A 47,923-nucleotide genomic window follows, 5' to 3' on the forward strand; every position below is an offset into this window, starting at 1 on the left:
CAGGGGGGACCCTGTGGGAGAGTAGGACGCCGCCGAACAATCATTGTGGGAAAGCCCCGCACCTTCTGGTGCGGGGCTTTTCTGCGTTCTGGGCCCCTGCGGGGTCCTGTAGGGTCATGAGGCATCGTTCGTACGTTCAACAGTGGAGGCCCCCGGGTGGAGGTCCAGGAGACTCGGGTTCAGACGGACCGAATTTTCACCATTCCGAACATCCTGAGCATGGCTCGCCTCGCCGGCGTGCCCCTGTTCCTGTGGCTGATTCTGGAGAAGCACGACGGCTGGGCACTGGCCGTGCTCATGCTGAGCGGGATCAGTGACTACCTCGACGGCAAGCTGGCGCGCCGCTGGAATCAGATCAGCAACCTCGGCCGGCTGCTGGACCCGGCCGCGGACCGGCTGTACATCCTCTCCACGCTCTTCGGCCTCACCTATCGCGAGATTCTGCCGCTGTGGCTCACCGGGGCACTGGTGGCGCGTGAGCTGATGCTGCTGGTCATGGTCTGGATCCTGCGCCGGCACGGCTATCCGCCGCCCCAGGTCAACTTCCTCGGCAAGGCCGCGACCTTCAACCTGATGTACGCCTTCCCCCTGCTGTTGCTCAGTGACGGTACGGGTTGGTTGGCCTGGATGGGGTCAGTTTTCGGATGGGCGTTCGCCGGATGGGGTACAACCCTCTATTGGTGGGCAGGAATCCTTTACGTGGTGCAAGTCCGCCGACTCGTGAAGGCGGACACCACGGCCGATTGAGCTCACTCGGCGTGGGACTGACGCGGAGGAGTTGCGGAGTCACCGCCCGGGACGGGTGAGGTCGGCGAGAACGTCGTCTCCCGAGGAGGACTCTTCCGACATGAAGGCCGTCGTGATGGCCGGTGGCGAAGGCACCCGCCTTCGCCCCATGACCTCGAGCATGCCCAAGCCGCTCCTGCCGGTGGCCAACCGGCCGATCATGGAGCACGTGCTCAGGCTGCTCAAGCGGCATGGGCTCAGCGAGACCGTTGTTACCGTCCAGTTCTTGGCGTCACTCGTCAAGAACTACTTCGGTGACGGCGAGGAGCTCGGTATGGAGCTCACCTATGCCAACGAGGAGAAGCCACTCGGCACTGCCGGCAGCGTGAAGAACGCCGAGGAGGCCTTGAAGGACGATGCTTTCCTCGTCATTTCCGGCGATGCGCTCACCGACTTCGACCTCACCGATCTCATCCGCTTCCACAAGCAGAAGGGCGCACTCGTCACGGTGTGCCTGACGCGGGTACCGAATCCGCTGGAATTCGGCATCACCATCGTGGACGAGGAAGGCAAGGTAGAGCGCTTCCTCGAAAAGCCGACCTGGGGCCAGGTGTTCTCGGACACCGTCAACACCGGCATCTACGTGATGGAGCCCGAGGTCTTCAATTACGTGGACCCGGACGTCCCGGTGGACTGGTCCGGCGATGTCTTCCCGCAGCTGATGAAGGAAGGCCGGCCGATCTACGGCTACGTGGCCGAGGGCTACTGGGAGGACGTCGGCACGCACGAGAGCTACGTCAAGGCGCAGGCCGACGTACTCGAAGGCAAGGTCCAGGTGGAGATGGACGGCTTCGAGATCTCGCCTGGCGTGTGGGTCGCCGAGGGCGCCGAGGTCAGCCCGGACGCCGTGCTCCGCGGGCCGCTGTACATCGGGGACTACGCCAAGGTCGAGGCCGGCGTGGAGATCCGCGAGCACACCGTGGTCGGGTCGAACGTCGTCGTGAAGAGCGGGGCCTTCCTGCACAAGGCCGTCATCCACGACAACGTCTACATCGGGCCCCACAGCAATCTGCGCGGCTGCGTCATCGGCAAGAACACCGACATCATGCGGGCCGCCCGGATCGAGGACGGCGCCGTCATCGGTGACGAGTGCCTGGTCGGTGAGGAATCGATCATCCAGGGGAACGTGCGCGTCTACCCCTTCAAGACGATCGAGGCCGGTGCCTTCGTCAACACGTCGGTCATCTGGGAGTCCCGCGGTCAGGCGCATCTTTTCGGCGCTCGCGGCGTCACCGGCATCCTGAACGTGGAGATCACCCCCGAGCTGGTGGTCCGGCTGGCCGGCGCGTACGCGACGACCCTGAAGAAGGGCGCGACGGTCACCACGGCCCGTGACCACTCCCGTGGCGCGAGAGCGCTCAAACGGGCGGTGATCTCGGCGCTGCAGGCCAGCGCGATCAACGTGCGCGACCTGGAGAACGTACCGCTGCCCGTGGCGCGGCAGCAGACGGCCCGCGGTACGGCGGGCGGGATCGTGGTCCGCACCTCGCCCGGCGTGCCGGATTCGGTCGACATCGTGTTCCTGGACGAGCGGGGAGCGGACCTCTCGCTGCAGCAGCAGCGCAAGCTCGACCGCGTGTACGCGCGCCAGGAATACCGGCGTGCCTTCCCCGGCGAGATCGGCGACCTCCAGTTCCCGGGCAGTGTCTTCGACGCCTATACGGGTTCGCTGCTACGGCGGGTGGACACGAGCGGCGTCGCCGATTCCGGGCTCAAGGTGGTCGTGGACGCCTCGAACGGCAGCGCCGGACTCGTCCTGCCCAGCCTGCTGGGCCGGCTCGAAGTGGACGCGCTGACGATCAATCCGGGGCTCGACGAGTCCCGGCCGACCGAGACCGCGGAGTCCCGGCGGGCCGGGCTGGTGCGGCTCGGGGAGATCGTGGCCTCGGCGCGGGCCGCCTTCGGAGTGCGCTTCGACCCGGTGGGCGAGCGGATCTCCCTGGTGGACGAGCGCGGGCGGATCATCGAGGACGACCGGGCCCTGCTGGTCCTGCTCGACCTGGTGGCCGCGGAGAAGCGCAGCGGCAAGGTGGCGCTGCCGGTGACCACGACCCGGATCGCCGAGCAGGTGGCGGCGTACCACGGCACGCAGGTGGAGTGGACGACGACCTCGCCCGACGACCTGACGCGCGTGGGCCGGGCGGAGAACACGATCTTCGGCGGAGACGGGCGGGGCGGCTACATCGTTCCGGAGTTCAGCAGCGTCTTCGATGGATCCGCGGCGTTCGTCCAGCTGATCGGCCTGGTGGCACGGACACAGCTCACGCTGAGCCAGATCGATGCGCGGATACCGCGAGCCCATGTACTCAAGCGGGACGTGCCGACCCCGTGGGCGGTGAAGGGGCTCGTCATGCGGCGGGTCGTGGAGGCGGCCGGGGACCGGCAGGTGGACACCACCGACGGTGTGCGGGTCGTCGAGGCCGACGGGCGGTGGGCGCTGGTCCTGCCGGACCCGGCGGAGGCGGTCACCCACCTGTGGGCCGAGGGTCCCGACGACGCGTCCGCGCAGGCACTGCTGGACGAGTGGGCGGCCGTGGTGGACGGCGCCGGCCAGTGAGCCACGGCGGCTGACGGAAGAGAGCGGTCCGGTGGGCAGGGCGCGGAGGACGTCGCGTCGTGTCCACCGGACGGGCGCATTCGATATGGGCGGCGCCGACATGCGACGATGAGCGGCATGTCGCAGCCGCCCCACAACCGGAGTTCGGCGCCGGCGCCTCCCGCGCGCCCGGACGCGTCCATGTCGCTGCTGACGCACGTGATGGACCACAGTCTCGACGAGGGCTACGCGGAGGCGTCGGCCCGGCGCGAGGCGGACGGCACCGCGGGTCTGCCGCGCAACCTGAAGGCCAAGCTGGCGCTCGCCGGCGGACTGGTGCTCGCCGCGATGGTCGTCACGCTGGGTGCCGCCCAGGCGCGGGTGGCGGCGCCGGTGCTGGCCAAGGAGCGCCAGGAACTGATCGACCGGGTGCAGCGGGCCGACGAGCACGCCGACGGCCTGGAGCGGGACATCGAGCGGCTGCGGGAGAACGTCGCGAGCCGCCAGCGCGAGGCGCTCAAGCAGCACGGCGGGGACCAGGGGCAGCTCGTGGCGTTGCTGTCCGGTGCGACGGAGGTCCAGGGGCCGGGCCTGAAGCTGGTCGTCGACGACGCGAAGGGCTCCTCCTCCGGCGGTGGTGGCAAGCCGCGCGAGAACGCGGGGTTCTCGGACACCGGCCGGCTGCGGGACCGGGACATGCAGAAGATCGTCAACGGGCTGTGGCAGTCCGGGGCCGAGGCCATCTCGATCAACGGGCAGCGGCTGACGGCGTTGTCGGCGATCCGGGCCGCGGGTGACGCGATACTGGTCGACAACAGGCCGCTGGTGCCGCCGTACGAGGTGCTGGCGCTGGGGGACAAGAAGCGGCTCGGGACGGCGTTCCAGGACTCCGCGGACGGCCAGTACCTGCACGCCCTCCAGGAGAACTACGGGATCCGCGCCACCTCCTCCCCGGCGGACGGGCTGCGGCTGCCTGCCGCGTCAAGCCTCACCGTACGCACAGCCACAGCAGAAGAGCCGAAGAAGGGTGCATCGTGATCGCGGTACTGGGCCTGGTGGCCGGAGTGGTGGTCGGACTTCTGGTCAGGCCCGAAGTGCCGGCCGTCGTCGAGCCTTATCTGCCGATCGCCGTGGTGGCGGCGCTGGACGCGGTGTTCGGAGGTCTGCGCGCGATGCTGGACGGCATCTTCGTCGACAAGGTCTTCGTGGTGTCGTTCCTGTCGAACGTGGTCGTCGCCGCGCTGATCGTCTTCCTCGGCGACAAGCTGGGCGTCGGCTCGCAGCTGTCCACCGGTGTGGTCGTGGTCCTGGGCATCCGCATCTTCTCCAACGCCGCGGCCATCCGCCGGCACGTGTTCCGGGCGTGAGGCCGATGAGTACGAACGACAACCCGCCCGAGGAGCCGATGGGCTCGGAGCTGCCGCCCCACGAAGAGCCGGCGCGGCCCGCCGGGCCCGCGGCGGCCGGTGGCGGGGCGCAGCCCGAGAAGCCCGGCGCGCCCGCGCGCAGCGGTCGGCAGCGGCTGGTGGAGGCGGTGTGGCCGCCGCGCGTGAGCCGGGCCCAACTGATCGTCGCGCTGCTCCTGTTCGTCCTGGGACTGGGCCTGGCGATCCAGGTGCGCTCGAACAGCGACTCCAGCGCGTTGCGCGGGGCCCGCCAGGAGGACCTCGTACGGATCCTCGACGAGCTCGACGGGCGGACCAAGCGCCTGGAGGACGAGAAGCAGCGTCTGGAGGACCAGCGCAAGGAGCTGGAAAGCAGCTCGAACCAGGCCGAGGAGGCGCGTCGGCAGACGGTCGAGAAGGAACGCCAACTCGGGATCCTGGCCGGTACGGTGGCGGCGCAGGGGCCGGGCATCGTCTTGAAGATCACCGATCCCACGGGCCAGGTGCAGTCGGACCAGCTGCTGGACACCCTCCAGGAGCTGCGGGCGGCCGGGGCCGAGGCGATCCAGGTCAACGGTGTGCGCGTCGTGGCGAGCTCTTTCTTCTCGGACGAGGGCGGCGGGATCGGGATCGACGGTAAGAAGATCACACAGCCTTATGAGTTCAAGGTGATCGGCAAGCCGCAGGACCTGGAGCCGGCTCTGAACATTCCCGGCGGTGTCGTGCAGACGCTGGAGAAGGAACAGGCCACCGTCGCCGTCACACGACCGGCGAAGATCGTTGTGGATGCCTTGCGGGCTGCGAAGCAGCCTGACTACGCTCGGTCGTCATCGTCGTGACGCGGGACGGAGCGCGGACGGGCTCACGCGGGCTGATGCCTGCGGGGGGTCGACGCACGGAAGTCGTGCCGCGTGGTGGAAACTGTCTGGTGGTTACGGACGTTGTGAGAATGTCCGGGTCGGCAGGTTGTGCATTCGGAGTTCGTCCTGCCCCACGGGCGGGTCTGTTTCGTTCAAGGGGAATCGCCCGTGAAGTTGTTTGAGAAGTTGTTCGGCAAGAAGAACCGCGAGGAAAGCGGTGCTGCCAAGCACCGTGCGGGGCAGTCGGAGGTGGAAGGTCAGGGCGACCGGCCCCTCTTCCGTGACGAGGTCGCCGGCGCGGGGGATGTTTCGGGCGCGCCGGGCGCGTCGTCTGTTGACCCTGCCGGTTCCGGGCGCATAGGTTTCGGTGAACCATCAACCTCAAGTTCGGGTGGAGGGTTTGCCCCCGACCCGTATGCCACCAATGCCTCCGCGGGGCAGCCGCGGCGCGAGGAGCCGTCCATGTCGGCCGAGCAGGTTTGCAGCAGGTGCGGACACCGCAGCGATGCGGCCAGCCGGTTCTGCTCCAACTGCGGCGCGCCGCTGCGGGCGGGTCTGACGCCGGAGCGTGCCTCGGAGACCACGTCCACGATCTCGATCTCGGGCCTGGAGGCCTACGAGGCCGAGGTGTCGGGGCAGCAGCACGTGTCGTCCTCGCTGTCCCCCGAGGCCCAGGCCGCGGTGGAAGCTCTGCCTCCGGGTTCCGCCCTGCTCATCGTGCGGCGCGGCCCCAACTCCGGCAGCCGCTTCCTGCTGGACGGTGAGCTGACCACGGCGGGCCGGCACCCCCAGAGCGACATCTTCCTGGACGACGTGACGGTCTCCCGGCGGCATGTCGAGTTCCGCAGGAGCCAGGACGGCGGCTTCACCGTCTCCGACGTCGGCAGCCTCAACGGCACGTACGTGAACCGCGAGCCGATCGACTCGGTCGCCCTGCACAACGGCGACGAAGTGCAGATCGGCAAGTACCGGCTGGTCTTCTACGCGAGCCTGCGGGGCATCTGATCCTCCCCCTGGGATGCGCCCGGGGGGTTCCCCGCCCGGGTTCCGCCTGGGGGGCCCGCACCTCCGGACTCCGTCCGGGGGACACCCCCAGAGGGAAGGTCCCATGCTGCGCATCCCCACCGGCGGTGCCCCGAAGAGCGGCACCGCCGGCAGCGCCGGCTCGGCCGGGCGGCTGGTGAGCATCGGCACGGTGCTCACGCTGCTGCGCGACGAGTTCCCCGAAGTCACCATCTCGAAGATCCGCTTCCTGGAGGCCGAGGGGCTCGTCGAGCCCCGGCGCACACCTTCGGGATACCGCAAGTTCAGCACCGACGACGTCGAGCGGCTGGCCCGGATCCTGCGGTTGCAGCGGGACCACTACCTGCCGTTGAAGGTGATCCGCGAGCAGCTCGACGCGCTCGCCCGCGGTGAGCAGATCCGTATCCCTTCGCCCACGGCGCACGGGGATTCCGTCGACCCCGCGAGTCCTTGCGCCGTGTACGGCGAGGTGGGCCGGGAGCGGCCCGCCGCGGCCCGGGTGGGGCGCGCCGAGCTGATCGCCGCGGCCGAGGTGGACGAGGCCCAGCTCGCCGAGTGGGAGTCGTACGGGCTGATCGGCGAGGCCCCGGGCGGCGGATTCGACGCCGAGACGGTCACCGTGGCCCGCCTGGTGGCGGATCTGGGCCGCTTCGGGCTGGAACCGCGCCACCTGCGGGCGATGAAGGCCGCCGCGGACCGCGAGGCGGGTCTGGTGGAGCAGGTCGTTGCACCGTTGCGCCGCCACCGCAACCCGCAGACCAGGGCGCACGCGGAGGCCACCTTGAAAGAGCTCGCCGGACTTTCCGTACGGCTCCACGAGGCCTTGGTACAGACGGCTCTCGGGGTCCGTCTGCACTGACCTCGGGGATCCCGGAGGGGGCCCGACTACCCAAACCTGCCGAGCAGGTCCTAGGGTTGCTGTGTGAACGAGCTCGACGTTGTGGGTGTCCGGGTGGAAATGCCCTCCAACCAACCGATCGTGCTCCTGCGTGAAGTGGGAGGCGACCGGTACCTCCCCATCTGGATCGGACCGGGGGAGGCGACCGCCATTGCCTTCGCGCAGCAGGGCATGGCCCCTGCCCGCCCGCTGACGCACGACCTGTTCAAGGACGTGCTGGAGGCGGTCGGTGAGGAGCTCACCGAGGTCCGGATCACGGATCTGCGGGAGGGCGTCTTCTACGCGGAGCTTGTCTTCGCCAGCGGGGTCGAGGTGAGCGCGCGGCCTTCCGACGCCATAGCGCTGGCCCTGCGTACCGGGACGCCGATCTACGGGAGCGACGGCGTGCTGGACGACGCCGGAATCGCCATTCCGGACGAGCAGGAGGACGAGGTGGAGAAGTTCCGCGAGTTCCTCGACCAGATCTCTCCGGAGGACTTCGGCACCGGCCCGCAATGAGCGGCCGGCCGCGTCGGCCGTGCCTTTCACGCCGCGTCTCCGCGGGGAGCATCAGCCCATTCGGATAGCCCTTCCCCGGCACAGGACACGGGAAACCACTCTCAGGGTGATTATCACTCGGCGTGCCGAGTGTGGCGATCGTTGACGCACCCCTGGTGACTGCCTACCTTCGAGGGGGCAGGTCAAGGACGGAGGGTCGGCGTGAGAGTCACGGGCGACGGTACGACCGGGGGCATCCCCGTGCGGAGTGACGGTGGGCCGTACCCGCTCCACGGCAGTACGGCGGGATCTCCGCGCCGTCAGCCGGACAGCACGCCGGTCGCGCCGGTGGGAGCGGACCCGGCACCCGAGCAGGTCGGCTACCGGGGACCGACCGCGTGCGCCGCGGCGGGCATCACGTACCGCCAGCTGGACTACTGGGCGCGGACCGGGCTCGTGGAGCCCACGGTGCGCCCCGCGAGCGGATCGGGGACGCAGCGCCTCTACAGCTTCCGGGACGTGGTGGTCCTCAAGATCGTCAAGCGCTTCCTTGACACCGGGGTGGCGCTCCAGAACATCCGCACCGCGGTCCAGCACCTGCGCGACCGCGGTTTCTCGGACCTGGAGCGCATGACGCTGATGAGCGACGGCGCCACCGTGTACGAGTGCACCTCGCCGGACCAGGTCGTGAGCCTGCTCCAAGGCGGGCAGGGCATCTTCGGCATCGCCGTGGGCGTGGTCTGGCGCGACGTGGAGAACGCGCTCTCGCAGCTGCACGGCGAGCGGGTCGACACCGGTGAGACGGTGGTCGGCCACAACCCGACGGACGAGCTGGCGGCGCGGCGCAACCGGGCCGGCTGAACGCGCTTTCCGGCGCGGCCCGAGGACCTGGGCCCGGCCCCGGCCGAATGTCAGTGGCATGAGGCAGCATCGGGGCTGTGAGAGCCGCGCCGACCATCCTGCATCTGGACATGGACGCCTTCTACGCTTCCGTGGAGCAGGCGTCGAAGCCGAGCCTGCGCGGCAAGGCCGTGATCGTCGGCGGCCTCGGGCCGCGCGGAGTCGTCGCCACCGCTTCGTACGAGGCGCGGCGCTTCGGGGTGCATTCGGCGATGCCCACGGCCCAGGCGCGCCGGCTCTGCCCGAACGGCGCGTACCTGATTCCCCGCTTCCGGCTGTACCAGGCGGTCAGCGAGGTGGTCATGGGGCTGCTGCGGGAGCTGTCCCCGCTCGTGGAGCCCCTCAGCCTGGACGAGGCCTTCGTGGACCTGGAGGCGGGCGGGACCGCCTTCGACGCGAAGAGCGCCCGGGAGACGGGCGAGCGGCTGCGGGCGGACATCCGGGCCGTGACGGGCCTGAGCGGGTCCGTGGGACTGGCGGGATCCAAGATGCTGGCCAAGGTGGCGTCCGAGGAGGCCAAGCCGGCCGGACTGCTGCTGATCGAACCGGGCACCGAGCGGGAGCTGCTCGCCCCGATGTCGGTGCGGACCCTGCCCGGGGTCGGGCCCGTCACCGGGGAGCACCTGCGGCGGGCCGGGATCACCACGGTCGGGGAGCTGGCCGAGGCCGGTGAGGACGAGCTGGTCCGGATGGTCGGGCGCTCGCACGGGGTCGGGTTGTACCGGATGGCGCTGGGACTGGACGACCGGCCGGTGGTCGCCGAGCGCGACGCGAAGTCGGTGTCGGTGGAGGACACCTTCGACGTGGACCTGCACGACCGGGTGCGCATCCGCACCGAGGTGCAGCGGCTCGCCGACCGGTGCGTGCAGAGGCTGCGCGGTTCGGGCCATTCGGGTCGCACGATCGTGCTGAAGGTGCGGCGGTACGACTTTTCCACGCTGACCCGTTCCGAGACGCTGCGGGGGCCCACGGACGACCCCGCGGTGGTGCGCGAGGCTGCGGCGCGGCTGCTGGAGGCCGTGGACACCACGGGCGGGGTACGGCTCCTCGGGGTGGGTGTGACAGGCCTGGCGGACTACACGCAGGAGGACCTGTTCGCGCAGTCGATGGCCGCGGAGGAGGCGGCGGCGGAGGCGGCGGCCGCGGGGACCGCCGCCGGGGCCGACGCGGAGGGCGTCGCGGTACCCGGGGAGGTTGAGCCGGACGGGGCGGCGCGGGCCGGTGAGCCTTCGGGGTCAGCAGGGGCTGGAGGGGCTGGAGGGCCCGCCGGGAACGTGGAGGCCCAAGGGCCGGGTGGGGAGCCCGAGGCGGCTCCGGAGCGGCGCTGGGCGGCCGGGAGCGACGTCCTGCACGCCACCTACGGGCCCGGCTGGGTGCAGGGCAGCGGGGTCGGGAGGGTGACCGTGCGTTTCGAGCAGCCCGGAACGCCCCCGGGCCGGGTGCGCACCTTCCGGGTGGACGACCCCGAGCTGGAGCCCTCCGATCCGCTGCCCCTCGTAGGCCTGGGGCAGGCCGGTCCAAAGGACACGGCTTAGGAGGATTCCTCCCCGTTCGCCCCGTTCGCCCCGTTCGCCAGGCGGCCGAAGTCGCGGCGGATGTCCGACGGGAGGGAGACGTCCAGGCCGTAGTGGTGGTAGAGCTGGAGTTCCTGTTCGGGGGAGAGGTGGCGGCCGACGCCGAAGTCCGGGGCGTCCTTGATGAGGGAACGCTCGAAGGGGACCCGCAGGGTGTCGTCGACGACCTCGCTCGGCTCCAGCGGGACGAACGCGTCCCGGCTGAAGAGGCCCGTCCTGACGGCGGCCCACTCGGGCACGCCCGTGGCATCGTCGAGGTACACCTCGTCGACGGTGCCGATCTTGGTTCCGTTGCGGTCGAACGCCTTGCGGCCGATCAGGCTGCGCGGATCGATGTCGGTCTGCACGGTCCCTCCATATGGTCGCAACTCCTGCGTAATGACTACAGAAGGGCATTTCCGCAGCGCGGGCCACTCGAAGCGGGGGCCAGAACCTCGCTGGTAGGCTGGGTGATGGCTGTTGACCCTGTGCGGGAGAGTCCTCCGAGTGAGTACGACGGAGGCGCCGAAGGAGCAAATCCTCCCCGGAATCTCTCAGGCATACGTACCGCACGTGACGAGGCCACTCTGGAAAGCAGGGGCGGGTACCGGGCGCGCAGTGCCGGTTCCCCTCCTCACCGACGGTGAAAGCCGGAGTCAGCGGGCCACCCCCGCGACCTCCGGTGAAGCTCTCAGGTTGAGATGACAGAGGGGGAGGCCGTCCGGGTGCCCGCGCCGTGGTGCCCCTCGCAGGTCGTACGACCCAGGAGGCCTCCGTACATGACCGCCAACCGCATTCCGCTCTCCCAGCTGGAGCGAGGCATCCCCTTCGAGCAGCGCCACATCGGCCCGGACGCCGAGGCGCAGGCGAAGATGCTCGCCCACGTGGGCTACGGCTCGCTGGACGAACTGACCGCTGCCGCGGTACCGGATGTGATCAAGAGCGCCGAGGCGCTGAACCTGCCCGAGGCGCGGACCGAGGCCGAGGTGCTGGCCGAGCTGCGCACGCTCGCCGACCGCAACCAGGTCCTCACCCCGATGATCGGGCTCGGCTACTACGGGACCTTCACCCCGCCGGTGATCCTGCGCAACGTGATGGAGAACCCGGCCTGGTACACGGCGTACACGCCCTACCAGCCGGAGATCTCGCAGGGCCGCCTGGAGGCGCTCCTCAACTTCCAGACCGTCGTCGCCGACCTCACCGGCCTGCCGACCTCCGGCGCCTCCCTCCTCGACGAGGGCACCGCGGCCGCCGAGGCCATGACGCTGGCCCGCCGCGTCGGCAAGTCCAAGGGCAACGTCTTCCTCGTCGACGCCGACGCGCTGCCGCAGACGATCGCCGTGATCGAGACCCGCGCCGAGCCGATCGGCATCGAGGTCGTCGTCGCCGACCTGTCCGAGGGCATCCCGGCCGAGATCGCCGAGCGCGGCGTCTACGGCGTGCTCCTCCAGTACCCGGGTGCCTCCGGCGCCGTACGGGACATCAAGCCGGTCATCGACGAGGCGCACGAGCTCGGCGCGATCGTCGCCGTCGCCGCCGACCTGCTCGCGCTGACCCTGCTGACCTCCCCGGGCGCCCTCGGCGCCGACATCGCCGTCGGCACCACCCAGCGCTTCGGCGTCCCGATGGGCTTCGGCGGTCCGCACGCCGGCTACATGGCCGTCCAGGACAAGCACGCCCGCTCGCTGCCGGGCCGCCTCGTCGGCGTCTCCGTGGACGCGGACGGCAACAAGGCCTACCGCCTCGCCCTGCAGACCCGTGAGCAGCACATCCGCCGCGAGAAGGCCACCAGCAACATCTGCACCGCGCAGGTGCTGCTCGCCGTCATGGCCGGCATGTACGCCGTCTACCACGGCCCGGACGGCCTGCGGACGATCGCCCGCCGTACGCACCGCTACGCGGCCCTGCTCGCGGCCGGTCTCACGGCCGGCGGGGTCGAGCTCGTGCACGGCTCGTACTTCGACACCGTCACCGCCCGGGTGCCCGGCAAGGCCGCCGAGGTCGTCGCCGCCGCCCGCCGGGGCGGGGTCAACCTGTTCCAGGTCGACGCCGACCACGTCTCCGTCTCCTGCGACGAGACCACGCTGCGCGCCGGGATCGAGGCCGTGTGGGCCGCCTTCGGCGTGAGCGCCGACATCGAGGCGCTGGACGAGACCGCGGCCGACGCGCTGCCCGAGGGCCTGCTCCGCTCGGACGAGTACCTCGCGCACCCCGTGTTCCACCAGCACCGCAGCGAGACCGCGATGCTGCGCTACCTGCGCAAGCTGGCGGACAAGGACTACGCGCTGGACCGCGGCATGATCCCGCTGGGCTCCTGCACCATGAAGCTCAACGCGACCACCGAGATGGAGCCGGTCACCTGGCCCGAATTCGGCCAGCTGCACCCGTTCGCCCCGGTCGAGCAGGCCGAGGGGTACCTCACGCTCATCACCGAGCTGGAGGAACGTCTCTGCGAGGTCACCGGCTACGACAAGGTCTCCATCCAGCCGAACGCCGGCTCCCAGGGTGAGCTCGCCGGCCTGCTGGCCGTCCGCGCCTACCACCGGGCGAACGGCGACGAGCAGCGCACCGTGTGCCTCATCCCGTCCTCCGCGCACGGCACCAACGCCGCCAGCGCCGTGATGGCCGGCATGAAGGTCGTCGTCGTCAAGACCGCCGACGACGGCGAGGTGGACGCGGCCGACCTGCGCGCCAAGATCGAGCAGTACCGCGACGAGCTCGCCGTGCTGATGATCACGTACCCCTCGACGCACGGTGTGTTCGAGGAGCACGTCGCCGACATCTGCGCCCAGGTGCACGAGGCCGGCGGTCAGGTGTACGTGGACGGCGCCAACCTCAACGCCCTGGTGGGTCTGGCCAAGCCGGGTCACTTCGGCGGCGACGTCTCGCACCTGAACCTGCACAAGACCTTCTGCATCCCGCACGGCGGCGGCGGCCCCGGCGTCGGACCGGTCGGCGTCCGGGCGCACCTGGCCCCGTACCTGCCGAACCACCCGCTCCAGCCCACCGCGGGCCCGGAGACGGGCGTCGGCCCGATCTCGGCCGCCCCGTGGGGCTCGGCCGGCATCCTGCCGATCTCCTGGTCGTACGTGCGCCTGATGGGCGGCGAGGGCCTCAAGCGCGCCACCCAGGTGGCGGTGCTGGGCGCGAACTACATCGCCAAGCGCCTGGAGCCGCACTACCCGGTGCTCTACACCGGCCCGGGCAACCTGGTCGCGCACGAGTGCATCATCGACCTGCGCCCGCTGTCGAAGGCGACCGGCGTCAGCGTCGACGACATCGCCAAGCGCCTGATCGACTACGGCTTCCACGCGCCGACGATGTCCTTCCCGGTGGCCGGCACGCTGATGATCGAGCCGACGGAGTCCGAGGACCTCGCCGAGATCGACCGCTTCTGCGACGCGATGATCGCCATCCGCGGCGAGATCGAGCGGGTCGCGGGCGGCGAGTGGCCGGTCGACGACAACCCGCTGGCCAACTCCCCGCACACGGCGGCGGCGCTGGGCGGCGAGTGGAACCACCCGTACAGCCGCGACGAGGCGGTCTTCCCGGGCGGGGTCACGGCGGCGGAGAAGTACTGGCCGCCGGTGCGCCGCATCGACGGTGCCTTCGGCGACCGCAACCTGGTCTGCTCCTGCCCGCCGCTGGACGAGTACGACAACTGACACATTCGTATGAAGTGACGGCATGACGAGGGGCCGGCCCGGGAGAATCATTCCCGGGCCGGCCCCTCGTCTTTCTCTCCCGCTCCGTTCCCGTTCAGTGCTGTCGCCGGCTAGGCCGCCTTCATCACGTGCACCGCCGCGAGCGGGCGGTGCGGGGCGATGATCTGGCCGTCCGGCAGCAGCTCACCGGTGTCCTCGAAGAGGAGGACGCCGTTGCACAGCAGGCTCCAGCCCTGTTCCGGGTGGTTGGCCAACGGCTTGGCGGCCTCCCGGTCGGCGGAGTCGGCTGACGGGCACGCTGGCTGGTGCTGGCACATGGATGCGTTCTTTCGCTGCGGTGTGGTCTGTGTGCTGCGGCTCGATGCTTTGTTCATGGCCGCCCCCCGTATCAACGTCTTGGTTCGGTCAGGGTCCCAGTGTTGCCCTCCGGAGTTGCGTCCGCAGGGATTTCCGGGCAGCTGTCCTCATAGATTGATGACGCATCACCCGTGCGGGCGGTTCAGGTCAACTCCCCTGTCATTTCGGGTGGTTCGGGGGTGGTCCGGCTGGGCTAGGCCGAATGGGTCGTACGGACCACCGGCAGGGAACGCACCTGCTCAGCGCCGCCGCACCGCGGCCCGGAGCCCGCTCAGGCGGCCGGCGCGGCCAGCGACGGAGGGACCGGCGGGCTCGGCGGAGTGAGCCGGTGGGTCAGCACGGGCAGCAGTTCGGAGACCGGGTGCGGCCGGTAGGGGGCGATGCCGGGCGGGGCCGGTGCCAGCGGGATCAGCAGGTCCGCGGCGGCCGGGAGCCCGGCGGAGGCGTCGGCTCCGACCGCCCCGTGCAGCCACAGCGTGAGCATGTACAGCTCCGGTACGGACAGCAGCCGCGGCTGGTAGCTCTTGCCGAGGGACTCCGCCTGACGCAGGGCGCGTTCGGTGGCCGCGACGTAGGGGCCCTCGAAGAAATGGGAGAAGACCCAGCCGTCCGGGGTCAGCCGCGTGTCCGCGGCGGCGACGTAGCGGTCGTCGCTGCGGATCAGGAACCGCCAGGCGGTCAGCCGGGTGCGGGGCGGGCGGCCGCCCGCTGCCAGCTGGGACATGCTCAGCCGGTCCAGGACGTGGACCGGCAGCGGCAGTTCGGCGGTCAGCGCGCCCTGCAGGGCGCGCAGGGCCGGAGTGTGCGCCTCGTGGACGGCGGTGGGGGAACCGAGTGCCGCGAGGACGCTGCGCAGGGCGGGCGCGGGAGCCGGAGGGACATGCAGCGGCATGGTGGGTCGCCTCTCACTTGGGAGACCTGTGGATCGGGGCAGGTGCGGACGGCGCTGTCGCATTCTGGGGCCAGAGGGGGGCTGAGGGGCAATGGCCGCGCGCCAACTCTCTGCCTCGTTTGCGGAGTTTATACGACATGTGTTCACGCAGTGTTTCGGCTAGCTGTCCCGGCTATTGCCGACAAGTCGCTTACCGGTCCCGCTGTCATGGCTTTCATGCCGCTTGCGCGCGAACATGTCACGCTGACCTCGGAGGTTACCGGACGGGGGCTCGGCTGGAAAGCGTCCATTATCCGGAAGCGGCAAAACCCATGCGGAATTTGCGTACGACGCCTTGCCAAGTGAATGTGCCATAGCGCCCTTCGGCCAAACCGGCGCGCGCTCCCCGCCACGCACGCCCCCTCGGCGTTATGGATCTCGCCTCCGGGGCATCATCGACCGTACACGCGCGCCTGGGTGGTACGGGCCGGGCGCAATCGAGGAGGGACGCTCCGATGGGGGAGAAGGTCGTGGCGGGCGGATTCGACCTGTCCGATCGGCAGAGGTATCGGAGGAAGCTCCACGAGTGCCTGGAGGGGCTGGAGCGGCTTCTGGCGGAGAAGAGGTTCGACCGCCCCAAGAACATGATGGGGCTGGAGATCGAGCTGAATCTGGCGGGTTCCGACGGATTGCCGAGGATGGTGAATGCGCAGGTTCTGGAGCGGATAGCGAGCCAGGATTTCCAGACCGAACTCGGAATGTTCAACCTGGAGGTGAACGTACTCCCGCACCGCCTCGGCGGCCGGGTATTCGACCAGCTCGCCGAGGAACTGAGCGCGGGTCTCGGCTACGCGCACCGGCAGGCCGCGGAGATCGACGCCGGGGTGGTGATGATCGGCATCCTGCCGACGGTCACCCGCTCCGACCTGGTCACCGCCAACCTCTCCGCCGTGGACCGTTACTCGCTGCTGAACGAGCAGATCCTGATGATGAGGGGCGAGGACTTCCTGCTCGACATAGACGGGGTGGAGCGGCTCACCTGGAGCACCGGGTCGATCGTCCCGGAGGCCGCCTGCACCTCCGTACAGCTGCACCTGCAAGTGACGCCCGGGCGGTTCGCCGACGTGTGGAACGCGGCGCAGGCGGTGACGGCCGTGCAGATAGCCGTCGGCGCCAACTCGCCGTTCCTGTTCGGGCGCGAGCTGTGGCGCGAGTCGCGGCCGCCGCTGTTCGCCCAGGCCACCGACACCCGCCCGCCCGAGCTGCAGGCCCAGGGGGTCCGGCCGCGGACCTGGTTCGGGGAGCGCTGGGTGGAGTCGGCGTACGAGCTCTTCGCCGAGAACGTCCGGTACTTTCCGGCCCTGCTGCCCATCTGCGACGAGGAGGAGCCGCTGCGCGTGCTCGCCGAGGGCGGGGTGCCGAGCCTCCAGGAGCTGGTCCTGCACAACGGCACGGTCTACCGGTGGAACCGGCCCGTCTACGGGATCGCCGACGGGGTGCCGCACCTGCGGGTGGAGAACCGGGTGCTGCCGGCCGGCCCGACGGTCGCCGACGTCGTGGCGAACGCCGCCTTCTTCTACGGGCTGGTCCGCACGCTCGCCGACGAGCAGCGCCCCGTGTGGACGCGGCTGCCGTTCGCCGAGGCCGAGGCCAACTTCGACGCGGCCTGCCGGTACGGGATCGACGCGCGGCTGCGCTGGCCGCGCCGCGGCCGCGGCGGCGGGCTGGCGAGTGTCTCCGCCGTACGGCTGGTCCTGGACGAGCTGCTGCCGATGGCGGCGGCCGGACTGGACGCGTGGGGCATCGAGCCCGCCGACCGCGACCACTACCTCGGCATCATCGAGGAGCGCTGCCAGCGGCGGGTCAACGGGGCGACCTGGCAGGTGGACACCTACCACCGGGCGCTGGCGTCCGGGATGGAACGGGACGAGGCGCTGGCGGCCGTCACCCGGCGCTACAGCGAGCTGATGCACAAGGGCGACCCGGTGCACACCTGGCCGGTCGGGCCGGCGGAGGAGGAGGTGAGCGCGGCGGTTCCGGCGCGGCGCTGATCCCGCGGGCCGCCCGACCGCGCCGGGTCCGGTGATCCGCTTCCCCCGCCGAGGAGGCAGTATGGGGTGGACGGAGCGGAACGGCGGGACGGGAGTCTGACGTGCGGACGGAGCCGGAGCCGGTGGTCAAGGCGTTGCACGACGACGGGCGCTCCATGCTGCGCACCGAGACGCTGCTCGTGCTGGCGCTGTCGCTGGGGGCGAGCGCCGTCTCCTCGCTGATCAGCTTCATCGGTTCGCTGACCAAGCCCGGCGGCCTCAAGGACCAGGCCGCCACCTTGAACGGCTCGTACGCCCCCGGCCGGCCCTGGCTGGACCTGGCCTGGCAGCTGTTCGGCATCGGCACCGCCCTGGTGCCGGTGCTGCTGGTCGCCCACCTGCTGACCCGGGAGGGCGTGCCGGGGCTGCGCGCACTCGGATTCGACCGCAGCCGGCCCGGCTGGGACCTGGGGCGCGGAGCCCTGGTGGCGGCCGGGATCGGCAGCGCGGGGCTGGCCTTCTACCTGGGGGCCCGGGCGAGCGGGTTCAACCTGACGGTGGTGCCGGAAGCGCTGCCCGACGTGTGGTGGAAGTTCCCCGTACTGATCCTCTCCGCGGTGCAGAACTCCGTGGTGGAGGAGGTCATCGTGCTGGCGTACCTGCTGCGCCGCCTCGACCAGCTGGGCTGGTCGCCGACGGCCGCACTGCTGGCCAGCTCGGTGCTGCGCGGCTCGTACCACCTCTACCAGGGCATCGGCGGGTTCATCGGCAACATGGTGATGGGCGCCGTCTTCGTCCTCGCCTACCGCCGCTGGGGCCGGGTCATGCCGCTCGTGGTCGCGCACGCCCTGCTCGACGTCGTGGCCTTCGGCGGGTACGCGCTGCTCGCGGGCAAGGTGGGCTGGCTGCCGACGCCGTAGCCGGGTTCCGGGTCCCGGGTTCCGGCCTAGGGGAGGGGGCGGGCGAGCAGTTCGCCGTCGATGACGGTGACCGCGTGGCCGGTCAGGAGCGTACGGTCGCCCGCCGGCCTGACCGCGACGAGTCCGGTGCGCGCGCCGCCCTGGAGGCCGACGAGCGAGGTACGGCCCAGCCGGGCGGCCCAGAACGGGGCGAGCGCGGTGTGGGCGCTGCCGGTGACGGGGTCCTCGTCGATCCCGAGGGCCGGGAAGAAGCCGCGCGAGACGAAGTCGTACCCGCGCGAGGGATCCTCGGCGGCCGCGGTGACGATCACCCCGCGGCGCGAGTGGCCGCGCAGGGCGGCGTGGTCGGGGGCGAGCTCCCGTACGGCTCGCTCGTCCACCAGCTCGACGAGCAGGTCGCCGACGTGCTCGGACGTGTCGTGGACGGACCGGATCTCGGCGCCGAGGGCCCTGCGTACGACGGGATCCGCCGCCACCGGCGTCAGCGAGGACGTCGGGAAGTCCATGGTGATCGAGCCGTCCTCGGCGGCCTCGGCGGTCAGGACGCCGCACCGCGCGGAGAACCGGATCAGCCCCCGTGCCAGGCCGCTCGTCGCGATGACGTGCGCCGTGGCGAGCGTGGCGTGGCCGCACATGTCGACCTCGGAGGCCGGGGTGAACCAGCGCAGCGCCCAGTCGGCTTCGCCGCCGGGCGGCAGGGGGTGGGCGAAGGCGGTCTCGGAGAGGTTGACCTCGGCGGCCACCTGCTGGAGCCAGGCGTCCGGAGGGAATCCGCCCTCGAGGAGGAGGACCCCGGCGGGGTTTCCGCGGAAGGGGCGGTCGGTGAAGGCGTCGACGACACGGAGGCGCATGAACCGACCGTAGGGCCGCTTCGCGATCGCCGACAAAGGCCAATCGCGGATGACTGGCCTGGTCAAGGACGTGTTCGGTACGAGTTTCCGATATATCGTTGACGTGTCGCGATGGGTCAGCGATAGTGGAGGCATCGCAAGAGCGATGACGGGAAACCGAAAGACGAAAGGAGCGCAGCCATGCGTTCTCACGGACAGCACGACCACGGACAGCACGAGCACGGACGGGGCCACGGCCACTGCGGGCCCGATCGTCGGGAGGAGTTCACGGGGCGGCGCGCCGCCTTCGGCCCGTTCGGACCGCCCTTCGGAGGCGGCCCCTGGGGCGGGCGCGGCGGACGCGGCGGACCGCGCGGCCGGGCCCGGCGCGGAGACGTGCGCGCCTCGATCCTGGCGCTGCTCAAGGACCGGCCGATGCACGGCTACGAGATGATCCAGGAGATCGGCGAACGCAGCGGCGGGGCCTGGAAGCCCAGCCCCGGATCGGTCTACCCGACCCTCCAGCTGCTGGAGGACGAGGGGCTCATCACCAGCGAGAGCGAGGGCGGCAAGAAGCTGTTCACGCTCACCGACGCGGGCCGCACCGAGGCCGAGTCCGGCGCGGAGGCCCCTTGGGCCGACGCCGGGCGCGGGTTCGACTTCGAGGCGATGCACGAGGTCCGGACGGCCGGGATCGGTCTGTTCGAGGCTTTCGGCCAGGTCTTCAAGACCGGTTCGCCCGAGCAGCGCGAGAAGGCCCTCGCGGTCATCAACGACGCCCGCAAGAAGCTCTACCTGATCCTGGCCGACGAGCACTGAGCCGGCCCGCGGCAAAGAAACGGCGCGCCCCGCGAGTCCACTCGCGGGGCGCGCCGCCGTACGCGGGTACCCGCCCGGGAAGGGGCCGGGGGCCGGGCGGCCCGTAGTCAGGGCTGGGGCCGGGGTCGGGCGGGGCCGTCAGGCGACCAGGCCGGCCAGCTTGCGCAGCGATTCGTTGAGGGCGGCGGAGGCCGAGTCCTTGAGCTTGCCCGCCATGAGGGAGACGGCGGCCCCGTTGAACTCCCCGTCGATGCGGACCGTGGTGGCCGCGCCGTCCGGGATCAGGGTGTACCGGGTGAGGATGGCCACGCCCATCGGGCCCTTGCCCGTGATGGCGAAGAGGCGCTCGTCCTCCAGCTCCGAGACGGTCCAGGCGACCTCGGCCGGGAACCCCATCATCTTCATGTTCTCCGCGAAGGTCGCCCCGACCGCGAGGGTCTCGGGGCCGCCCCCGGGGAAATTGGTGTGGGTCATGCTCCACTCGCCGTACGCCGCCCAGTCCGTCAGCTGGGCCCAGACCTTCGCGGCGGACGCCTCGATGCGTGATTCCGCGGTCACTTCGGCCATGCGGCCACCCCTTCTCGTCGGGTACGTGCGGCGGAAGGTAGCCCTGGCGGGCGGAACATTCAATACTGACGGGCTGTCAGAAACGATCCGCCCGGTCACGCCCGGTCCCGGATCCGTCTCAACAGGTGTCACGCCCATGACGGTCCTGACCGGCCCTGCCATGATGGCCCGATGCAAGCGTCAGGGAGAAACGCCGGACTGGGCCTCGCGCTCGTCTCGGCCGTTGCGTTCGGTGGTTCCGGTGTGGCGGCGAAGCCGCTGATCGAGGCGGGTCTCGACCCCCTCCACATGGTCTGGCTCAGGGTGGCCGGGGCGGCGCTGGTGCTGTCCCCGCTGGCCTGGCGCCACCGGGGGCTCCTGGCGCGCAAACCCCTGCTGCTCGCCGGCTTCGGGATCGTCGCCGTCGCGGGTGTGCAGGCCTTCTACTTCGCGTCCCTGTCCCGGATCCCGGTCGGCGTGGCCCTGCTGCTGGAGTACCTCGGCCCGGCGCTGCTGCTCGGCTGGATCCGCTTCGTACAGCGCAAGCCGGTGACCCGGGCCGCCGCGGCCGGCGCCGCCGTCGCCGTCGTGGGGCTGGCCTGCGTCGTGGAGATCTGGTCCGGACTGAGCCTGGACCCCCTCGGCGTGCTGCTCGGCCTCGCCGCCGCCTGCTGCCAGGCCTTCTACTTCGTGTTCGCGGACCACGGCGCGGGCGACGGGGCCGAGGGCGAGGTACCCGACCCGATCGGTGTGATCGCGTACGGCATGCTCGTCGGGGCGCTGGTGATGACGGTGATCGCCCGACCGTGGCGGATGGACTGGCAGGTGCTGGGCGGGCAGGCCTCGATGGGGGACCTGAGGGTGCCCGCGTGGGTGCTGCTCGCCTGGGTGGTGCTGATCGCGACCGTCTTCGCGTACCTGACCGGCGTGGTCTCGGTGCGCAAGCTCTCGCCCCAGGTGGCCGGTGTCGTGGCCTGCCTGGAGGCGGTGGTGGCCACCGTGTTCGCCTGGATCCTGCTGAACGAGCACCTCTCGACCCCACAGATCATCGGCGGTGCGCTGGTCCTGGGCGGGGCGTTCATCGCGCAGTCCGCGCGGCCCACCCCGCCGGGAGCGGCCGATCCGGAGGCGGTCGTTCTGGACCGCGAGACGACGAGGGCCTAGAGTGACGATCGTGCATTCGACTGTGCTTCCGCCTCCCGCCGCGTAGCCGCGGGCAGCTGCCCCTGTGACGAGGATCCGGCCCGGAGAGTTCCCGGGCGGGTCCGCGCTGCCCGCGAAGAGATGACCTTTACCTTCATCCTTCACGCATGCGCGGAGCACACTCGTGTCGAATCCTTCGCCCGCTTCCGGGCGCAGTCTGTCGTACCTCGTCGTCGCCGGAGCCGCCTGGGGCACCGCCGGAGCGGCCGCTTCCCTCCTCTTCCTGGCCAGTGACCTGGGCCCGCTCGCCCTGTCGTTCTGGCGCTGCGCCGGCGGCCTGGTGGTGCTGCTCGGGGTCCTCGCCGTACGCCGGCCCCGGGGTGCGGCGGCCGCCGCCCGGGCCGCGGCGCGGCCGTCGGCGGCCTCGCTCATCGGGACCGGCCTGATGTTCACGCTCTTCCAAGCCGCGTACTTCGGGGCCGTGCGCGAGACCGGCCTGGCGGTCGGCACCGTGGTCACCCTGGGCGCCGGACCAGTGCTGATCGCGGTCGGGGCGCGCTACTGGATGGGCGAGCGGCTGGGCCGGGGCGGTGTGGCCGCCGTCGTGGGGGCGCTCGCCGGGCTCGCCGTGCTCGTCCTGGGCGGCGGGGGAGGCGAGGTGCGGCCGCTCGGCGTCGGCTGGGCCCTGCTGTCGGCCGCCGGGTACGCTGGGATGACCCTGCGGGCCCGTTCGCTGGGCCGGCGCGGAGCGGGCGGGGACCCGCTGGTCACCACCGCCTGGTCGGTCGCGGTGGGCACGGTGTGCCTGCTGCCGCTCGCCGCGGCGGAGGGGCTGTGGCCGCACACCGCCGAACTCGGGCGGGTGCTGTGGCTGCTGGTGTACGTGGCCACGGTGCCGACGGCGCTGGCGTACGCGCTGTACTTCACCGGGGCCGCCGCGGTGCGGGCCGCGACGGTGTCCGTGATCATGCTGATCGAGCCGGTCAGCGCGGCCGGGATCGCCGTCCTGGTGCTGGGGGAACGGCTGACCGGCGCCGTGGTGCTGGGCACCGTACTGCTGCTGGCGGCGGTCGGTGCGCTGATCGCCGACGAGGCCGGGCAGGGCGGGGGCGGCCCCGCGGGCGGGCCGGAGGTGCGGCCCGCCCGGGAGCCCCGTGAGCCGTATGGGGTGGCCGAGACGGGGGAGCCTCGTGAGCCGGATGAGCCCCGTGACCCCCGCCGGGCTCAGAGCGCGGCGAGGTAGTCCGGAACGGCGACCCCGGGGGTCAGGTCGTCGGCCGGGATCGGGGCGCCGTGCACCGGCGCCACCGGGACCACGCCCGACCAGTAGGGCAGGCCCAGGTCCTCGGGCTCGTCGTTGGGGCCGCCCGTACGGATCTTCGCCGACACCTCGGTGAGGTCGAGGCGGATCACCGCGGTGGCGGCGAGCTCCTTGGCGTTGGCGGGCCGGGAGTCGGCGGAGCGGCCGGGAACCACGTGGTCGACGAGGGCGTCGAGGGCCGTCCGGCGCTCGGCCTCGTCGGTCACCTGGTGGGCGATGCCGTGCACGACCACCGAGCGGTAGTTGATCGAGTGGTGGAAGGCGGAGCGGGCCAGCACCAGGCCGTCCACGTGCGTCACGGTCAGGCAGACGGGCAGTCCCGGGTCGGTCTGGCCGGCGGCGAGCAGCGGGCGGGAACCGGTCGAGCCGTGGACGTAGAGGGTCTCGCCGACGCGCCCGTACAGGGTCGGCAGGACCACCGGGGCGCCGTCGCGCACGAAGCCGAGGTGGCAGACGTACGCCTGGTCGAGTATCGCGTGGACCGTCTCGCGGTCGTAGCGGGCTCGCTCGCGGGAGCGGCTCGGGACGGTGCGGCCGGTGGGCTCGTAGCCGCCGCCGGTCACCCCGGCCGTCTCGCTCGTCCCGGCCGTCTCGGGAACCTCTTGCGTGTCGGTCGTGGCGGTCATGGTGCGTTCTCCATTGTATTAGTGCATACTTGGCTTTGTGCTAGGAGAGTATCGGATCACAGGGCGTCGCGCATCGGACATCGCGGCGAGTGTCGAGGCGGGCGTCGGATCGGGCGCCCTGGTCCCGGGAGCGCTGCTGCCGCCCATGCGGGAGCTCGCGGCCGGGCTCGGGGTGAACCCGAACACCGTCGCCGCGGCCTACCGGACGCTGCGCGAGCGCGGGGTCATCGAGACCGACGGGCGCCGCGGCAGCCGGGTGCGCGGCAGGCCGGCCACCGCCCCGCGCGACGAACTGCGGGTGGCGGTGCCGCCCGGGGTGCGGGACGTCGCGTCCGGCAACCCGGACGTCCGGCTGCTGCCCGGGCTGGAGGGGGCCCTGGCCGAGGCGGCCCGGCGGCACGCGCAGGCGCCGACGCTGTACGGGGACGCCCCGGTGGTGCCGGAGCTGGAGCGGCTGGCCCGGGCCGACTTCGACGCGGACGGGGTGCCCGGCGGGCCGGTGGGGGTGACCTCGGGCGCGTTGGACGGGATCGAGCGGGTACTGGCCGCGCACCTGCGGCCGGGGGACGCGGTGGCGATCGAGGACCCGGGCTGGGGGAGCGTGCTGGACCTGGCGGCGGCGCTGGGGCTGCGGGTCGTCCCGGTGGCGGTGGACGACGACGGGCCACTCGTCTCCGCGGTGGAGCGGGTGCTCGGGGAAGGCGCGCGGGCGCTGCTGGTGACGGCGCGGGCGCAGAACCCGACCGGGGCGGCGGTGAGCGCCGAGCGGGCGGCGCAGCTGCGCGCCGTGCTGGCGCGCCATCCGCAGGTGCTGGTGGTCGACGACGATCACGGGCACGCCATCGTGGACCTGCCGCTGCACTCGCTCGGCGGGGTGACCCGGCACTGGGCGCTGGTCCGCTCGACGGCGAAGGCGTACGGGCCGGACCTGCGGCTGGCGGTGCTGACCGGCGACGCCGTGACGCTGGACCGGGTACGGGGGCGGCAGCGGCTGGGCCCGGGGTGGGTGAGCCGGCTGCTCCAGTACGCGGTGGTCGAGCTGTGGAGCTCGGGGGCGGTGGACCGGGCGGCGGTCGCGCGCTCCTACGCGGAGCGCCGGGACGCGCTGGTCGCGGCGCTGCGGGAGCGGGGCGTCGCGGCGCACGGGCGCAGCGGGATGAACGTGTGGGTGCCGGTCGCCGACGAGACGGGGGCCGTGACCCGGCTGCTGGCCGCGGGCTGGGCGGTGGCGCCGGGCAGCCGGTTCCGGGTGGTCTCGGGGTCGGGCGTACGGATCACGGTGTCGGGCGTCCGGCCCGGCGAGGTGGCGGGGCTCGCGGAGGCGGTGGCCGCGTCGGTACGCCCTGCGGCGGGCGGCCGCTTCGACTGACCGCCCGCCGCCGCGTCCTCCCGTACCGGTTCAGCGGCGGCGGGTCTGGGTGAGCGCCGCCCCCGCGAGGACGATCGCCGCGCCCACCGGGGTGTTCCAGTGGAGCTGCTCGCCGAGGAGCAGGACGCCCGCCGTGGTGGCGATGACCGGGATGAAGTACGTGACCATCTGGGCCGTGGTCGGGCCGACCTCCGTCACCAGCCCGTACTGCATCTGCAGCGCCATCCCCGTGCCCAGGGCGCCGAGCGCCATCACCGACAGCGTCGGCCAGAGGGGGAACGAGGCCGGGGCCGAGGTGAACGCGGCGCTGACCGCCAGCAGTTGCAGCGTGGACACCATCAGCTGCGCGCCGGTCAGCGCCACCGGGGAGCCCGGGACCGAGGCCAGCGTGCGCCGGACGTAGATCCAGCCGACCGGGTAGCAGAGCGAGGCGAGCAGGGCGAGCGCGGTGCCCCTGGCGTCGATGCCCGAGAAGCCCTGCCAGGCGCCGAGGACCGTCAGGACGCCGAGGAAGCCCAGACCCAGGCCGGCGAAGCGCCGGCGCGTGGGGCGGTCTTCGGACAGGGCCACCAGCGACAGCGCCATGCCCCACAGCGGCGAGGTCGCGTTGCAGATCCCGGCCAGGCTCGACGGGATGCTCAGCTCGGCGTACGCGAACAGCGAGAAGGGGGCGGTGTTGAGCAGGAGCGCCGCCACGAACAGGTGGGCCCAGGTGCGGCGGCCGCGGGGGAGCGGCTCGCGGCGGACCAGGAGCACGGCCAGCAGGGCGAGCGCCCCGAAGAACACCCGCCCGAGCGCCACTTGGAAGGGGGCGTAGGCCTCGGTGCCCACCTTGATCAGCAGGAAGCTGAAGCCCCAGACCACCGAGAGGACCGCGAAGCGGATCCGCCAGTCCACCCGGGCGGTGCGGGCGGCGGTGACCGGCGGGGGGAGGGTGAGGTCAGGGGCGGGACGAGGGGTGGCGGGTGCGCTCATGAGGAGAACTCTGCTCCGCTCAACTACGTAGGACAAGCGAGATTTTTTCACGGTGACGGCGTAGCATCGCTTACATGTTGAACCTGGAGCGCCTGCGCACCCTCGACGCCCTCGCCCGCCACGGCTCGGTCAGCGCGGCGGCCGACGGGCTCCACGTCACCACCTCCGCCGTCTCCCAGCAGATGGCCAAGCTGGAACGGGAGGTGGGCCAGCCGCTGCTGGCCAAGAACGGCCGCGGGGTCCGGCTCACCGACGCCGGACGGCTGCTCGCCGACCACGCGGCCCGCATCATCTCCCAGGTCGAACTGGCCCAGTCCGACGTCGAGGCCCAGCGGGGCTGCGCCGTCGGCGAGCTGCGGATCGGCGCCTTCCCGACGGCCATGCGCGGGCTGCTGCCCCAGGCGCTGACCGCCCTGCGCGCCGCCCACCCCGAACTGCGGACCCGCGTACGGGAGCAGGAGCCGGAGGAGGCCATGGCGGCGGTCGTGCGCGGGGACCTCGACCTGGCCCTGGCCATCGACTGGCACAACAAGCGCATGCCGGTCCCCGCCGACCTCACCCGGGCGCACCTCCTCGACGACTCCTGCGACATCGCGGTCCCGGCCGGCCACCGGCTGGCCGACCGCGACCGGATCTCCCTGGCCGAGTTCGCCTACGACGACTGGATCTCCTGGAACGAGGGCCAGTTCTGCCACGAGTGGCTCGTGTACACGCTGCGCGGAACCGGCATCGAGCCGCGCATCGCGCACATCGCCGAGGAGCACCACACCCAGCTCGCCTTCGTGGAGGCCGGGCTCGGGGTGTGCGTGGCGCCCCGGCTCGGGCGCGGTCCGGTGCCGGCCGGGGTCCGGCTGCTGCCGGTCTGCGACTCCGTCCGGCGCCACGTGTACGTCGTGTGGCGGGCCGACGCGGACCGGCGGCCCTCGATCAGGGCCGCCGTGGCAGCACTGGAGCAGGCCGCCGCCGCGGCCGGGTAGGACCTCAGAGCTTGCGGAAATCCCAGGAGACGACCGACTCCGGGGTGAGGCGGATCCAGGCGTGGCGGCCGTCGTGCGGCATCTCCTCGATCCCGAAGTTCTTGGCCGGGAACAGCCGCTCCGCCTCGGCGAGCTCCGGGCAGGGTTCGCCCGTGCGCGGGGCCTCTCCCACGAAGACGGCGCTGCCGCAGAGTTCGACCCCGCGCAGTTCGCCGTACGCCTCGCCGGCGTCCACGACCACCGAGATCCGCGGGTCCCTCCGCAGATCCGACCAGCGGCGGCTGCGGGTGATCGAGTACAGCCACAGCGAGGTCCCGTCCCAGGCGAACCACAGGGCTCCCACATGGGGACGGCCGTCCGCGGAGACGGTCGCCACCCGGCAGGTGCGCTGCTCGCGCAGGAAGGCGTCCACTTCCTCGTCGGTCATCATGATGCGGCGGCCCCGCCGCTGTGATCCGTCCATCGGTCCCGCACCCCTTCACATCTGACTGAGTGTCAGGAATCATGCGGGATCGGTCGCCGTCACACCAGGGGGAGCCATGCCGGAACTCGATCCCGCCACCACCGCGCTGCTCACCGTCGAGTGCCAGAACGGCGTCGTCGGCGAGGAGAGCGCCCTGCCCGAACTCGCCAAGGAGGCACGGGACTCGGGGATGCTGGGGCGGGTGGCCGCGCTGGTGGACGCCGCGCACGCGGCCCGCGTGCAGGTGCTGCACGCGATCGCCGAGCGCCGGCCCGACGGACTGGCCGCGAACGACAACGCGCGGCTGTTCCGGGCCGCCGGGAAACTCCCCGTCCGACAGCTGTCGGGCAGCCCGGCGGTGGAGGTGGCGGCCCCGATCGCGGTGGCCGGGAACGACCTGGTGGTCCGCCGGCTGCACGGGCTCTCGCCGATCGCCGGCACCGACGTGGACCCGCTCCTGCGCAACCTCGGCATCCGCACCCTCGTCGTCACCGGGGTCTCCTCGAACATCGCGATCCCGAACGCCGTCTTCGACGCCGTGAACCTCGGCTACCGGGTCGTGGTCCCCTCCGACGCCATCGCGGGGGTGCCCGCCGCGTACACCGCCGAGGTGATCCGCAACTGCCTGGCGCTCGTCGCGACCGTCACCACCACCGGCGCCCTGCTGGAGCGGTGGGCCGGCGCCCGAGCGGCGTGATTCCGCCCGGCGGGCGCGCTCCCCGCGCCCGCCCCCGTAACCTGGGCTGATGCTGTCCGAAGTGATCGCGACCCGCTACGTCACGCCCTTGCGTGAGGGCGGCTCGCTCCCGGGGATCGTCGAGGCCGACGACCTCGGTACCTACGTCATGAAATTCACCGGAGCCGGTCAGGGGCGCAAGACCCTGGTCGCCGAAGTCGTCTGCGGACGCCTCGCCCAGCGGCTGGGCCTGCGGGTCCCGCGGCTGGTGCAGATGCAGCTCGACCCCGTGATCGGGCTCGGCGAGCCCGACCAGGAAGTCCAGGAGCTGCTGAAGGCCAGCGGCGGACTCAACCTCGGCATGGACTACCTGCCCGGGTCGATCGGCTTCGACCCGCTCGCCTACCAGGTCGACCCGGCCGAGGCGGGCCGCGTGGTCTGGTTCGACGCCCTGATCAACAACGTCGACCGGTCCTGGCGCAACCCGAACATGCTGGTCTGGCACGGGGACCTGTGGCTCATCGACCACGGCGCCACCATGATCTGGCACCACAACTGGCCCACCGCCCAGAGCGCGGCCGCCAAGCCGTACAACGCCTCCGACCACGTCCTGGCCCCCGTCGGACCGGACATCGCGGCGGCCGCCGCCGCGCTCGCGCCCCTGGTGACGCGGGAACTGCTCGAAGAGGTCGTCGCCGACGTGCCCGACGAGTGGCTGGTCGACGAGCCCGGCTTCGACTCCACCGACGCGCTGCGCCGCGCCTACGTGGACGTCCTGCTGCCGCGCGCGGCCACGATCCACGAGAGGATCACGATGGAGGCCGAGGTGAAGGTCAGGACGGGTCCGCCCGGCTGGCTCGCCGACCGCCTCGACCCCCGCCCCCGGAAGATGAAGAGCGACAGCGAGTGACCAAGCGGGACGTGTTCGAGTACGCGCTGGTGCGCGTGGTGCCCCGGGTGGAGCGCGGGGAGTGCTTCAACGCCGGCGTGATCGTCTACTGCCGGGCCCGCTCCTTCGCGGCCGCGCGCACCCACCTGGACGAGGCCAGACTCCTCGCCCTGGACCCGAAGGCCGACGTCGCGGGCGTACGGGCGGCGCTGCGCGCCGTCGAGGGCGTGTGCGGCGGGGGCGAGGGCGCGGGCCAGGCGGCCGGCGACGACGCGGGCCGCCGGTTCCGCTGGCTGATCGCCCCGCGCAGCACGGTGGTGCAGCCCGGCCCGGTGCACACCGGCCTGACGGCCGACCCGGAGGCCGAGGTGGAACGGCTGCTGGACCTGCTGGTCCGCTGATCGTACGGGGATCCGCACGAGGATCCGCACGGTGGCCGCCACCGTCCGAGAGCCCTGGGGCCCGGTGCCGTTGACACCGGGTGCCAGGGCTCCTAGCGTCTCCTCAGCTGAAGCTACTAAGCGGTTGCTCACCCACGAGGAACCGCTGACGAGGATTCCGAGGGCGAGGAGATCCACCATGTCCACCACCGAGCAGCGCGTCGCGATCGTGACCGGGGCGGCCCGGGGCATCGGCGCGGCCACCGCCGTGCGCCTGGCCGCCGAGGGCCGCGCGGTTGCCGTACTCGATCTCGACGAGGCGGCCTGCAAGGACACCGTCGAGGCGATCACGGCGGCCGGCGGCAAGGCCCTCGCGGTCGGCTGCGACGTCAGCGACGCGGCGCAGGTGGAGGCGGCCGTCGAGCGCGTCGCGAGCACCTTGGGCGCGCCGACGATCCTGGTCAACAACGCGGGAGTGCTGCGCGACAACCTGCTCTTCAAGATGAGCGAGAATGACTGGGACACGGTCATGAACGTCCACCTGCGCGGTGCGTTCCTGATGTCCAAGGCCTGTCAGAAGTACATGGTGGAGGCCAAGTTCGGCCGCATCGTCAACCTCTCCAGCAGCTCGGCGCTGGGCAACCGCGGCCAGGCCAACTACTCCGCCGCCAAGGCCGGCCTGCAGGGCTTCACCAAGACGCTGGCCATCGAGCTCGGCAAGTTCGGCGTCACCGCCAACGCCGTCGCCCCCGGCTTCATCGCCACGGAGATGACCGCCCAGACGGCCGCGCGCGTGGGCATGGGCTTCGAGGAGTTCCAGGCCGCCGCGGCCACGCAGATCCCGGTGCAGCGCGTCGGCCGTCCGGACGACATCGCCAACGCGATCGCCTTCTTCACGGGCGAGGCCGCCGGCTTCGTCTCCGGCCAGGTCATGTACGTGGCCGGCGGCCCGCTCAACTGACGAGAGGCAGGCGCAGCACATGACGGACAGCAGCACGCAGAGGGCGGCGGACAGCGGCAAGGTCGCGCTGATCACCGGGGGGAGCCGGGGCATCGGCTACGGCATCGCCGAGGCGCTCGTCGCCCGCGGCGACCGGGTGTGCATCACGGGCCGCAACGAGGACGCCCTCAAGGAGGCCGTCGAGGCGCTCGGGGCGGACCGGGTGATCGGGGTGGCCGGCAAGGCGCACGACGAGGCCCACCAGGCCGTCGCGGTCGAGCGGACGATGGAGGCCTTCGGACGCGTCGACTTCCTGGTCAACAACGCGGGCACCAACCCGGTGTTCGGTCCCATCGCGGACCTGGACCTCGGCGTGGCGCGCAAGGTCTTCGAGACCAACGTGATCTCGGCGCTCGGGTTCGCCCAGCGGACCTGGCACGCCTGGCAGAAGGACAACGGCGGCGCGATCGTGAACATCGCGTCCATCGCCGGGGTCTCCGCCTCGCCCTTCATCGGCGCGTACGGGATGAGCAAGGCCGCCATGGTCAACCTCACCCTCCAGCTCGCCCACGAGATGGCGCCCGGGGTCAGGGTCAACGCGATCGCCCCCGCGGTGGTCAAGACCAAGTTCGCCCAGGCGCTCTACGAGGGCCGCGAGCAGGAGGCCGCGGCGGCGTATCCGCTCGGCCGGCTGGGGGTCCCGGCGGACATCGGCGGGGCGGCGGCGTTTCTTACATCTGCACAAGCGGAATGGATCACGGGCCAAACTCTCGTCGTCGACGGAGGAATGTTCCTCAATGCCGGAGTCCACTGATCGATAATCGGACGCATTTGCCTCCCAGGGGGAGGCAAATGCGTACCTAACATGCACGAAATCGGTCAAGTGTCACATGAAACCTGCCCATTGGATTTGTGAGGCACTGCGGTAGGGTCTGCCGCACCCCTGGCTGATCGAGGAGCGTGCACGTGTTCATCCGGACCAGATGCCTGCAGTTCACTGCAGCCCTTGCGTCCATATCCCTGCTCGCCGGATGCGGTCTGCTTTCGGACGACAGCGGCGACGCCGTGAAGAGAATCGTCGTCGGCACGACGAGCGCCCCGAGCACCCTCGATCCCGCCGCGGCCTGGGACGGCTCCTGGGAGCTGTACCGGAACGTCTACCAGACCCTGCTGGCATTCCCCACGGGCGCCACCACGCCCCAGCCCGACGCCGCCCAGGGCTGCGAGTTCACGGATTCCGGGAACGAGTCGTACCGCTGCACCCTGAAAAAGGGCCTGAAGTTCTCGAACGGCGAACCGCTCGACGCCAAGGCGGTCAAGCACTCCCTCGACCGGATCCGGACGATCAACTCCAAGACCGGTCCCAAGGACCTCTTCGGCAGCCTGGACAAGATCGAGACCCCGGACGCGCTGACGGTCGTCTTCCACCTGAAGACCCCGGACGCCACCTTCCCCTTCGTCCTCGGCTCTCCGGCCGCCTCGCTGGTCGCGCCCAAGGACTACCCGGCCGACAAGGTCCGCGAGGACGACAAGGTCACCGGCTCCGGCCCGTTCGTGCTCGACTCGTACAAGGAGGGCGGCGAGGCCGTCCTCGGCAAGAACGCCTCCTACAACGGCTTCGCGAACCGGCGCAACGACGGCGTCACGATCCGCTACTTCGCGGACTCCGCCAAGATGGTCGCCGCGCTCAAGGCCAAGGAGATCGACGCCACCTACCGCGGCCTGTCGGCCCCGGAGATCAAGGACCTCCAGACCCCCGCCTCGCACGCGCAGGGCCTCCAGGTCGTCGAGAACGTCGGCGCCGAGATCCGCTACCTGGTCTTCAACCCCAAGGACCCGCAGGTCGCCAAGCCGGCGGTGCGCCAGGCCATCGCCCAGATCGTCGACCGCGGCGCGATCGTCTCCAAGGTCTACCAGGGCACCGCCGAACCGCTGTACTCGATGGTCCCCAAGGGGGTCGTGGGCCACAAGACGCCGTTCTACGACAAGTACGGCCAGGCCGACGTCAAGAAGGCCCAGAAGATCCTCAAGGACGCCGGGATCACCCAGCCCGTCGAGCTGACCTTCTGGTACACCACGGACCGCTACGGCGCCTCCACCGCCGACGAGTTCACCGAGCTCAAGCGCCAGCTGGACGAGAGCAACCTGTTCAAGGTCACCCTGCGCGGCCAGCCCTGGAAGGTCTTCCAGGTCGGCTACAAGAACGGCGAGTACCCGGTCTTCGGCCGCGGCTGGTTCCCCGACTTCCCGGACCCGGACAACTTCATCGCGCCGTTCGTCGGCAAGGAGAACGCGGTCGGCACCCCGTACGAGCCCGCCGAGATCCTGAACGACCTGCTGCCCAAGTCCCGCCGCGAGAGCGACCGCTCGGCCGGGGTGCGCGAGTTCGAACAGGCCCAGCAGATCTTCGCCGAGGACGTCCGGCTGCTGCCGCTGTGGCAGGGCAAGCTGTACGTCGCCGCCCGCGAGGACATCGCGGGCGCCGAGCGGGCGCTCGACCCGCAGACCGCCATGCAGATGTGGGAGCTGTACCGCAAGACCAGCTGGTAGCCGCAGGTCCCGAGGGCCGCCGAAGGCCGCCGCGGGACCCGTCGGCAGCCGCAGCACCCGCCGTACCCACGCCGTACCCACGCCGCATCCGCGGGAGCCTCCGGGCGCCCGCGGATGCGGCGTTGTCAGTGGCCCCCGGTAGGTTCTGAACCGTTGCACCGCGCAGTCGCGCGACACTTGTACCGGAGGTTGTAGTCGTGACCCAGATGCTGCCCGAATCCTGGCTCCCCGTCCTCGGCGACGAGCTGGAGAAGCCCTACTTCAACGAGCTCGTCGAGTTCGTCGAGAAGGAGCGGGCGAACGGGCCGGTCTACCCGCCCCGGGAGCAGGTCTTCGCCGCCCTCGAGGCCACCCCCTTCGACCGGGTGAAGGTCCTCGTCCTCGGCCAGGACCCGTACCACGGCGCCGGCCAGGGCCACGGCCTGTGCTTCTCCGTGCGGCCCGGGGTCAAGACCCCGCCCTCCCTGCGCAACATCTACAAGGAGATGCACGCCGAGCTGGGCACCCCCATCCCGGACAACGGGTACCTGATGCCGTGGGCCCAGCAGGGCGTCCTGCTGCTCAACGCGGTGCTCACCGTCCGCGAGGCCGAGCCCAACTCGCACAAGGGCAAGGGCTGGGAGAAGTTCACGGACGCGGTCATCCGCGCCGTGGCCGACCGCCCCGACCCGGCCGTCTTCGTCCTGTGGGGCGCCTACGCCCAGAAGAAGCTCCCGCTGATCGACGAGGAGCGGCACGCGGTGGTCAAGGGCGCCCACCCCTCCCCGCTGTCGGCCAAGAAGTTCTTCGGCTCCCGGCCCTTCACCCAGATCAACGAGGCCGTCGCGGCGCAGGGCCATGAGCCGATCGACTGGACCATCCCGGACCTGGGCTGACGCCCCACCGCGCCTCGGTGTCAGAAGCGGTGCCTGCGGCTAGCGTCGTGACGACCAGACCGGAGCAGGTCTGGCGGAGCCAGCCGGAGGCCGCCGTGACGGAGCAGCAGGAGGCGTCGGAGGACGCCGTCATGACCAGGATCGGCCAGGCCGTCATCCTGCTGCACGCCGGTGACCGCGAGGAGGCCCGCAACCGCCTCGGCGAGATCTGGAACGAGATCGGCGAGGACGGCGACTCCCTCCACCGCTGCACGCTCGCGCACTACATGGCCGACGCCCAGGACGACCCCGCCGACGAACTGGCCTGGGACCTGCGGGCCCTGACCGCCGCCGAAGGGCCGGGGCCGGGGGCGCGCGACGGACGGCCCGTGCAGCACGATCCCCCTCCGGCCGTGCGCGTGTTCTACCCGTCGCTGCACCTCAGCCTGGCCGCCGACTACGTCAAACTCCGGCGCCCCGAGGCGGCGCGGCTGCACCTGGCCCGCGCCAGGGCCGCCACCGGGGCCCTGGCCGACGACGGGTACGGGAACGGCGTACGGGCCGCGATCGCCCGGCTGGAGCGGCGCCTGGCCGGGGAACCGCGCGGGCGCCCCCGGCCGTTCCCGGAGCAGCACCCCTGAGGGGTGTCCCGGCGGTGGTGCCCGGCCCTCGGCGGTCGCTCAGCCGCCGTGGACGCCCGCGCAGATCCGGGCCTCGGGGCTGTCCGGGTGCCAGCGTCCGTGCCGGCGGCCCAGCGCGCAGACGTCGGCGGGCCGGACCGGCAGCTCCTTCATCAGCTCGCGCCGAACCTTCGCGTCCGGCCCCGAGGGGTCCGTACGGCCGCCCTTGCCCCCTGAGGCGCCCCGGGCGGGCCGGCGAGGCTCCGGGATGTCCGGCACCGGCGGGACGGCCTGTGAGGCCGTTCCGGCCGCCGCGCCGCCGGCGCCCGCCGCGGCCTCGGAGCCCCGTGGAGCGGGCTTCGCTCCTCCGGTGGTGGCCGCCTGCGGTCCGGCCCGGCCCGGCACCGCCTTCAGGGCCTCAAGGGCGGGCGCCTGGACCTCCACCGGTACGGCCCCCGGTCCACCGCGCGGCTCGTGCCGGGGCGGCGCCGCGGCGGTCCCGGGGGCGGCCGCCGGCTGCATAGGGGCGGGCGTCACCTGCACGCAGCCGGAGACGGCCGAGACGGCACAGGCGACTCCGAGCAGCAGCTTCGTCGTGGTTCGCGTGGGATGCACGCGCGCAACTCTGCTGTGCGAGCACCCCGTTGTGGAAACCCGGAGCCGGAATTGGCCCCGCACGGGTGACGGACATCCGCCGTACACCCGCCTGTCACCCGCGCCCGCCGCCCTCCGGTGCGCGGCCGCCGCACGGCCCCGGCGGCCTCGGCGCCCCGGTGCGGGCCGCGTCAGTCGCCCGTCGCGCCGTCGACCTGCTCGCGCAGCAGGTCCGCGTGCCCGTTGTGGCGCGCGTACTCCTCGATCATGTGGGTGTAGACCCAGCGCAGGCTGAACGACTCGCCCCGGTGGTGGCTCCGGGCGTCCGACACCAGGTCCAGTGACCGGCCCGCCGCTGCCTGCCGCGCCAGCTCGACCTCGGTCTGCCAGGTCCGCTCGGCCTCGGCCCACGTGTCGCCGGGGCCGAAGTGGAAGTCCCCGTCCGGGTCCTCCTGCGTGCAGTACAGCTCGGGGAGGTCCTCGCCCAGCATGATCTCCCGGAACCAGTACCGCTCCACTTCCGCCATGTGCCGTACGAGGCCCAGCAGGCTCAGCTCGGACGGGGCGAGCGGGGCGCGGCGCAGTTCCTCGTCGCCGAGGCCCTCGCACTTCCAGAGAAGGGTGGCGCGGTGGTAGTCGAGCCAGCCGTCGAGCATCTCCCGCTCGTTCGCGGTGGTGGAGGGTTCGGTGCGGTGGGATCCGGTGGTGGTGGTCATAGCCCCATCCTCGGCGAACGCGACCCCCGCCACCAGGGATTAAGCTGCGGAGGTCCCGCAAGGATCAACCAGGAGGTTCCCGGTGAAGGTCGGCGTCATCGGACTCGGCGACATCGCCCAGAAGGCGTACCTGCCCGTCCTCACGGCCCGCCCGGGCGTGGAACTGCACCTGCACACCCGGACCCCGGCCACGCTGGAGCGGATCGGGGAGATCCACCACATCCCGGCCGCCCGCCGCCACATCACCCTCGACGGGCTGCTCGCCGAGGGCCTCGACGCGGCATTCGTGCACGCCCCGACGGCCGTTCACCCCGAGATCGTGGCGCGGCTGCTCGACGCGGGCGTGCCGACCTACGTGGACAAGCCGCTCGCCTACGACTTCGCGGACTCGCGGCGGCTGGTGGAACTCGCCGAGGAGCGCGCCGTCTCGCTCGCCGTCGGCTTCAACCGCCGCCACGCGCCCGGCTACGCGCAGTGCGCCGAGCACCCGCGCGAGCTGATCGTCATGCAGAAGCACCGCGTGGGGCTGCCCGAGGACCCGCGCACGTTCGTCCTCGACGACTTCATCCACGTCGTCGACACCCTGCGCTTCCTGCTCCCCGGCGAGGCCGACCACATCGACGTCCGCGCCCAGGTCCGGGACGGGCTGATGCACCAGGTCGTCCTCCAGATGTCGGGCCCGGGCTTCACCGCGCTCGGCATCATGAACCGGCTCTCCGGCTCCACCGAGGAGGTCCTGGAGGTCTCCGGACAGGACACCAAGCGACAGGTCGTCAACCTCGCCGAGATCATCGACCACCGCGGCCAGCCGACCGTGCGGCGCCGCGGTGACTGGGTGCCGGTCGCCCGCCAGCGCGGCATCGAACAGGTGGTGGACGCCTTCCTGGAGTCCGTGGCGGCGGGCAAAACGCTCAGCGCCCGCGACGCACTGCTCACCCACGAGCTGTGCGAGCGGGTGGTGTCGTCGGCTCTGGAGCAGGAGCGGGCTTCCTGAGCCCGAGCGAGCGGGCCCCCTCGGCCGCGCAGTACGCCGCCAGCAGCGCGAGGCAGGCCCCCACGGGCCAGTCCCCGAAGCGGACGTAGTACGTCAAGCCGCGGGCGAGCGGGACCTCGTACACCTGCGCCGTGCGGGCGGAGGTGGGCAGTGCCGGGCCGATCCGCTCGCCGGACGGGCCGTACACCGCGCTGATCCCGGTGAGGGTGGCGTGGACCATCGGGCGGCCGTCCTCCGCGGCGCGCAGGGCGGCGAGCGAGGCGTGCTGTGCGGGGGCCCAGCTGCGCTGGAAGCTGGAGGTCGCCGACTGGGCGATCAGCAGGGCGGCCCCGTCGCGGGTGAGGCGGCGGCTCATGTCGGGGAAGGCCGACTCGAAGCAGACCAGCGGGCCGATCCGGACACCGGGCCGCCCCGGCAGGTTCATCAGGACGGGCTCCGCACCGCGCCGGCGGTCCTCGCCGGCGGCCTTGCCGACCGAGGTGGCCCAGCCGAGCACGGACCGGGCCGGTATGTACTCGCCGAAGGGGACCAGGCGCATCTTGTCGTACCGGTCGCCGGTCGGTCCGTGCGGGCCGACGAGGACCGAGCTCTTGTAGATGCCTCCCTCGGGCAGGGAGGCGGCCAGGGCGGGCGCGGGAGCCGCCGGCACCGGCCCCGCCGGCCGCCGGGCGTCGACGTTGACCAGCAGCGGAGCCCCGACCTCGGCGGACAGCGCGGCCAGGCGTCCGGCCAGGTCCGGGCGGGCGGCGAGGTCGCCTCCGACGCTGCTCTCGCCCCAGACCACCAGGTCCACCCGCTGCCCGGCCAGCGCCCGTGTCAGCCGCTCCCCGGCGGCGAACCGCTGCTCCGTGCTGTCCGGGCCGTCCGCCACCAGGCCCGGCTGCACGACGGCCACGCGCAGCGCGCCCGATGCCTCGGGGCGCGGCAGCCACAGCCACACCGCCCCCGTCAGCACCACGCACCCCGTCACCCCGGCCACCGCCGGCACCCGGGCCCCCGGTACGGCGATCAGCAGCACCAGCCCGCAGTTCACCGCCACCACCAGCAGGCTCACCAACCACACCCCGCCCACCGAGGCGAGCCGCAGCGCGGGCGGCACCTGCCACTGACTGGCCCCCAGCAGTCCCCACGGCCCGCCCAGCCCTTGCCAGGACCGGGCCAGTTCGGACAGCAACCAGCCCGCCGGTACGAGGAGCAGCGCGGCCGTCGCCCGGCCCGGATCGGGGGCCCCGCCGAGGAACTCCCGCACCAGCAGCGCCCAGGGGATCCAGAGCACCCCCACCAGGGCGGCCAGCGGCAGCAGGAACACGTGCAGGCTGGGCAGCAGCCAGTGGTGGACGGCGACGATGAACCCGGCGCCGCCGAGCCAGCCCTCCAGGGCCGCCCGCCGGCCGCTCGGAGCCGACCTCAGCAGCAGCATCCAGGGCACGAGGGCGACGTACGCGAACCACCAGAGGGCGGGGGCGGGGAAGGCGAGGCACGGCAGCGCCCCGGCGGCGACCGCGGCCGCCGCACGCCGGTACCGGATCCGCTTCGCGACCATGGCGCGCCTCCGCTTCCAGTGTGGGACAGGGCCGGACGGACGGCCGCTCGGACAGGTTCCCCGTGATCTAGGCCGTCATGTGCCGCCACTTCTCCTGGACGGTGACGCGGGTGAGCAGCCAGCCGCCGTCGGAGGCGCGCGCGAGGCCGAAGACGTAGCGGCCGGCGGCCACGAAGTTCGGCGCGGTCACGGTCCCGTCGTACTCGGGGCCGGCGAGCCGCATGGGATTGAGGAAGTCCGCCCGCACCTCGGCCCGGTCGCCCGGCCAGCCGCCGCGGTCCTCCAGCCGGATCAGCCGGTTCACGATGAGGTGCTGGCGCACGGGGAACAGCCGCATCGTCTCCGCGAGCCAGTCCGAGACCTCCGCGGCCGGGCCCTCGATCCCGCCCGCCGCGCTGTAGTCGGCCCGCCCGGCCGGGGTGAACAGCGCGCGGTACGCCGCCCAGTCGCCGTCGTCCACGGCCACCGCGTACCCCGTGACCACCTCGTCGATCGCCATCCGGTCCATGACCGTGGCCAGGTCCACACGCTGCGTCATCGGGTCAGTGTGGGGGTGCGGGGCGGCGACGCCAAGGGGCGTGCGCGGCCCGGATCGGCGCCCGGTGGATCAGTGACCGGAATGCGCCTCCCGCTGCCGGACCACGACGAGGAACGCGTCGGTGGCCAGGTCCATCACCACCTCCGCCGGCACGCCTTCGAGCATCCGCTGCGCCGCGTACTCCTCGGCGGGCCAGCTTCCCCTCGGACTTCCGGCCGGAAAGCGCTCCAGCACCACTCGACCCATGGGACACCCCCTGCTGTTTGCCTTCAGGTCTCTTCAGGTCTCTTCGGGCACAACGACGCGGAGGCCGCCCGGGAACGTTCCCGAGCGGCCTCCGGTTCACGCGAAGCGGTGAATGCGGGCGGTGTCAGCCGGCCGACTGGGCGGCGAACGGGCTGAGCGCGCCCACGCCGATCAGCACGAACAGCGCGATGCCAAGAGCGATCCGGTAGATCACGAAGGGCATGAAGCTCTTGCTGGAGATGAACTTCATGAACCAGGCGATGACGGCGTAGCCCACGAAGAAGGCGATGACCGTGGCGAAGATCGTCGGGCCCCAGGTGATGTGCCCCGGGCTCTCGACGACGTCCTTGATCTCGAACGCGCCGGAGGCCAGCACCGCCGGAATGGCGAGGAGGAACGAGTAGCGGGCGGCCGCCTCACGGGTGAAGCCCAGCAGCAGACCGCCGGAGATCGTCGCGCCGGAGCGGGAGACACCCGGGATCAGGGCCATCGCCTGGCAGAGACCGAAGATCAGGCCGTCCTTGACGCCCAGTTCCCTGAGGGTCTTGCGCTCGCGCACCGCGCGGTGGCGGCCGCCCTCCTCGTCGCGGGCGGCCAGCCGGTCCGCGATGCCGAGGACGACACCCATCACGATCAAGGTGGTGGCGGTCAGGCGCAGGTCGCGCGCCGGGCCCGTGATCTGGTCCTTGAACGCGATGCCCAGCACGCCGATCGGGATCGATCCGACGATCACCAGCCAGCCCATCTTGGCGTCCTGGTCCGAGCGCAGCGACGCGGTGAACAGCGAGCGGAACCAGGTGGAGATGATCCGCGCGATGTCCTTGCGGAAGTAGATCAGCACGGCGGCCTCGGTGCCGATCTGCGTGATCGCGGTGAAGGCCGCGCCCGGGTCCTGCCAGCCGGCGAACGCCGCGGTCAGCCGGAGGTGGGCGCTGGAGGAGATCGGGAGGAACTCCGTAAGCCCCTGGACGAGACCGAGGATTAGGGATTCGAACCAGCTCATGTCGGGGTGCGCTCGTCCTTGTGATCGTCGGGCAGTTCGGGTCCGATGCTAGGGCCCGTGGGGAGCGGCGCTGACCACAGGGGGGTGCAAGGGCGCGGGATCGCGCATTTCGCGGGCCGGTGCGGGCGCCAGCCGGTGCCGCCCCCGCCATCCGACGATCGCGGCCGCCACCGCGGAGACGGCGATGAAGCCGAAGGAGGCGAGGAAGACGGGGGAGTCGGGGGAGGAGGCGCTCGCGCCCGCGACCACGTACGCGGCGGTGTTGGGGAGTACGCCGATCGCCGTCGCGAGGAGGAAGGGCAGCCAGCGGCAACGGGACACGGCCGCGAGGTAGTTGGCGGCCGCGAAGGGCAGCCCCGGAAAGATCCGGACCGCCAGCATCGAGCGGAAGCCGTGCCGGGCCAGCTGGTCGTCGGCTGCCTGGAGCCAGCGGCCGCGCAGCAGCGGCCGCACCGCGTCGCGGCCCATGATCCGGCCCAGCCCGAAGGAGATCGCGGCGCCGACGACCGAGCCGCCGACCGCCGCGGCCAGGCCGAAGGGGATGCCGAAGACGGCTCCGGCCGCGAGGTTGAGCAGCGGGCGCGGCACCAGGGCCGCCGTGCCCGCCCCGTACGCGGCCGCGAACAGCAGGACCGCCGCGCCGACCGGCAGCCCCGGGGGCAGGCCCTCCGACAGGATGCGCTGCGGCTCGTACAGCACGACGCACACGCCGGCCGCCAGCAGCAGCACGACGAGCAGCGACAGCCGGGTCCACGGCGCGAGGAGGAGGGACATCCGGGGAGAGTAGCCGACGAACCCGGCGTCGCGCCGTAATCTGGGCCTCATGCGGCCGAACGACCGACGACCCCCGAAGGTCCCGCGCAGCGCCCTCGCGGACACCCTCGTGGAGCGCCTCACCGCCGCGTACGGCGCCGCCGCGGACCCGCAGCGGGCCGCGGCCATGGCCGCGTACATGAAGGACGTCGCGCCCTTCCTCGGCCTGCGCACCCCGCTGCGGCGCGAGCTGTCGAAGGCCGTGACCGAGGGGACCGCCGCACCTGCGGAGGCGGACGTCGCGGCGCTCGTGCTCAGGTGCTGGGAGCTGCCGGAGCGCGAGTACCAGTACTTCGCGGTGGACTACCTGCGGCGCCATGTCGGGGTCTGCTCCGCGGGGTTCCTGCCGGTGCTGCGCCGACTGATCGTCACGGCCTCGTGGTGGGACACCGTCGACCTCCTCGCTGCGCACGCGGCCGGTCCGCTGGTGGCCGCCGAACCGCAGCTGTCGGAGGTGATGGACACGTGGATCGGGGACGAGGACGTCTGGCTCGCCCGGACCGCGCTCCTCCACCAGCTCCGCTACAAGTCCGCGACGGACACCGGGCGGCTCTTCGCGTACTGCCGCCGCCAGAGCGGCCACCCGGACTTCTTCATCCGCAAGGCCATCGGGTGGGCCCTGCGCGAGTACGCGAAGACGGACCCGGAGGCGGTCCGCGCGTTCGTCGCGGCGGAACGCGACGCGCTCTCCCCGCTGTCGGTGCGCGAGGCCCTCAAGAACCTCTGACCCGGGGAAAAACCGTTCGACGCGGGCCCGGCCCCGGGGCAGGATCGGGGGCATGTCCCGGTACGCCTTCCCCGCAGCGCCGTCCGCAGTCGCGGACGCGCCGAAGGCTGCCGTCCTCCTCTTCGAGGCAACCGCCTTCGCCGCGTTCGACGGCGCACGAGGCTGACCCTTCCCGGATCGTCCGGCGGACCCCACAGGGGGAGGGTCGGTTCGCTCCAGGGGTCCCGTCTCCGGTTCGCAAGCATTCGGGAAGACATCATGGCCAAGACGGCCTTCGTGCGCACCAAGCCGCACCTGAACATCGGCACCATGGGTCACGTCGACCACGGCAAGACCACCCTCACCGCCGCCATCACCAAGGTCCTCGCCGAGCGCGGCGGCGCCTCCTTCGTGCCGTTCGACCGCATCGACCGGGCCCCCGAGGAGGCCCGTCGCGGCATCACCATCAACCTCACGCACGTCGAGTACGAGACCGACACCCGGCACTACGCCCACGTGGACATGCCCGGGCACGCCGACTACGTCAAGAACATGGTCACCGGCGCCGCCCAGCTCGACGGGGCGATCCTCGTCGTCTCCGCGCTCGACGGGGTCATGCCGCAGACCGCCGAGCACGTGCTTCTCGCCCGGCAGGTCGGCGTCGACCACATCGTCGTCGCGCTCAACAAGGCCGACGCCGGGGACCCCGAGCTCACCGACCTCGTCGAGCTGGAGGTCCGCGAGCTGCTCACCGCCAACGGGTACGGCGGCGACAGCGCCCCGGTCGTACGGGTCTCCGGACTCGGTGCGCTGGAGGGCGACCCTCGCTGGACCGGCGCGATCGAGGCGCTGCTGGACGCCGTGGACACGTACGTGCCCATGCCGGTGCGCTACACGGACGCGCCGTTCCTGCTGCCGGTCGAGAACGTGCTGACCATCACCGGGCGCGGGACGGTGGTCACCGGCGCGGTCGAGCGCGGCAGCGTCCGCACCGGCGACCGGGTCGCCGTCCTCGGCGGCGACGGCGAGCCCGCGCTGACCGTGGTGACCGGCCTGGAGACCTTCGGCAAGCCGATGGAGTCCGCCGAGGCCGGGGACAACGTCGCGCTGCTGCTGCGCGGGGTGCCGCGCGAGGGCGTGCGCCGCGGGCAGGTCGTCGCCGCGCCCGGCAGCGTCGTGCCCCGGCGCCGCTTCACGGCGCGGGTGTACGTGCTGTCCGCGCGGGAGGGCGGTCGCACGACCCCGGTGGCGACCGGGTACCGGCCGCAGTTCTACATCCGCACCGCGGACGTGGTCGGGGACGTGGACCTGGGGACGGCGGGGGTGGCCCGGCCGGGGGAGACGGTCGAGATGACCGTCGAGCTCGGGCGGGACGTACCGCTGGAGGCGGGGCTCGGCTTCGCGATCCGCGAGGGCGGTCGGACCGTCGGCGCGGGGACGGTTTCGGCCGTCCTCGACTGACGTACGTCCCGCGGGCGCAGGCGCCCCCGCCGTGGTGGCGGCGGTCCGGTTGCGTCAGACTGCCGTCACCACGGGCGTACGAAGAGGGGCGGGCCGGTATGGGCGGCGACACGGCACTGGTGCTCGGCGGCGGGGGACTCACCGGCGTCGGCTGGGAGGCGGGCGTGCTGTACGGCCTCGCTCGGGCGGGCGTGGACCTGACCGCCGCCGACCTCGTCGTCGGCACCTCCGCCGGCTCGGTGGTGGGAGCCCAGCTCACCTCCGGGCTGCTCAGCCCGCGGGAACTGTACGAGCGTCAGCTCGGCGATCCCGCGGGCGAGGTCGCCGCCCGGCTCGGTACGGGGCTCATCGCCCGGTACGCCGTCGCGATGGTGCGTTCGCGGGATCCGGAGGCCTACCGCAGGCGGGTCGGCGCCCTCGCGCTGGCCGCCGACACCGGCGAGGAGGCCGAGCGGCGCAAGGTGCTGGAGGCCCGGCTCGTCTCGCACGCGTGGCCCGAGCGCAGGCTCGTCGTCACCGCCGTCGACGCGCTCACCGGCGAGCTCGCCGCCTTCGACCGGCAGAGCGGGGCCGGGCTGGTCGAGGCGGTCTCGGCGAGCTGCGCGGTGCCGGGGGTGTGGCCGCCGGTCACGGTCGGCGGTCGGCGGTTCATCGACGGCGGGATCCGGTCCGCGACCAACGCGGACCTGGCCTCCGGCTGCTCGCGGGTGGTGATCCTCGCGCCGATGGCGCTCGGCTCCGGACTCGTCCCCTCGCCTGCCGCCCAGGCGGCCCGGCTGCGGGAGGCGGGGGCGCGGGTGCTGCTGATCACCCCGTCCGCGCAGGCCCGCAAGGCCTTCGGGCGCAACGTCCTGGACCCGGCGCGGCGGGACCCGGCGGCCCGGGCCGGGCTCGCGCAGGCAGCCTCGCACGCGGCCGAGGCGGCCGCGGTCTGGGCGGGCTGACCCGCGGCCTGCCGGACAATGGTGCGGTGAGCGACGAACAGATCCCGGTGGTCCGGGACGTGGGCCAGGGCACCGCCAAGCTGATGCCGGACGTGGACCGGGAGCGGGCCTGGCTGCTGACCGTCGACGGCGCCCCGCAGTCGTACGTGGACCTCGACGATCCCGGGCACCTGGAGTTCGAGTACGTACGCCGGCTCGCGCACGTACTGGACTGCGTGGCGGAGCCGGGCTCGCCGCTGGACCTGCTGCACCTGGGCGGCGGCGCGCTGACGCTGCCCCGCTACGCGGCGGCGACCCGGCCGGGCTCCCGGCAGGCGGTCGTGGAGTTCGACGCCGCCCTCGTGGAGCTGGTCGCGGAGCACCTGCCGCTGGCGGCCGGATCCGACGTCACCGTGCACGCCGCCGATGCGCGGGCCTGGCTGGAGGGCGCCGGCGCGGACAGCGCGGACCTCCTCGTCGCCGACGTGTTCGGCGGCTCGCGCGTACCGGCGCAGCTGACCTCCGTGGAGTACGCGCGGGAGGCCGCGCGGGTGCTGCGGCCCGGCGGGGTGTACGCGTCGAACCTGGCCGACGGGGCGCCGTTCGGCTTCCTGCGGGCCCAGCTCGCCAACTTCGGCGCGGTCTTCGCGGAGCTCGCGCTCGTCGCGGAGCCGGGGGTGCTGCGCGGGCGGCGGTTCGGGAACGCCGTACTGCTCGCCTCGGACGCGCCGTTGCCGGTGGCCGCGCTCTCGCGCAGGTGCGCGGCGGACGCGTTCCCGGCGCGGGTCGAGGAGGGGGCGACCCTGGCCCGGTTCATGAAGGGGGCCCTGCCGGTGGCGGACGCGGACGCCGTGGCTTCGCCGGAGCCGCCGGAAGGCGCGTTCAGCCTGGGGTGACGGCGGTGGGCGCGTCCGCCACCGGCTCGGGGGCGGCGGCGGCCGGGAACGAGGCGGCCTTCGGGGGAGCGGGCTTGCGGGTGAGCCGGCGTACGTCGGGGACGAAGAGGACCGCCGCGGTGCCCAGTACGACCAGCGTGGCACAGCCCCACAGGGCGCTGGTGCGGCCGAACGCCGCCTCGGCCGGGCCGGCCAGGGCGGTGGCCAGCGGGAGCATCGACACCGAGCCGAACCAGTCGTAGGCGGAGACGCGGGAGAACTTCTCCTCCGGGATCTCCTGGTGCATGGTCGTCATCCAGTTCACGCCGAACACCTCGATGGCCGTTCCGCTGACGAACATCACGGTGCACAGGCCCCAGACCGGCAGGGGCACCGCCAGACCCGCGGAGGGCAGGGCCAGCGGGAACACGCACAGGGTGCCGACCAGCAGCAGCCTGCGCGGCTTCCACACCATCATCAGGACGGCCCCGGCGATGGTGCCGATGCCGAAGAAGGCCAGGGCCAGTCCCCAGGGGGCCGGCCCGCCCAACTGGTCCCGGGCGACCAACGGACCGTACACCGCCTCCGCGGCGCCGACGACGGCCACGACCACGGAGAACTGGAGCACGATGCTCCACAGCCAGGGGCGGCTGCGGAACTCCACCCAGCCCTCGCGCAGGTCCGCCAGCAGTCCGCCGCCGGGGGCCCGGTCGCCGGTGTGGCTGACGTCGAGGAAGGCGCGCAGGGCTCCGGCGAGCGCGAACGCCGCGGCGTCGACGGCCAGGACCCAGCCGGGGCCGATCGCGGCGATCATGGCTCCGCCGAGGGCGGCCCCGCCGATGCCGGCGCCGTTCACGGCCATGCGGAAGAGGGCGAAGGCGCGGTTGGCGTGTTCGCCGGAGACGCTGGAGAGCAGCATGCCCTCGGCGGCCGGGTTGAAGAAGGCCGTGCCGGTGCCGCAGAGGGCGGTGAGCAGCATCATCTGCCACAGCTGCGGGTGTCCGGTCAGGACGAGGACGGCGAAGGCGGCCTGCGAGACGCAGTTGAGGGCGTTGGCCGCGACCATCACGCGGTGGCGGGGCAGCCGGTCGGCGAGCGCGCCGCCTATGAGCAGGAAGAGGACGAGCGGGAGTGTACGGGCGGCCGCCACCAGGCCGACGTCGCCGCCGGACCCGCCCGCCTCCAGGACGGCGAAGGCCGAGGCGATGAGGGCTCCGTGGCTGCCGAGGTTCGTCACGACCGCGGCGCCCGTGAGCAGGGTGTAGTTGCGGCCGGCCCAGGCGGGCCGGCGGCGGTGTGCGGTCGGACGGGACGCGGCGGTGGGGGGAGAACTCACCCCCGGACTATCCACGCCCCGGGCCGAGAATCCAAACGGATTGCGGCCCGGGGCGGGGGACGGGTCAGCTGTTGCCGGGGGTGCCGTTCAGGCGGACCGAGCTGAGGATCTTGTCCATGGTCTCCTGGGGGACCTCACCCTGTACGCCGGCGGCGGCGAAGAGGACCCAGCTGGCGAAGTCACCGTTCGAGGTCTTGAAGCTGAACGCGATCGACTTGCCGTCCGAGGAGCACTTGTTCTCCTTGGGCACGCCGATCGCCGTCGCCGTGGCCATGTGGCCCTTGAGGCCGGAGGCGGTGGTGTACTCCTTGGGGTCCGAGACCTTGACGGTGCCCTTCGGCGCCTTCTGGGCGAAGGCCGCGAACACCCAGTTGCCGGCCTCGTTCTTCACGGCCTCGGCGGTGTCCTTGGCGCCCTGGCCGCCCTTGGTGCCGGTGCCGGAGAGCTCGCTCGTCTCCTCACGGCCGTCCTTGTCGGAATCGACCTTGCACCAGTCCTTCTTGAAGAAGGCAGGTGCGGAGAAGCTCACGATCGGGGTGCCGTCCTTCTTGGTGGCGTCCTCGAAGCCGGCGATGACGCCGGAGCCCGACACGTCCCACTCCGGCGGGACGTCGAAGGCGGTGCCGTGCTTGGGGTTGACGACGACCTTCCAGCCCGGGATCACCGGCTTGACCTCGCCGCCGGCGCGCGGGTTGGCGCCGGGCGAGGCGGGGGCCTGGCTGGTGGCCGGGGCCGAGGAGGCGGCGGCGGGCTTGCCGTCGGCCTCGTCGTTCTTCTTGTCCCGGGTCAGGACGAACGCGCCGGTGGCGGCCGCCACCACGATGACCGCGGCCGCCGCGACGATCGCCACGGTCTTGGTCGCGAACGGGCTGCCGCCGCCGCCCTGCGCAGGCGTCGTCTGCTGCGGCTGCTGGGGCTGGCCCCAGGGCTGGGTGGGCGGTTGGGGCTGGTAGCCGGCCTGCGGGTATCCGTAGCCGGGCTGCTGCTGGTAGGGGTTCGGCTGCTGTTCCGGCTGCCCCGGCTGTCCCTGCTGCTGATACGGGTTCTGATGCGCGTCCTGAGGGTTGTGCTGTCCCCCGGGCGGCTGCTGTTGTCCTGGCCACATGGCCGGTAACGATAGTGGGAGTGGGTGTCAGGAGGCACGTCCGCCCCTTGTGAAGGTCTGGCCAAGGCCTGCTACTCATGGGTAACATCGGGTCCCATGAGCGCAGATCAGATGAACGTGGGCGAGCTGCTCGCCGCGACGGTGCCGATGGCCCGGACCCTGAACCTCCAGTTCCTGGAGACCACCCCCGAGCGTGCGGTCGTACGGCTGCCGGACCAGCCCGACTTCCACAACCACGTGGGCGGCCCGCACGCCGGCGCCATGTTCACCCTCGCCGAGTCGGCGAGCGGCGCGATCGTCCTGGCCGCCTTCGGCGACCAGCTCTCGCGCGCCGTGCCGCTGGCCGTCAAGGCCGAGATCGGCTACAAGAAGCTGGCCAAGGGCGTCGTGACGGCCACCGCGACCCTCGGCCGCCCGGCCGCCGAGGTCATCGCCGAACTCGACGCGGGCGGCCGCCCCGAGTTCCCCGTCACCATCGCCATCCAGCGCGAGGACGAGGCCGTGACCGGCGAGATGACGGTCGTCTGGACGCTGCGCCCCAACGCGTAGCAGGCCGGCCGCCCCGGGGGGAGCGGCAGCCGACAGGACCCGCCCGGGACGCGAGAATCCGCGTCCCGGGCGGCTTCCGTGCTGTGGGGCCCGCCGGAGGCCGACGCCCCGGCGCCGCCGCTGGGCTGAAACTCGGGGCGGCGGTGGCGCGTCCGGCCCGGCCCCGGCGCGGCGGCGGCGCACAGTGTGCGGGGGAGCGGTCCGGCGCGGGCCGCTCCCGCCTACCCGAGCCCCAGCCGCAGGGAGCGCCCATGAGCGAGGCCGTGTCCAGACGCCGCGCGC

49 protein-coding genes and 1 riboswitch are annotated in these 47,923 nt (G+C 72.3%); of the genes, 32 read left to right on the forward strand and 17 right to left on the reverse strand.

The features are described from left to right. Positions 1-156: 156 nt before the first annotated feature. The 10 genes from clsA to ACS04_RS16395 all read left to right on the forward strand — a co-directional run bounded on the left by clsA (position 157) and on the right by ACS04_RS16395 (position 10,400). Positions 157-747, forward strand: coding sequence for a cardiolipin synthase ClsA (gene clsA / locus ACS04_RS16350; RefSeq protein ID WP_048477354.1), 591 nt, complete (start codon positions 157-159; stop codon positions 745-747). A gap of 100 nt (positions 748-847) precedes the next feature. After that, on the forward strand, positions 848-3,343 hold the full coding sequence (locus ACS04_RS16355) for a mannose-1-phosphate guanyltransferase (protein ID WP_048477355.1): 2,496 nt from the start codon (positions 848-850) through the stop codon (positions 3,341-3,343). 108 nt (positions 3,344-3,451) lie between these two features. Then, complete coding sequence (locus ACS04_RS16360; protein WP_209441705.1) at positions 3,452-4,360, forward strand: DUF881 domain-containing protein; 909 nt, start codon at positions 3,452-3,454, stop codon at positions 4,358-4,360. Next, positions 4,357-4,689, forward strand: a complete 333-nt coding sequence (locus ACS04_RS16365) for a small basic family protein (RefSeq protein WP_030158423.1) — start codon at positions 4,357-4,359, stop codon at positions 4,687-4,689. Before ACS04_RS16360 ends, ACS04_RS16365 begins: the two co-directional genes overlap by 4 nt. Positions 4,690-4,727: 38 nt before the next feature. Then, positions 4,728-5,546 carry a DUF881 domain-containing protein gene (locus ACS04_RS16370; protein ID WP_245236417.1) on the forward strand — a complete coding sequence of 273 codons (819 nt, stop codon included), beginning with the start codon at positions 4,728-4,730 and terminating at the stop codon, positions 5,544-5,546. Positions 5,547-6,029: 483 nt separating this feature from the next. Further along, complete coding sequence (locus tag ACS04_RS40045; RefSeq protein WP_048477358.1) at positions 6,030-6,572, forward strand: FHA domain-containing protein; 543 nt, start codon at positions 6,030-6,032, stop codon at positions 6,570-6,572. Positions 6,573-6,675: 103 nt separating this feature from the next. After that, positions 6,676-7,449 carry a transcriptional regulator FtsR gene (ftsR, locus tag ACS04_RS16380; protein ID WP_209441707.1) on the forward strand — a complete coding sequence of 258 codons (774 nt, stop codon included), beginning with the start codon at positions 6,676-6,678 and terminating at the stop codon, positions 7,447-7,449. Positions 7,450-7,512: 63 nt separating this feature from the next. Continuing rightward, positions 7,513-7,986 carry a bifunctional nuclease family protein gene (locus ACS04_RS16385; protein ID WP_007262890.1) on the forward strand — a complete coding sequence of 158 codons (474 nt, stop codon included), beginning with the start codon at positions 7,513-7,515 and terminating at the stop codon, positions 7,984-7,986. A gap of 201 nt (positions 7,987-8,187) precedes the next feature. Beyond that, entirely contained in the window at positions 8,188-8,826 is a 639-nt protein-coding gene (locus ACS04_RS16390) for a MerR family transcriptional regulator (protein WP_078864844.1), read from the forward strand. Between the two features lie 77 nt (positions 8,827-8,903). Then, positions 8,904-10,400 carry a DNA polymerase IV gene (locus ACS04_RS16395; protein ID WP_048477360.1) on the forward strand — a complete coding sequence of 499 codons (1,497 nt, stop codon included), beginning with the start codon at positions 8,904-8,906 and terminating at the stop codon, positions 10,398-10,400. Here the strand turns inward: ACS04_RS16395 and ACS04_RS16400 are convergent. After that, complete coding sequence (locus ACS04_RS16400) at positions 10,397-10,786, reverse strand: PRC-barrel domain-containing protein (RefSeq protein ID WP_048477361.1); 390 nt, start codon at positions 10,784-10,786, stop codon at positions 10,397-10,399. The two genes, ACS04_RS16395 and ACS04_RS16400, sit on opposite strands and share 4 nt — an antisense overlap. A 113-nt stretch (positions 10,787-10,899) precedes the next feature. Further along, a riboswitch (glycine riboswitch) is annotated at positions 10,900-10,998 on the forward strand. 199 nt (positions 10,999-11,197) lie between these two features. On the opposite strand from ACS04_RS16400, the gene gcvP reads away from it, so the two are divergent. Continuing rightward, positions 11,198-14,083, forward strand: coding sequence for an aminomethyl-transferring glycine dehydrogenase (gene gcvP, locus ACS04_RS16405; protein ID WP_048477362.1), 2,886 nt, complete (start codon positions 11,198-11,200; stop codon positions 14,081-14,083). Between the two features lie 110 nt (positions 14,084-14,193). Here the strand turns inward: gcvP and ACS04_RS16410 are convergent, their stop codons facing one another. Next, positions 14,194-14,400 carry a DUF5999 family protein gene (locus tag ACS04_RS16410; protein ID WP_048477363.1) on the reverse strand — a complete coding sequence of 69 codons (207 nt, stop codon included), beginning with the start codon at positions 14,398-14,400 and terminating at the stop codon, positions 14,194-14,196. A gap of 311 nt (positions 14,401-14,711) precedes the next feature. After that, positions 14,712-15,332 (reverse strand): hypothetical protein, encoded by a 621-nt coding sequence (locus ACS04_RS16415; RefSeq protein ID WP_048477364.1) that lies wholly within the window; start codon positions 15,330-15,332, stop codon positions 14,712-14,714. Positions 15,333-15,826: 494 nt separating this feature from the next. Between ACS04_RS16415 and ACS04_RS16420 the strand changes: the two genes are divergently transcribed. Further along, complete coding sequence (locus ACS04_RS16420) at positions 15,827-17,362, forward strand: glutamate-cysteine ligase family protein (protein ID WP_048477365.1); 1,536 nt, start codon at positions 15,827-15,829, stop codon at positions 17,360-17,362. Between the two features lie 155 nt (positions 17,363-17,517). Continuing rightward, entirely contained in the window at positions 17,518-18,261 is a 744-nt protein-coding gene (locus tag ACS04_RS16425; protein ID WP_107438626.1) for a CPBP family intramembrane glutamic endopeptidase, read from the forward strand. Between the two features lie 26 nt (positions 18,262-18,287). Here the strand turns inward: ACS04_RS16425 and ACS04_RS16430 are convergent, their stop codons facing one another. Next, a complete protein-coding gene (locus ACS04_RS16430) occupies positions 18,288-19,112 on the reverse strand; it encodes a PhzF family phenazine biosynthesis protein (protein ID WP_048477367.1) in 825 nt (274 codons plus the stop codon). A 180-nt stretch (positions 19,113-19,292) separates the two neighbouring features. Here ACS04_RS16430 and ACS04_RS16435 point away from each other — a divergent pair, with 180 nt between their 5' ends. Next, entirely contained in the window at positions 19,293-19,910 is a 618-nt protein-coding gene (locus ACS04_RS16435; RefSeq protein WP_048477368.1) for a PadR family transcriptional regulator, read from the forward strand. Positions 19,911-20,048: 138 nt separating this feature from the next. On the opposite strand, the gene ACS04_RS16440 is transcribed toward ACS04_RS16435, so the two are convergent. Next, positions 20,049-20,477 carry a type II toxin-antitoxin system Rv0910 family toxin gene (locus tag ACS04_RS16440; protein WP_048477369.1) on the reverse strand — a complete coding sequence of 143 codons (429 nt, stop codon included), beginning with the start codon at positions 20,475-20,477 and terminating at the stop codon, positions 20,049-20,051. A 171-nt stretch (positions 20,478-20,648) separates the two neighbouring features. On the opposite strand from ACS04_RS16440, the gene ACS04_RS16445 reads away from it, so the two are divergent. Together ACS04_RS16445 and ACS04_RS16450 are read left to right on the forward strand one after the other, a co-directional pair. Continuing rightward, positions 20,649-21,620, forward strand: coding sequence for an EamA family transporter (locus ACS04_RS16445; protein WP_048477370.1), 972 nt, complete (start codon positions 20,649-20,651; stop codon positions 21,618-21,620). A 163-nt stretch (positions 21,621-21,783) separates the two neighbouring features. Beyond that, positions 21,784-22,842 carry a DMT family transporter gene (locus ACS04_RS16450; protein ID WP_078864846.1) on the forward strand — a complete coding sequence of 353 codons (1,059 nt, stop codon included), beginning with the start codon at positions 21,784-21,786 and terminating at the stop codon, positions 22,840-22,842. Here ACS04_RS16450 and ACS04_RS16455 read toward each other — a convergent pair. Then, on the reverse strand, positions 22,824-23,546 hold the full coding sequence (locus tag ACS04_RS16455; protein WP_048477371.1) for a pyridoxamine 5'-phosphate oxidase family protein: 723 nt from the start codon (positions 23,544-23,546) through the stop codon (positions 22,824-22,826). The two genes, ACS04_RS16450 and ACS04_RS16455, sit on opposite strands and share 19 nt — an antisense overlap. A gap of 37 nt (positions 23,547-23,583) precedes the next feature. Between ACS04_RS16455 and ACS04_RS16460 the strand changes: the two genes are divergently transcribed. Continuing rightward, a complete protein-coding gene (locus tag ACS04_RS16460; protein ID WP_078864847.1) occupies positions 23,584-24,915 on the forward strand; it encodes an aminotransferase class I/II-fold pyridoxal phosphate-dependent enzyme in 1,332 nt (443 codons plus the stop codon). A 30-nt stretch (positions 24,916-24,945) separates the two neighbouring features. Here ACS04_RS16460 and ACS04_RS16465 read toward each other — a convergent pair whose 3' ends face one another. Next, entirely contained in the window at positions 24,946-25,890 is a 945-nt protein-coding gene (locus tag ACS04_RS16465) for a DMT family transporter (protein ID WP_107438624.1), read from the reverse strand. A 74-nt stretch (positions 25,891-25,964) separates the two neighbouring features. Here ACS04_RS16465 and ACS04_RS16470 point away from each other — a divergent pair, with 74 nt between their 5' ends. After that, positions 25,965-26,867: a LysR family transcriptional regulator gene (locus ACS04_RS16470; protein WP_048477374.1), complete on the forward strand. Its 903-nt coding sequence runs from the start codon at positions 25,965-25,967 to the stop codon at positions 26,865-26,867. 4 nt (positions 26,868-26,871) lie between these two features. On the opposite strand, the gene ACS04_RS16475 is transcribed toward ACS04_RS16470, so the two are convergent. After that, a complete protein-coding gene (locus ACS04_RS16475; protein ID WP_048477375.1) occupies positions 26,872-27,330 on the reverse strand; it encodes a pyridoxamine 5'-phosphate oxidase family protein in 459 nt (152 codons plus the stop codon). A 76-nt stretch (positions 27,331-27,406) separates the two neighbouring features. Here ACS04_RS16475 and ACS04_RS16480 point away from each other — a divergent pair, with 76 nt between their 5' ends. The 8 genes from ACS04_RS16480 to ACS04_RS16515 all read left to right on the forward strand — a co-directional run bounded on the left by ACS04_RS16480 (position 27,407) and on the right by ACS04_RS16515 (position 34,260). Then, on the forward strand, positions 27,407-28,027 hold the full coding sequence (locus ACS04_RS16480; RefSeq protein WP_048477376.1) for an isochorismatase family protein: 621 nt from the start codon (positions 27,407-27,409) through the stop codon (positions 28,025-28,027). Between the two features lie 49 nt (positions 28,028-28,076). Then, positions 28,077-28,916: a HipA family kinase gene (locus ACS04_RS16485; protein ID WP_048477377.1), complete on the forward strand. Its 840-nt coding sequence runs from the start codon at positions 28,077-28,079 to the stop codon at positions 28,914-28,916. Then, positions 28,913-29,296 carry a DUF3037 domain-containing protein gene (locus ACS04_RS16490; RefSeq protein WP_048477378.1) on the forward strand — a complete coding sequence of 128 codons (384 nt, stop codon included), beginning with the start codon at positions 28,913-28,915 and terminating at the stop codon, positions 29,294-29,296. The genes ACS04_RS16485 and ACS04_RS16490 overlap by 4 nt, the downstream gene beginning before the upstream one ends. A gap of 178 nt (positions 29,297-29,474) precedes the next feature. Next, a complete protein-coding gene (fabG, locus tag ACS04_RS16495; RefSeq protein ID WP_048477379.1) occupies positions 29,475-30,236 on the forward strand; it encodes a 3-oxoacyl-ACP reductase FabG in 762 nt (253 codons plus the stop codon). A 19-nt stretch (positions 30,237-30,255) separates the two neighbouring features. After that, positions 30,256-31,029 carry an SDR family oxidoreductase gene (locus ACS04_RS16500; protein WP_048477380.1) on the forward strand — a complete coding sequence of 258 codons (774 nt, stop codon included), beginning with the start codon at positions 30,256-30,258 and terminating at the stop codon, positions 31,027-31,029. 152 nt (positions 31,030-31,181) lie between these two features. Next, positions 31,182-32,765 (forward strand): ABC transporter substrate-binding protein, encoded by a 1,584-nt coding sequence (locus ACS04_RS16505; RefSeq protein ID WP_048477381.1) that lies wholly within the window; start codon positions 31,182-31,184, stop codon positions 32,763-32,765. Between the two features lie 206 nt (positions 32,766-32,971). Continuing rightward, the gene (locus ACS04_RS16510; protein ID WP_048477406.1) at positions 32,972-33,640 is read left to right on the forward strand and encodes a uracil-DNA glycosylase; all 669 of its coding nucleotides are present in this window, start codon (positions 32,972-32,974) and stop codon (positions 33,638-33,640) included. A 95-nt stretch (positions 33,641-33,735) separates the two neighbouring features. Continuing rightward, entirely contained in the window at positions 33,736-34,260 is a 525-nt protein-coding gene (locus ACS04_RS16515; protein ID WP_048477382.1) for a hypothetical protein, read from the forward strand. Positions 34,261-34,299: 39 nt separating this feature from the next. Here ACS04_RS16515 and ACS04_RS16520 read toward each other — a convergent pair whose 3' ends face one another. Together ACS04_RS16520 and ACS04_RS16525 are read right to left on the reverse strand one after the other, a co-directional pair. Next, positions 34,300-34,854 carry a hypothetical protein gene (locus tag ACS04_RS16520; RefSeq protein ID WP_245236418.1) on the reverse strand — a complete coding sequence of 185 codons (555 nt, stop codon included), beginning with the start codon at positions 34,852-34,854 and terminating at the stop codon, positions 34,300-34,302. A 170-nt stretch (positions 34,855-35,024) separates the two neighbouring features. Further along, positions 35,025-35,549, reverse strand: coding sequence for a DinB family protein (locus ACS04_RS16525; protein ID WP_048477384.1), 525 nt, complete (start codon positions 35,547-35,549; stop codon positions 35,025-35,027). A gap of 82 nt (positions 35,550-35,631) precedes the next feature. On the opposite strand from ACS04_RS16525, the gene ACS04_RS16530 reads away from it, so the two are divergent. Next, positions 35,632-36,543 (forward strand): Gfo/Idh/MocA family protein, encoded by a 912-nt coding sequence (locus ACS04_RS16530; protein WP_048477385.1) that lies wholly within the window; start codon positions 35,632-35,634, stop codon positions 36,541-36,543. Here the strand turns inward: ACS04_RS16530 and lnt are convergent. From lnt to ACS04_RS16550, 5 genes are all read right to left on the reverse strand, one after another. Then, positions 36,482-38,086: an apolipoprotein N-acyltransferase gene (gene lnt, locus ACS04_RS16535; RefSeq protein WP_048477386.1), complete on the reverse strand. Its 1,605-nt coding sequence runs from the start codon at positions 38,084-38,086 to the stop codon at positions 36,482-36,484. The two genes, ACS04_RS16530 and lnt, sit on opposite strands and share 62 nt — an antisense overlap. Before the next feature lie 67 nt (positions 38,087-38,153). After that, on the reverse strand, positions 38,154-38,624 hold the full coding sequence (locus ACS04_RS16540) for a nuclear transport factor 2 family protein (RefSeq protein ID WP_209441709.1): 471 nt from the start codon (positions 38,622-38,624) through the stop codon (positions 38,154-38,156). 69 nt (positions 38,625-38,693) lie between these two features. Further along, on the reverse strand, positions 38,694-38,870 hold the full coding sequence (locus ACS04_RS37500) for a hypothetical protein (protein ID WP_107438625.1): 177 nt from the start codon (positions 38,868-38,870) through the stop codon (positions 38,694-38,696). A gap of 124 nt (positions 38,871-38,994) precedes the next feature. Then, complete coding sequence (locus ACS04_RS16545; RefSeq protein ID WP_048477388.1) at positions 38,995-39,873, reverse strand: undecaprenyl-diphosphate phosphatase; 879 nt, start codon at positions 39,871-39,873, stop codon at positions 38,995-38,997. A gap of 48 nt (positions 39,874-39,921) precedes the next feature. After that, positions 39,922-40,647: a TVP38/TMEM64 family protein gene (locus ACS04_RS16550; protein WP_048477389.1), complete on the reverse strand. Its 726-nt coding sequence runs from the start codon at positions 40,645-40,647 to the stop codon at positions 39,922-39,924. Positions 40,648-40,696: 49 nt separating this feature from the next. Here ACS04_RS16550 and ACS04_RS16555 point away from each other — a divergent pair, with 49 nt between their 5' ends. From ACS04_RS16555 to ACS04_RS16570, 4 genes are all read left to right on the forward strand, one after another. After that, positions 40,697-41,413, forward strand: coding sequence for a DNA alkylation repair protein (locus ACS04_RS16555; protein ID WP_048477390.1), 717 nt, complete (start codon positions 40,697-40,699; stop codon positions 41,411-41,413). Between the two features lie 258 nt (positions 41,414-41,671). Further along, the gene (gene tuf, locus ACS04_RS16560; RefSeq protein WP_048477391.1) at positions 41,672-42,853 is read left to right on the forward strand and encodes an elongation factor Tu; all 1,182 of its coding nucleotides are present in this window, start codon (positions 41,672-41,674) and stop codon (positions 42,851-42,853) included. Positions 42,854-42,951: 98 nt separating this feature from the next. After that, a complete protein-coding gene (locus ACS04_RS16565) occupies positions 42,952-43,797 on the forward strand; it encodes a patatin-like phospholipase family protein (protein WP_048477392.1) in 846 nt (281 codons plus the stop codon). An 83-nt stretch (positions 43,798-43,880) separates the two neighbouring features. Continuing rightward, positions 43,881-44,672, forward strand: coding sequence for a spermidine synthase (locus tag ACS04_RS16570; RefSeq protein ID WP_048477407.1), 792 nt, complete (start codon positions 43,881-43,883; stop codon positions 44,670-44,672). Here the strand turns inward: ACS04_RS16570 and ACS04_RS16575 are convergent. Both ACS04_RS16575 and ACS04_RS16580 read right to left on the reverse strand, forming a co-directional pair. Then, positions 44,659-45,987 carry an MFS transporter gene (locus ACS04_RS16575; protein ID WP_048477393.1) on the reverse strand — a complete coding sequence of 443 codons (1,329 nt, stop codon included), beginning with the start codon at positions 45,985-45,987 and terminating at the stop codon, positions 44,659-44,661. The genes ACS04_RS16570 and ACS04_RS16575 overlap by 14 nt on opposite strands. A gap of 64 nt (positions 45,988-46,051) precedes the next feature. Beyond that, positions 46,052-47,092 (reverse strand): DUF8017 domain-containing protein, encoded by a 1,041-nt coding sequence (locus ACS04_RS16580; protein ID WP_048477394.1) that lies wholly within the window; start codon positions 47,090-47,092, stop codon positions 46,052-46,054. 96 nt (positions 47,093-47,188) lie between these two features. Here ACS04_RS16580 and ACS04_RS16585 point away from each other — a divergent pair, with 96 nt between their 5' ends. After that, entirely contained in the window at positions 47,189-47,641 is a 453-nt protein-coding gene (locus ACS04_RS16585; protein WP_078864849.1) for a DUF4442 domain-containing protein, read from the forward strand. Positions 47,642-47,923: the final 282 nt, after the last annotated feature.

Origin of the sequence: Streptomyces roseus (assembly GCF_001044425.1) — a bacterium.
Taxonomy (GTDB): Bacteria; Actinomycetota; Actinomycetes; order Streptomycetales; family Streptomycetaceae; genus Streptomyces; species Streptomyces roseus.

Coding starts and splice junctions, on each gene's coding strand:
- ACS04_RS16355 (WP_048477355.1), top strand. CDS start 848: ATGAAGGCCGTCGTGATGGCCGGTGGCGAAGGCACCCGCCTTCGCCCC.
- ACS04_RS16360 (WP_209441705.1), top strand. CDS start 3,452: ATGAGCGGCATGTCGCAGCCGCCCCACAACCGGAGTTCGGCGCCGGCG.
- ACS04_RS16370 (WP_245236417.1), top strand. CDS start 4,728: ATGGGCTCGGAGCTGCCGCCCCACGAAGAGCCGGCGCGGCCCGCCGGG.
- ACS04_RS40045 (WP_048477358.1), top strand. CDS start 6,030: ATGTCGGCCGAGCAGGTTTGCAGCAGGTGCGGACACCGCAGCGATGCG.
- ftsR (WP_209441707.1), top strand. CDS start 6,676: ATGCTGCGCATCCCCACCGGCGGTGCCCCGAAGAGCGGCACCGCCGGC.
- gcvP (WP_048477362.1), top strand. CDS start 11,198: ATGACCGCCAACCGCATTCCGCTCTCCCAGCTGGAGCGAGGCATCCCC.
- ACS04_RS16410 (WP_048477363.1), bottom strand. CDS start 14,400: ATGTGCCAGCACCAGCCAGCGTGCCCGTCAGCCGACTCCGCCGACCGG.
- ACS04_RS16415 (WP_048477364.1), bottom strand. CDS start 15,332: ATGCCGCTGCATGTCCCTCCGGCTCCCGCGCCCGCCCTGCGCAGCGTC.
- ACS04_RS16420 (WP_048477365.1), top strand. CDS start 15,827: ATGGGGGAGAAGGTCGTGGCGGGCGGATTCGACCTGTCCGATCGGCAG.
- ACS04_RS16425 (WP_107438626.1), top strand. CDS start 17,518: ATGCTGCGCACCGAGACGCTGCTCGTGCTGGCGCTGTCGCTGGGGGCG.
- ACS04_RS16430 (WP_048477367.1), bottom strand. CDS start 19,112: ATGCGCCTCCGTGTCGTCGACGCCTTCACCGACCGCCCCTTCCGCGGA.
- ACS04_RS16435 (WP_048477368.1), top strand. CDS start 19,293: ATGCGTTCTCACGGACAGCACGACCACGGACAGCACGAGCACGGACGG.
- ACS04_RS16440 (WP_048477369.1), bottom strand. CDS start 20,477: ATGGCCGAAGTGACCGCGGAATCACGCATCGAGGCGTCCGCCGCGAAG.
- ACS04_RS16445 (WP_048477370.1), top strand. CDS start 20,649: ATGCAAGCGTCAGGGAGAAACGCCGGACTGGGCCTCGCGCTCGTCTCG.
- ACS04_RS16455 (WP_048477371.1), bottom strand. CDS start 23,546: ATGACCGCCACGACCGACACGCAAGAGGTTCCCGAGACGGCCGGGACG.
- ACS04_RS16465 (WP_107438624.1), bottom strand. CDS start 25,890: ATGAGCGCACCCGCCACCCCTCGTCCCGCCCCTGACCTCACCCTCCCC.
- ACS04_RS16470 (WP_048477374.1), top strand. CDS start 25,965: ATGTTGAACCTGGAGCGCCTGCGCACCCTCGACGCCCTCGCCCGCCAC.
- ACS04_RS16475 (WP_048477375.1), bottom strand. CDS start 27,330: ATGGACGGATCACAGCGGCGGGGCCGCCGCATCATGATGACCGACGAG.
- ACS04_RS16480 (WP_048477376.1), top strand. CDS start 27,407: ATGCCGGAACTCGATCCCGCCACCACCGCGCTGCTCACCGTCGAGTGC.
- ACS04_RS16485 (WP_048477377.1), top strand. CDS start 28,077: ATGCTGTCCGAAGTGATCGCGACCCGCTACGTCACGCCCTTGCGTGAG.
- fabG (WP_048477379.1), top strand. CDS start 29,475: ATGTCCACCACCGAGCAGCGCGTCGCGATCGTGACCGGGGCGGCCCGG.
- ACS04_RS16500 (WP_048477380.1), top strand. CDS start 30,256: ATGACGGACAGCAGCACGCAGAGGGCGGCGGACAGCGGCAAGGTCGCG.
- ACS04_RS16510 (WP_048477406.1), top strand. CDS start 32,972: ATGCTGCCCGAATCCTGGCTCCCCGTCCTCGGCGACGAGCTGGAGAAG.
- ACS04_RS16525 (WP_048477384.1), bottom strand. CDS start 35,549: ATGACCACCACCACCGGATCCCACCGCACCGAACCCTCCACCACCGCG.
- lnt (WP_048477386.1), bottom strand. CDS start 38,086: ATGGTCGCGAAGCGGATCCGGTACCGGCGTGCGGCGGCCGCGGTCGCC.
- ACS04_RS16540 (WP_209441709.1), bottom strand. CDS start 38,624: ATGACGCAGCGTGTGGACCTGGCCACGGTCATGGACCGGATGGCGATC.
- ACS04_RS37500 (WP_107438625.1), bottom strand. CDS start 38,870: ATGGGTCGAGTGGTGCTGGAGCGCTTTCCGGCCGGAAGTCCGAGGGGA.
- ACS04_RS16545 (WP_048477388.1), bottom strand. CDS start 39,873: ATGAGCTGGTTCGAATCCCTAATCCTCGGTCTCGTCCAGGGGCTTACG.
- ACS04_RS16550 (WP_048477389.1), bottom strand. CDS start 40,647: ATGTCCCTCCTCCTCGCGCCGTGGACCCGGCTGTCGCTGCTCGTCGTG.
- ACS04_RS16555 (WP_048477390.1), top strand. CDS start 40,697: ATGCGGCCGAACGACCGACGACCCCCGAAGGTCCCGCGCAGCGCCCTC.
- tuf (WP_048477391.1), top strand. CDS start 41,672: ATGGCCAAGACGGCCTTCGTGCGCACCAAGCCGCACCTGAACATCGGC.
- ACS04_RS16565 (WP_048477392.1), top strand. CDS start 42,952: ATGGGCGGCGACACGGCACTGGTGCTCGGCGGCGGGGGACTCACCGGC.
- ACS04_RS16570 (WP_048477407.1), top strand. CDS start 43,881: ATGCCGGACGTGGACCGGGAGCGGGCCTGGCTGCTGACCGTCGACGGC.
- ACS04_RS16580 (WP_048477394.1), bottom strand. CDS start 47,092: ATGTGGCCAGGACAACAGCAGCCGCCCGGGGGACAGCACAACCCTCAG.
- ACS04_RS16585 (WP_078864849.1), top strand. CDS start 47,189: ATGAGCGCAGATCAGATGAACGTGGGCGAGCTGCTCGCCGCGACGGTG.